Consider the following 57,671-nt stretch of genomic DNA (forward strand, 5'->3'; position numbering starts at 1 on the left):
TATTTCTCTACTTTTTCCTCCGGAAATATTAATTTCTAAAATTAAGAGGTCAAAAGTTTCTTGCTTTAAAAGCGTAATTGTTTCACAGAAACTTTCTGCATTTGAAATATTAACATCTTCGATCTGGTCTTTAAGAACCATACCAACCCCAATCCTTACAACCAGATGATCATCGACTATTAAAATTTTAAATGCCATTTGTTAAGCTTATTTAAATTACTTAGTATTGAAAAAATTCCTTACATACTTTTAAAAATCAAAAGAAAATCATGCTTTAAAATTCTTCTAATATTCTAACAAAAAACAAATTATTTTACTTGAGGATAAAACAAAAAACCAATATTAATATTTAACATATAATGCTAAAGTACAAATTAAATGTTAAGACATCTTACAAAATAAAAAAAAATTAACATTATATCGTTGATACACAGATATTAATAGCTAAAAATAAATAATATTTCTTACAATTATTGTAATTTTAATAAAATAAAAGTGGGTAATACAATATTGTCTTACTAAAATGGGATTGCTCTTCTGTAATAATAATGAGTTAATTTTTGTACCAAATTACATTTGTGCATTCATAGACAACGAAAAAGCCATAGTAAATTCTTTAAAAAAGATAATAAAATTATAATATAATCATATTTTAGACTTTATTTTAATTATTTTTCAAGAATTTGGAGAGGTGGGCCTTTCATCTCTGGATCTTTTGCTTTAGGATCAAATAAATGTAATACCGTTGGCGCAATTTGATTACTAAAAATCTGTTCACTAGAAATTACTTCTCCCTTTGGTTGAATACCGTTTCCAAAAATCACTAACCAAACCTGATCTGCACCGGCAATTTTTGAGCCATGGCTCTTCCACTCATCCAATGGATCTGTGCCACGGCCATGATCTGTCGATACAATAAAAATAGTGTTGTCTTTGTAAAAAGAATCTTTTTGGGTAAAATTCCATAATTCCTGAATCAGGCCATCGCTGGCATTCGCCGATTTTAGGTAGGCCTGATAATTGCCATCATGAGCAAAATCATCTGTTTCTCCCAAAGAAATATACACCAATTCGGGATGTTCTTTTTTCATGTATTCCAGCGCGTAATTTGAAGTAAAAGCATCAAATCGAACAGAGTCCCAAGGCGAAGGAACCTTAGTTTGCATTTCGTTTAAAAACATCTCTCGAGGAGAAAGTTCACCTTCCTTTGCGGCTTCAAAACCTGCATTTACAGGTATTCCCGAGCGTTCTTCGTTGATGATAAAAGGAAAAACATCCCAACTTCCAAAAGCAGCTACTTTGCCCTTATATTTAGGAAGCTTATTGATTTTTTCTAAAATCGTTGTATTTGGATTATTAATTTTATCATTACTATTAATTCGGATATCATCAGCAGAACCTGTTAAAATCTCGTTGTAACCCGGATATGAAAACCACATAGAATTGGTCAAATTTACATTACTTCCTTGGTTTCTATTGCCGTGTAATTCTCCCATTTTACTCACTTCATTCCAAAAAAAAGGCATTAGCGCTACTCTTCTTTCTTCAGCGGTTTTTCTCCAAAACTTTTCTTTTAGACCAATTGTATCCTCTACGTATTTTTTATTTGCAATAAGTTTGTTGTCTGCACCGGTAAATAATTCTTGCCAGCGAAAACCATCCAAAGTAATTACGATAACTTTTGGATTCTTTAACTCTTTTTTTTGCTGGGCGATTGCACCAAAAAAGCTCATAAAACATAACGCTATTAGTACACTTGATTTTTTCATTTTATTTACTTTTAATCTTTAAATAATTGTATTTCTTCTTTTCAAACAAAGCTTCTGTTTTATAATTTTATAAAAAAGTTTTATTAAATTATAAAACAGGACAATTCCTCGCTATCAGCGATTTTTCATCACGTAAATATGTAAAAATATTAAACGTGAATCACCTTATTGGTTTTAAGAAATCTTTACCAAGCCTTTATCCTATCTTCAATTTAATGTTACCTTAAAAAAACAGAATTTTAATTGTGATCAAAATATCAAAAAGCGTTAAAGTATTTGTAAAACAACAAAAAACCGACTGATAGATAAAGGTCGGTTTTATTTTTTTAAAAAGTAACACGGGTCGATAACCTCCTGGCACCTGCTGAATTGGGATGAATTTCATCTCTCCAAAATTCTGATGCATTCAAAAGTCCACGGTAATCAATGATTCGGCACTGAAAACGATATCCATTATTAATAAAACGATTTTTAATCTGACACAGAAGCGCATAAAATCGGTCTAATAATCGAATAATAATATAACATCTTAAGATTTCGTCAGCAATTCCAAGGCGATCAAAAACTGGTTTTATCCAAGGTCCCAAAGGCAGATCGACACCCACAATTGATGGTCGTACTCCCAGTTTGAATAAAGGATAATCGTATGTATGCATATAAAATATTGTATTTGCTGTAACATGCGCATTTACAATACTTCCAAAACCAAGGTAATTACGCAAAATAGTATTAAAAATGGCATTGAGATTGACCGTATTAAAAAGCGTAGCATCAAAAGCATTGGTGTTTAAATATCTTTTATAAAGAATACATTTTTGATACAGAACATCGCCAGAAGGCAAACTTTTAAGCTCATTTAATTTTGACTGATCTGTAAAGAAACCCGAATTAAAAGAGGTAACTCCGGGGTTTAAAATTCTTCCAAGTTGAGGAAAAACATCATTTCCGCCTCCGCTAAAATAAATTCGATCAATACGATAACCGCTAATATACTGTACAAAATGAGTTTTATCTGCATACATCTGCGACGTTGTTTCACCAAATTTTGCCAAGTGAAGGCAGTTGAGATTAAGCCTTTGATTTCGATCTGTAATCGTATCATATAAATCCAAAACCCTTGGTACGGGATAATCTAACCAAGAATCTCCCTCAAAAATCACATTTAGCGTATTTGTATTTGAGGCATTTCTTCTAAACAAAAATGAATTGGTCAAAAAAGGCTGATGGAGCGATTCATCCTCACTTTCTGCCAGCGAAACACCTGTCAAGTTTAATTGTTTTAATGCTTTATGCGTCGCATCATTTGGACGAATGAGACCGCTAATCACGATTTTATTATTAGCTTGAAAATTCAGAATAGAGATAATAGTAACGTCTGTTTTATCATTTACAATACTACCATTAGCCTGCACAGGATAACCAAGTGTTCTCAAATAAGTCTGAATTTGCACGACATCTGATGCATTATTTACAGCATTCAGTCCAACGCTATTCGTTAATTCTGTTACTAAGCTCGGGATTTGATTTATGACTGGGGGATTGGCAATTAAATTTTCCATGATCATCTTTATTTAGATTAATTTATTTGGATTAATGTAGCCATGACCGGCTCTAAAAATCTCAAAACTGTTGTCTTTAAAAGAAGCTGTATCGCAAGCACTAAAAAGTTTTTTTCGTATTGAAATAATATCCAGATCAGGCTCTTTTTCGAGTATTTTAACGACTAAAGAAGCAACATAAGGCGCCGCCATACTGCTTCCGCTTTTAGACGTTAGCTTGTTTGAAGCCCTATTTTCTCTATTAGAAGACGAGCAGGACGATTTTATCTTAAAACCAGGTGCCACAAGCTCTGGCTTCATACGCCCATCGGCCGTGGGACCGGAACTACTGAAAGACAATATAGATTTTGCCTCCTCATTTTGATTGTAAGCACCCACAACAATACTATATTTTGAATTACAGATCGAATTGGTGGTATGCGTTTTGTTCGCAATTGCAGGCAAAAAGATAGATTGGCCTCCGTCATCTCGTTCGATGTAACAATGGTAGCGGCCATTTTTGACCGTTCTCCCAACTAATTCGATCTCCCAAAATTTTGAATTTAATTTGCCATTAATCAAAATATTAATTTGATTTTTATTTGTATTTGGCTCATTGCTTCTGTGTAGACAAATGCCTACCTCAGCGCCATCTTTTAGAATCAATTCATCTTTAAAAGGCGTTGATGCAAGCAGTAGTTTTTTATTATCATCATAAATATTGATACTTAAAATATCATCTCCGTGATACCAAATTTCCATTTCATTGGGTGTACGATCATATTTCTTAAACATCCACGGAATTTTAATTTTCTGATTGACTTTTATATCGCCATAGGTATGCACATTTGATTGATGATAATTGCCGGTACTCTGCACTATTGCCGTACCTTTTCTCGTAGTAAGAATATGATCAATAGCTTGTTCTACGAGAGTTTGTCCCGTATGAGCATCGCCATGACCTCCTAAGCTCATATTGATCACAATGGGTCGCTGGCCTGCTTCGGTTAACAAAAAATCAATGCCTTCGATTAGTTTTACCGAATCGCCCAAAGACAAATTTGATCCGTTTACGAGATTGGTTCCCATATCGACCGCTATGATAGAAGCATTTGGCGCAAAGCTTTTTGGTGCTACTGCCCCATTTCCGCAGGCAATTCCGAGAACATGAGTTCCATGAGTTCCGTTTCCAAACAAATCTGATTTTCCCGGATGGTAGCCCAATTTTTTAAACGGTAAATCATCAAGTAAACTTTCATCAAGCTGAGTTTGATTAATGATCCTTCCATAACTATATTTGTTTCGATCGCAGCGATCAGATTGTACCCAAATTTTTTCGAAACGGGTTTTGCCATTATTGATAAAATCTGGATGCGTAAAATCGAAACCAAAATCAATAATTCCAAATACAACTTTCGAAACACTGTTGGTAAGAACCTCATTTTTTTGATCTAAAACATGAGTTTGAGGATCTACCTCAACACGATCATTAGCAGGAACCACACTTGGAGCTTTTAAACTTTTTAGTTTTTTGCTGTTATAGATAGCGCATAAAAAACGACGCTTTGTTCTGATACTTACAATTTTTCCGAACTCTGAAATAATTTTACAATGATCCGGATATTCATTCTCTTTTTCGAGACGCATTAACAGCGATAATTCTTCGTCAGGATTGCCGTATAATATAACTTTGAGTCTTGGATCCATGAGTTTTTGTTTTAGAGATTAATTCAGATTTAATAATTTTGTTTCAATATCATTTAATTCTTGATACAAAAGCATAAAGTATAAATTCTCATCAATCACATTAAGAAAGGCCTCTTCAAAATCTCCAGCATTAGACAGATAAGCTTTGATTTCTCGAACATACTGACTATTTATAAATCCTATTTTTTCTAATCCTAAAATAAAGTCCTGATCTTCTTCTTGAAGTTTAGAAAAATTAGTATTCGTAAAAATCTGGACAAATAATTCGTTGGTTTTTTCAATTAAAATGATTTTTTTTGAAACTAAATTTTTAAGTAAAAAAGCTTTTTCTTCTTGTGCCTTTTTGGAAAATTTAAAACTTTTTTTTAGAAGATTAGGTCGAATCTGATTTATCTTTTTTAGAATTTGCGTCACGTTTTTTTCAATTTTATTCAAACTGATGGTTTCTTGGTTAGTTATTTCAGCCTTCATTTTTGTTGGTTTTTATTGTTTTTTTTCTGAACTTTTTAATTAGTAATAATAGTGGATTCTCTTTATTTGTAACTGATGATTAAAATGTCTTAGCATCTTAATCATCTTCCTTTTAAGTCACTTTCTGAAGATTTTTTTATGCAGTTTGACCAGCCCCTTCTACACCCTCTATTGTTAGATTGTTTTTTTTATCATCATTTGTTTCTTTTAAGCCAGCGATTGGGTGAGTAATAATAGCTGTATCATGAGTTGCTTCAGTTACTTTTCTAGCAGCAGCGCTAAACTTCTCGCCTTCGCTTTTGGCTTTGTTATCAATGATTAAATAGCTCATCAAGGGATTTTCTGAAATCATACCCGCCAAAAGTGCCGTATTGGTTATTTCCTGATTTCCGGGAACATTATAAAAAGTGGCTCTGCTATTGGCTATAACGTAACTGATTAATAAATTAAATGGATTCATTGTTTCGTATTTTAAATTAATAGAAATAAAAGGGCAATTGGGTAACAACTGCCCTTTTTACATTTACTTATTCATCATCATCATCATGACAATTGGCAACATGTTGTTGGATTCTGTCGAGTTGTTTTTATTTTGCTCAGAAATTAATAAAACCATCGGCAACATCATATTCATATTGTCTGATTTACCTGAGCCCGAATCTCCCATAGTAGTCATCATTGGCAACAATAAAGACATTGTCTGATCTACATAAATAGCTTTTGCATCCTTTTTTTCAATGATGTGTGCAGGTATCTTTACGCCTTTTTCAGTACTAGCTTCAGGAACAAATTCCAAATTTTCAGGTTTTAGTTTTGGCTGATTCAACAAAGATCCCATCATACTCATCATTTGCATATTTTTCAAAACTTTAGTTTGGTTGTCGCCTTTTCGGGCGTCAATTTTTGCAAATTCGGTATGTTTTTGATCTAAAGCCACCAACGCTTTATTAGTAGCCAGCGAAGTCTTTTTAAGCTCATTCACTTGGTTAGAAATCGAATCTAACGATTTCTTCAGTTCACTTTTGGTCGCATAATCATTAGCTCTTCCGCTCAGGGTCTTTCCAAAATTAGATCTTTGTTTTACCGCCGAGCTCACATTAGGTCTGATTCCTTTTATGGATGGTCTTCTGCGTCTTGCAGCCTCATCAAAGCTTTCGTCGTAGCTTTCTAATAAATCTTCGCCTAAAAGATCCTCGTTGTAGTAATCTTCATTTAATAAATCTTCGTCTAAATAACTTTCGAAATAATTCATAATTTTAAATATTAATGGTTAATTTTTATTGAAATAATGTTTGTTATATTTCTGGATGGCCGGCTGAATATATTTATTAAAAAGAATAAAATCAGGAATGCCGTTGCCTGGTTTTCCGGTTCCGAAACATGCTGAGCACTCATTATCTTCGCCAAAACATTCCGTGCAGGCACCAATGGCTTTTGCCAAATCATCGTTCTGATTTAACTCAAATTCCAACTGCAACTTTAGATTTTCGATCATGGCAAAAAGTTTGTGATTGATTTTTTTGAGTTTTTTAATTCTTTCCTCAACTTCTAAATCAATTCTTGGAATTTCTTTTCCTTCTTCCACTTCATTTTTTCCCATCATGGGTTGCATAAGCTCAAAATATTTAGCCATTTCAGGATTATGTTCTTTCAAATATTCTAAATAAGCCTCCATTAGTATAACTTTTAGGTTTTATAAATTTGCAATAGAATTTTCAAGTCTATTGATTCGGTTAGGAGTGTTGGTACCCACAAATTGGCCATATTGGTCCACGTAATAATCTTCGGTCGGAATTAATCCTCCGTTGTAATATTCATACAAAATATTCTCGGTCAGGTAATTTACACTTTCGATTAATTCTGCAAAAGAATGGCTTTCTATTGGCGAATTTGGGCTTGCCGTTCCTAAACTTTGCTGTGCCTGACCCGCCTGAAATTGTGGATTATTTATCACACCACCCAGTTGGTTGTACAACCCTTGTACTCTGCCAATATCCTGCGCTGCCTGCGGACGAAGCACAACCGGATTATCCTGCACATACTGCTGAATAGCCGGAAGAGCCGCTCTGCCTGCATCGGCCAAATATCGGGTTGTATTGCTCCAGGCTTGCCCCACTGGCGAAGGCGCTTGTCTGCGTCTGTAATTGTTATTATTTGCCGGTCTGCGCTGTTGCTGTGGAGGTGCTGGTCTGCGTTGTTGTTGCTGACGATTATTGTCTAAAGCAGTACTTGCAGATCCCGCCAAATTACTTACCAAACCACCAACTGCTCCCCCAATTTGCGGGGCTCCAAAATAAGTACCCACCGCAGTGCCTACAATAGGAGCAACTGCAGAAACGCCACGTAACACTCCCGAACCAATATTGCTGGCCACATTACCTAAGCTTGACCAAAATCCTTCTGCTTCACTTTCAGACATTAGATCTACTCGTGACAGCAGGACATCTTCTAGTTCATTTTCACTTAAATTAGAATATTCCGGCCCCAATACATATCGTACAGCTTCAAAATAATTGTCTTCGCTGAATGATTCTCCCTGAAAAACTTCATGATATAAACTCATAATTCTTAGTATTATAATTAGCTCTTACTCTTTTATTAGGCTTTTCAGATTTCGCCTATTCATTTTGTGCACAAAAAGAACGATGTAAAATTGATTTATTATAATTTACTATAAAACAGTGTTTTACCCCAATTTTTTAAATAAATTTACCCTAAAAAAAAGGGTATTTTCACCCTTGTAAACTTGGGCCGTTTAAAATAAATTTGCTCATTACTATTGATGTAAACCACTATTTAACAATCAATAAAACCATTAACTATAAAAAACGATTATGAAAAACGAACCAGGAAGACCGGCACAATTAATTACAAAAAAATTTGCTAAAGAATTGCATTCTAATTTTATGAAGTACAGAGCCAGCATAATAGCGAAGTACATTAAAAAAGAAGATGCTAACGCCGTTTGGTTTTCTGTAGAAGAGCTAGAAAATTATATTCATTACATCAAGTCTAAAGGCGCAAAAAAGGGTTTTGCTGTAAACGGAATCCGCTTTTATTTTGGAGTATATCCAGATGAAAAAAAATATGCTGATAAAGCAGGCTTGATGACCCTTTTTCTAACAGCTACAGGAAAAAGAATTAGACCCGTTGCACTAAACAGTGTACAAACCTTTGCTTTGACTCGCGAAAATAATGATTCTGATGATCAAAATGATAACAATGAAGACATACAAAGCATCGAACCAATGAATTACGGAAGCATTGGCAGACCACCGAGCTTATTATACTAGAAAATTATGTTCGAATTTTTAAGATTTTATATTGTTTATTTAGTCGTACTCTCCGGGATTATTGGCTTACTTTCATGGCATAAACTTCCTTCCAGAAAAGCTAAATTCTTGGTGATTCTAATTTGGTTTTCTGCTGTAATAGAGAAAGTTGGCTATTATTTTACCGAGTGGACAGGCCTGTTAAACTATCCTGTATTCAATTTTTACATGCTCGTTAGTTTTTGTGCTTATATCATACTTTTAAGGAGTCTTTTATCAAAAATAAAATATCGCATGATAGCGCTGCTTAGTTTGATACTATTTTTACTTTCCTTTTTTATAAATATTGTATACGTCAAAGAGTACCTAAACCACTCCTATACTTACAGTTACGCAACTGGCGTATTGCTTATTATGATATTATCTTGCTTGTATTTGGTAGAAATCTTTAATTCGGAGAAAATATTAAATTTTAAAAAATCGGTCTTTTTTTGGTACATATTAGGCATATTAGTTTTTCATGTACCTTTTTTGCCTTTCATGCTTGCTTTAAACTGTTTTTTGATCAAACAAGACGAATCTGTTTTTAGTTTAGTCGTATTTATTTTAAATGTTTTGGCCCACAGCTGCTATATTACCGGATTCTTATGGAGCGAAAAGAAATACAATTATTAGTTATTTCGTTAGGTATTGTTTTTTTAACTTTACTCATAATTCTGCTTGTCATATTCTTTTATTTTTTGAAAAAGAAAAACAATTATTTGGTCGAAAAAATGGAATCAGAACTCTATTTTCAATCCGAATTAATTAAGACAAGAATAGAGATTAAAGACCAGACCCTGAGCGAAATCAGTAAGGAACTGCACGATAATATAGGCCAAATTGTTTCTGTGGGCATTATGCATCTCAACATGTATCTGGACAGCGGAAAACCTGTACAGGTGAATGAATTACATGATTTGAAAAAAATACTCGCCAAATCACTAGACGAAATTCGGATTTTGTCCCGAATCATCAACAAAGATAATTTACTGCAAAGCAATTTTATAGAAGCGATCAAGCAAGATTTAGAACGTATAAAAAAACTAAAAAACATTCAATACAATTATAATCTTACGGGAGAAATCCCTGAGATTAGCCAAGAACATGATTTGTTTATTTACCGAATTTTTCAGGAAGCACTGCACAACAGCCTCAAACATTCGCACAGTAATTTATTTGAAGTAAATATTCATACCACCGATACCGTTTTTCTTCTGGAAATAAAAGACTTCGGTATTGGTTATGACACAAGCCAGATCAACGCTGGATTGGGGTTGAGCAACATGAAATTAAGAGCCCGATTAATTGACGCTAACTTAATAATGCAGTCAGATTCGTCAGGAACAACCGTAACTTTAGAATACTTTTTAAGCAAAACCAATGAAACCTAGTACTAAAAACAAAATTATTATTGTAGATGATCATCAGTTATTTTCGCAATCTTTAGAACTGCTCATCAATAGTTTTAAAGATTTTGAAGTGATCAATCGTTTCGAAAACGGCAAAGTATTTCTTTCTTACCTGCAGGAGCAACCAGATGCAGAAGTAGACTTGATTTTATTAGATGTTAACATGCCCGTTTTAGACGGCGTAAGCACCATGAAATGGATAAAAGAAAACAGACCCGATCTTAAAGTGATTGCGCTCTCTGTAAATGATGATGAAGAAATTATTATCAAAATGATTACCAATGGCGCCAAAGGGTATTTACTAAAAGATACCTCGCCAGAAATCTTCAAAGAAGCGATCATTTCTGTCATCGAAAAAGGCTTTTATTTTACCGAGTTAGTCTCAGGCATGCTCGTTAAGAAAGCCAATGATGACTCGAAAAAAATCAATTTGAAAGAAAAAGAAATTGTTTTTATAAAACATGCCTGCACCGAAAAAACCTATAAAGAAATCGCCTCAGAAATGTGTTTAAGTCCGAAAACAATCGATGGATACCGGGAATGTTTGTTTGATAAACTCGAAATCAAAACCCGAATTGGGCTGGTCTTGTACGCCATCAAACACAAAATTGTCTTGGTATAAAGCTTTTATCTGATGCTTTTTTGCCCTTTACACCTCTTTCCTATGCTATTTTATAGCCTTTACTTTGCGGGTTTCTGCGCCCGTACGCTAATTCCTATCTTGTACTCCTCTATATCCGTGTATATCATAAGGTAACCCTAGAAGGTTTCAAAACTTTCTAGTTATGGCTTTTATTACAATTAATACCTACAAGGTCAAAAAAGACCTTGCAGGAATTCCAATTGCTTCTTAGAAACGTAAAACTTTACGTCCGTCATGCGAAATTTCACGTCAGTGATGTGAAACTTTACGTCTAACATTTGAAATTTAACGTCAGCGATGTGAAATTTTACGTCTGACATGTCAAATTTCACGTCAGCGATGTGAAACTTTACGTCTAACATTTGAAATTTCACGTCAGCGATGTAAAACTTTACGTCTAGCATGTGAAATTTCACGTCCATGATGTGAAATTTTACGTATGTAATGCTAAACACTGAGTATGACCTTATTTTGTTCTGAAATAAAACTCAAAATATGATGCAATACTGATACATTTTGTTTTGGATTACTAATCGCTATATCCCTTAGATTTTGACTACTGTAGTTATCATTTTATAAGGGCAATAAAAGCACTTTATAAAATGTATAAGATCTAGATTTTTATCAAAAACACATAATAATCTTACGTAAAGCACACTTTATTGAGATTTTATCACTAAATTGGTAGGTATGAAAACAAATTGTGATGTGCTGATTATTGGCGGCGGACTTGCCGGTTTAACCAGCGCCATAAATTTATCTAAAAAAGGCTTAGAGGTAATCCTGATAGAAAAATCAGCTTATCCGCGGCACAAGGTATGCGGTGAATATATTTCGAACGAAATTTTGCCGTACCTCAGCTGGCTTGGTGCAGATGTATCAGAATTACGTCCTACGACTATCACCAGATTTGAATTTACTTCCGGTAATGGAAAAACAGTAACCGCAAAACTTCCTTTAGGAGGATTTGGCATTAGCCGATATGCGCTTGATGATTTTTTATATCAAAAAGCATTGGCAAACAACTGTAACGTTATAAAAGATACTGTTACGGATATTTCTTTTGGCAATGACAGTTTTACGGTAAGCACTTCAGACCAAATTTTGACTGCCAAAATAGTCTTGGGCGCTTTTGGCAAACGATCTAATATTGATCAAGTTTTGGAACGGGATTTTATTAGTAAAAAATCGCCCTGGCTGGCTGTTAAGGCACATTATTCGGGTAAATTTGATCATGATCTCGTGGCTTTGCACAACTTCAAAGGCGGTTATTGCGGCGTTTCTAAGGTTGAAGATGATAGCATCAATATTTGTTATCTGGCCGATTATGCCACCTTTAAAAAATATAAAAATATCGAGGAGTATCAGCAAAATGTGCTGTACAAAAACAAAAACCTGAAAGCTATTTTTGAAAACAGTACCCTTCTTTTTGAAAAACCACTCACGATAAGCCAAATTTCTTTTGATAAAAAACAGCCTGTAGAAAATCACATTCTGATGATTGGCGATACTGCAGGCCTGATTCATCCGCTGTGTGGTAACGGAATGGCAATGGCGATACACGCTGCCAAAATAGCATCAGAACTGGTGCTGGAGTATTACAACGGTGAGATAACCTCTCGAGAATCATTAGAAAAAAAATATAAAAAGGAATGGAATACGCATTTTGGCAAAAGAGTACGCATGGGTAGAATTCTGGCTCAACTACTTAAAAATAAAATCATCACCAACCAATTGGTCGGACTATTGGCATCATTACCATCACTACTCCCTAAAATTATCAAACAAACGCACGGAAAACCAATAGCAATAAATTAAATGGATATAAGTACCCAATACAGAACTCAGGAAACTGAGATAATGGATGATTTTTTGCTTGAAGGCGAAGAATTACGTGCTGCACTAGACCAAATTGCCAACATTAATCAGTTGCTGGGTGGCAACCACATTACTTTGAATGGAGTAAAAAAATTATTAAAAAAAACAGATATTACCAAAACAATCGTGATTGCAGATATTGGCTGCGGCAACGGAGACATGCTGCGCATGCTCGCACAATACGGACTAAAGCATACTATAAACTTTAAACTGATCGGCATCGATGCAAATGAATATACGGTAAACTATGCCAAAACCCTCTCGGATGAATATTCAAACATAGAATATGCATGTGTTGATATTTTTAGTGAAGATTTTAAGGCCATACAATATGACATTGTTTTGTGTACACTTACCCTGCACCATTTTACCAATGAGCAGATATTAAATATAATCACTATCTTTAGTACTAATGCAACAACCGGAATCATAGTCAACGATTTGCATCGAAGCAAATTGGCTTACAGACTTTTTGAGATAGTTTGCACTATTTTTAACCTCAATAGGATGTCCCGAGAAGATGGACTGGTTTCTATTTTGAGAGGCTTTAAGAAAACCGAATTAGAGGAGTTTTCTAAAAAATTAAATCTAAAAAACTATACCATATACTGGAAATGGGCTTTTCGCTACCAATGGATAATTACAAAAAAATGAGTGTAAAAATAGTAACGGTTGCCAAGCAACTACCAAAATATTCGCGCACCACAAACGATATACTTCCGCTTTTGGATGGATGGCTTGATGGAAAAGAAGAACGCTTTATAAAAAAAGTAAAAAAGATTTTCGAGGGCGCAGCTGTAGACCAACGTTACTCGATAATGGATCCCGCAGAGGTTTTTACAGCGACTTCGTTTGAAGATAAAAATGATATTTACACCAGAGAAGTCATTATTCTGGGAGAACAAGTACTAGAGAAAGCACTTAAAAAAGCAGGTTGGGATCCTACAACACTGGATTATATTATCACGGTAAGCTGCACCGGCATCATGATCCCCTCATTAGATGCTTACCTTATCAATAAAATGAAACTGAAACAGGATATAGTGCGCCTCCCCGTAACAGAAATGGGTTGTGCCGCAGGAATATCGGGCATCTTGTATGCTAAAAACTTTTTGAAATCTAATCCGGATAAACGAGCAGCAGTCATTGCGGTGGAGTCTCCAACAGCAACATTTCAGCTTGATGATTTTTCGATGCCTAATATTGTCAGTGCGGCTATTTTTGGCGATGGAGCCGCCTGTTGTCTTTTGTCATCGTATGAAGAGGACAAGGGTCCAGAAATAATTGACGAACAAATGTATCATTTTTATGATGCCGAACACATGATGGGCTTTAAGCTAACTAACAGTGGTTTACAAATGGTTTTGGATATTGAAGTTCCGGACACTATCGCCTCTCATTTTGGAGCTATTATTCATCCTTTCTTGCAACAAAACAATCTTGAAATCGCAGACATAAACCATATGATATTTCATCCCGGCGGAAAAAAAATAATCACAACAGTAGAGTCGCTGTTCTCGGGATTAGGCAAAAATATTGATGATACCAAAGAAGTTCTTAAGCGATACGGAAACATGTCGAGTGCAACTGTTTTGTACGTTTTAGAGCGCATCATGGATCGCAATCCGAAATCTGGCGAGAGAGGATTAATGTTAAGCTTTGGTCCCGGATTTTCGGCACAACGGGTTTTATTACAATGGTAATTTTTCAGAAAAACAAATTATGGAATTGACCGATATTATAGCCAAATTGCCTTATAGCGAGCCCTTTTTATTTGTAGACGAAATAGTAGCTGCAGATGAAAACGGAATTACGGGCACTTATACCTTTAGAGAAGATTTATATTTTTATAAAGGACATTTTAAAGGGAATCCTGTCACTCCGGGTGTAATTCTCACCGAAACGATGGCTCAGATTGGCATGGTTTGCCTTGGTATTTATTTATTGAATGATGCTGCAAAAGAAGATACCGTGATAGCGTTTACATCGGCAGATATGCAGTTTTTAAAACGTGTATATCCTAATGAAAAAGTAACAGTAACTTCTCAAAAAACATTTTTCAGATTCGGCAAACTTAAATGCAATGTTGTGATGAAAAACGAGGCGGGACAAGAAGTTTGTAAAGGTATTGTTGCGGGTATGATTACTACAAAATTATGAAAAAGCGTGTCGTAATAACAGGTTTGGGAGTCGCTGCTCCTAACGGAGTGGGAATTCCTGCATTTACTGATGCCCTAAAAAACAGCGTATCAGGAATTCGTCATCATGCACAATTACAGGCGCTGCAGTTTTCTTGTCAGATAGCGGGTCAACCCCAAATATCAGACGAACTTAAAAATCAATATTTTACAGAACTTGAATTACGCGGTTTTAATAGCACGGGTATTTTGTACGGCGTAATAGCTGGAATAGAAGCTTGGACAAATGCAGGATTGACAATCGAAACTAATAACGAACCGGATTGGCATAGCGGTACCATCTTTGGATCTGGGACTTCGGGCATAGATAAATTTCGCGAAAGCATTTATAAAATAGATGATTTGCAAACCCGCAGGCTTGGTAGTACCGTTGTGGCTCAGACGATGAACAGCGGTATTAGTGCGTATCTTGGCGGTAAACTGGGGCTTGGCAATCAGGTAACAACAAATTCCTCGGCTTGTGCAACGGGTACCGAAGCTATCATGATGGCCTATGATCGTATACAATCCGGGCAAGCAAAACGCATCCTTGCGGGAAGCACCGGCGATAGCGGTCCGTATATTTGGGCAGGATTTGATGCGCTTCGCGTATGCAGTTCAAAATACAACGATACTCCTGAGCTAGGTTCTCGTCCTATGAGTGCGAGCTCGGCTGGGTTTGTACCCGGCAGTGGCGCGGGAGCATTGGTCGTAGAAGAACTGGAAACTGCCCTAAAACGAGGTGCTACGATTTATGCTGAAATATTGGGTGGTAATGTAAACTCTGGCGGGCAGCGAGGCACTGGCAGCATGACCGCACCAAACAGTGAGGCGGTACAACAATGCATCAAAAATGCGCTGCGCAATGCCGGCATTTCTGCGAATGATATTGATGCTATAAACGGTCATCTTACGGCAACCACAAAAGATAGTCTGGAGATTGAAAACTGGACCAAAGCATTGAACAGAAGCGGCAATGATTTTCCGTATATCAATTCCCTAAAAAGCATGACAGGTCATTGCCTTAGTGCTGCCGGCAGTATCGAAAGTGTAGCCAGCGTTTTGCAACTTCATGAAGGCTTTATATTTGCTAATACCAATTGTGATGACCTTCATCCCGAAATTGGTTCACAGATTGATCCGACAAAAGTAATTTTAAAAACGATTTATTCGCAACCCAATATAATTGCAAAAGCAAGTTTTGGTTTTGGCGATGTAAATGCGTGTATACTATTTAAAAAATTTGATAATTAATTTATATGAATAAAGAAGAACTTATTTCGAAACTAAAAGTAATCATAAAGCCTTATACAACAAACACCGAAGCTTATGACAATCTCACGGAAGACACTGATTTTATTAATGATCTAAACATTAATTCTGCCAATCTTGTTGATATTGTATTGGATATTGAAGAGGCTTTTGATGTGGTAATCGATAATACAGATATGGAGCGCATGCTTGATGTTAAAACCTCTGTAGAAATCATCGAAACCAAACTGGCTGCAAAATGATTGGCAATGATGTTATAGATCTTTTACAATCGCGCCAAGAAAGCAATTGGCAGCGTAAAGGTTTTATAAACAAAATTTTTACCGATGATGAACAAATAATCATATCAAATAGTTCTGATCCAGAAATTATGGTATGGGTGCTTTGGAGCATGAAAGAAGCGGCTTATAAAATTTACAACAGACAAACCAAAATCAGAGCCTATATTCCTAAAAAACTGATCTGTAGCATTAAGACTTATAAGAACAGTTCTGTAAAAGGTTTAGTGTTTTGTGATGAAAATATATATCACACAAAAACAATGCTTTCTAAGGACATTATTCATACTCTGGCAGCTGCTTCCTTAGAAGATTTAAATTGTATAATTGAAATTGAAAACAAAGATATTGTTAAAGATAAGTATGGAATTCCTTATCTGAATGCTTATCCTGAAAATACATCGCAGAATGTCTCTATTAGCCATCATGGCCGGTTTGAAAAAGTGGTAACTATTAGAAACTTTTGAACGTTTATACTACGAAGATATTTTAAAAAAATGCAATAAAAAAAGCAGGTCTGAAAACGCAGATGATCTTAGATCAGGCTATTGAGTTTGAACAGCTGACAATCTGTTGCTTGATTTTTTAAATTATAATACAACTCCATTGAAATTATAAAACATTCATTTGAATTTCTATAACACCATTGGCTCAAATTAATGATATTTTCGTAGAAAACTAAATCTACCACCGATGTACGATAACGTATTGCTTTTGAAAAACATTGTGGATCACACCCCTTTGCCCATTGCTGTTTACATAGGAGAAGAATTTAAAATAGAACTTATCAATCGTGCCATGATCGAAACCTGGGGAAAAGGAGATCAGGTGATCGGTAAAAAATACCTCGAAGTTCTTCCAGAGATTGAGAATCAGCATTTTTTTGAACAAGCGCTAGCTGTCTTTAAAACTGGAGTTCCTTTTCATGCCAAAGACAAAAAAGTCGATCTGGTAATGCACGGCACGCTAAAAACGCATTACTTTAACTACAGTTTTATACCTCTTTTTGATATTCAGGGAAATGTTTTTGGTGTAATGAATAGTGGCGTTGACGTAACAGATTTGCATGAGGCAAAACAGCAAATTGAAAGTGCTGAACAAAGGCTAAGAATGGCGATCGACTCATCAGGAATTGGCACCTATGAAATTGATCTTCAAACAAAAAAAATTGCGACTTTCGGAAATTTTAAAAACATCTTTAGTACTGAAGATGAAATTGCCAGTGAACAACTCCTCAAAAAATTGCATCCTGATGATCAGGCATTATATCAGAAAGCACAAAAAGAAATTGAAACTACTGGAAAAATGTCTTATGAGGTTCGAATTATCAATGATGATAAGACCTTTAAATGGATTAAAATTAGTGGTAAAATGATTAAGAACGAAAATGATACTCCCACCACTATCATCGGAATCATTCAGGATATACATGAGCAAAAGCAGTTTGAAGAAGAATTAAAAAAACAGGTAGAAGAGCGCACGCACGAACTACAAAGATCCAACGATGATCTTTTGCATTTTGCCAATGTAGTAAGTCATGACTTAAAAGAACCTGTTCGAAAAATAAAAACCTTCAATAGTCTTTTGCAAGCTGAAAAAGAAACTAATTTTAATGATAATTCAAAAAAATACCTTCAAAAAATCGACCAATCTGCCTTACGAATGCAGACCATTATTGAAGGAATCCTGGCCTACTCTACCTTAAATAAAAAAACACAACCCATCGAAAAGGTAAATCTCGATGATGTGATCGAAAACATAAAAACAGACCTGGAACTCATTATAAAAGAAAAAGGTGCGATACTGATTACCAGTGAGCTTCCAGAAATAGAAGGAGCCCCGATCTTAATTAATGAGCTATTTTACAACCTGATTCACAATGCTTTGAAATTTTCAAAAAGAGACCAGCCCCCAAGAGTTATTATATCTTCTGCCGAAATTGATCATAATGGTACTGAATGTATTCGGATCGTTATTGAGGACAATGGTATTGGATTAGAAGCCAATTATTTTGAACGGATATTTGATGCATTTGAAAGACTTCACTCTAAAGATCAGTATGAAGGGAACGGTCTTGGTTTGGCCTTATGCAAAAAAATTGCTTCCCGCCACAATGGTATCATATCTGCCGATGGAAAGAAAGACAATGGAGCCGTTTTTACCGTTATCTTACCATTAAAACAAAATGGGGAAAGTCTTTAGAAATTATTATTTTCTCCAGACTTTCCCTATTAGTTAGAAACAAAACCCAATAAATTATCTGTAAAAAAATTTATAGATGCAATCTATCGTAATTTTGTAGATTTATTTTGCGATTGTAAAAAGTATTATTCTGTAATTGTCCTTTTTGTTTCCAGTTAAAAAAAACTATTTTACGTAATTGGGTGAAACACAATTTTGCCAGTATTCTACAATATTTTTTATCATCTCTTTCATTTCATTAAAATCAGATGGTTTTACAAAAAAACCTTGAACAGATTTTGAATATGCATCGATAACATGCTGCTGCTCAGCAACAGTTGAGAAAAAGAGATAAGGAATTGATTTCATTCTCAAATCTTCATTTTCGTGCACTTTTGTTCGTAATTCTATTCCATTTAGCCTTGGCATATTGATATCAGAGAATATAATAAAAGGCTCAATGATTGTAGCCGTAAGATACTCAAGTGCCTGCTCTCCATCTCCAAAAAAAATGACTTCATTGGGATATTGCAGTCCTTTAAAAACCTCTGCCAAGAATTCCTGATCATCCAGATCATCTTCTATAATTATTATCGGCCCACCTTTATTCATTATTTTTATTTTATGGTATTTGGTAGCAAGGTAGCGAATAAAACATCACTTTTTGGTACTATAAACAATGTATTCATCATTTATTTCTGTAGTGGTGTTTCCTATTTTCTTTGTAAAAATTCTATAACAAATAATAAAATTCATTCTTTTAATCCTCTTTTTGATAAATTCCAGTCTTATAGTGTCAATTTTACACATAATTAATTGATTATCTATCTCCTTTATAAAATTATTATAATAGATTCAGAACAAAAATAAGAACGAAAAAACGCACATAAAAAAATTTAAAGAAAATGAATACATGTAGTTAAATAACAATTTTCTGGAATTATAAGTCAATTCATGAATAAACATGCAAAATGATTTTAAATATCCGAATCATTTTTATTCGAATGTTGAGAAAAAAAACTATTTTACAGCTATTGAAGATTTGGACACCAATTAAAAACTAAACCTCCTCACAAACAAACCAATGCTTGACAACTTACCTTTTTATTTAGGACTTTTAATGGTTATTTTACTTTTGATCATGCTGGCTAATAAAATTAAAGTCGCATATCCTGTACTTCTGGTATTAGCAGGACTTATGATCAGTTTTATTCCCGGAGTGCCTGTTATAAATATCGAACCGGAACTTATCTTTTTTATATTTTTGCCACCACTTTTATATGAAGCTGCATGGTCTGTTTCTTGGAAAGAAATGTGGCGTTGGCGCCGTATTATTACGAGTTTTGCCTTTATAGTTGTCTTTTTGTCGGCGCTTTCAGTAGCTTTAGTAGCCAATTATGTTTTCCCTGGTTTCTCTTTGGCATTAGGTTTTTTACTGGGGGGAATTGTATCTCCGCCAGATGCGGTAAGTGCTGGCGCTATTCTGAAATTTGTCAAAGTACCCAAAACGATTTCGTCTATTTTAGAGGGAGAAAGTTTATTGAATGATGCCTCTTCCCTAATTATTTTCAGATTTGCCATGATTGCCGTTGCCACTGAGCAATTTATTTTTTACAAAGCCGCTATGAGCTTTAGTTGGATGATATTTGGAGGTGTCGCAATTGGTTTATTAATAGGATGGCTTTTTATGAAAGCCCATAAATATTTGCCTACAGACGCTAATGTCGATATAGTGCTGTCATTACTTACGCCTTATATCATCTATCTTGCTGCAGAAAAAATGCATAGCTCAGGAGTTTTAGCTGTCGTAAGTGGTGGTTTATTGCTAGCCAACAACAGACACCGTTTTCTAACGAGTAAATCCCGCCTGCAGGGAATAAATGTGTGGGAAAGTTTTTGTTTTATATTGAATGGATTGGTTTTTATGCTTATCGGGCTAGATTTACCACAAATTACGCGAGGCCTTGAAGATGTAAGCATTGCGACAGCAATTGGTTACGGGATATTGATTACCCTTGTTTTAATGGTGAGTAGAATTTTATCTTCTTACGGCGCAGTAATTATCACGATAATTGCCCGAAATTTCATTACTGTGGCTGATAGTAAAAATCCTGACTTAAAAAGCCCTTTTATCCTCGGCTGGACCGGAATGAGAGGCGTTGTATCGTTGGCCGCAGCATTATCAATACCAGTTTATCTGAATAACGGAAACGGTTTCCCACAGCGTAACCTTATTCTGTTTATTACTTTTATCGTAATCCTATTAACATTAGTGATTCAGGGATTAACGCTGCCTTATTTTATTCGAAAAATTCAATTTAATACCGCTGATGATGCTTTAAGTCCTGATGAAGATTACAACCTTTTAAGACAAGAATTGGCAGAATATGCTTCTAATTATTTAAAAACCACTTATAACAATCAGGTAGAAGATAATATTTCGCTACAACGACTTATTGAAAAATGGGAGCAGCATAGTAAAAAAAATGATGATGAATCCATCGGAAGGGAACTTAAAGTGATTTATCTTGATTTATTAAATCAACAACGACAATGGCTTCTCAATAAAAACAAAGAAAATCAAAATTTAGACGAAGCAATTATTAAAAGACAATTGCATTATCTTGATGTTGAGGAAGAGAAATTACGATATCTTTAAAAGTATTTTTATTATTGAATTTTCTTCGGACTAAATTATTTTCATGAAAAATTTTTAGAATCTCTCGAAATCGAAGAAATATGAAGAGCGCGACATTGGCGTCATTTATATTGCCTTCAAACCATTTATTACAAAAAATTTACTGCTCTAAAAATCTCAAATTGAAAAAATAAGGCTGTCTAAATATTAATTTATTAGACAGCCTTATTTTTTTGTTTTTTTATAAATTAAACTCCAAAAAAATGGGATCATCTATTAAATGTCCTTTCTGGTAACGACGTATTTTCTTCTTTCTAGAAAAGCAGACTACTACTTTTTATCAGTTATCTATCTTCATCATATTAAACTTTGGTTCATTTGCTTTACAGCTCTGTAAAGTCATGATACACAAATGTACAGCGGGTGTGCACCCATTTTTCAAACCCCTTCTTTTGTGCAATCTTTGTCATCTCAAAGGGAAACAAGTGATTTAATAAGGATAAAAATGAGACCTAAAATCTTAAAAAATTACACTTATTGTTCCCTTCTAAAAATTTCGAAATATTATAAAAAAACATCCAATGGAACAATTTCTCTACCCCACTCTAACCGCTTTTTTTGCCGCTTTTATCACGTGGTTATTCTCTGTGAGGAGATCTTTAGCCCAAGATAGAGCCGCTGAACTTGACAATGCCGTAAATGCCGTAAAATATTACCGTGATCTGCTTGATGATATTACTGCCCGATTGACCGCGGCAACCGAAACCATCAAAAAAATGGAGATACAACATAGAGAACTAATGGTTGTCAACCAACAATTAGTTGATGAGTTACAAAAATTCAAACAATTAAACGGAAAACAACAATGACACTCGCCCAAAAAACATTAGAAATTGCAATTGCACAGATCGGCGTTGAAGAAATGCCAAAATACAGTAATTCAGGCCCTGAGGTTGAAATTTACCTAAAAAGCGTAGGACTAACAAGAGGATATTCCTGGTGTATGGCCTTTGTTTTTTGGTGCACCCAAAATGCAGCACTACAAACTAAATTTAAAAATCCTTTAAAGAAAACTGGCGGTGTATTAGATCAATACAATTCCAGACCTCTGCTAATACAAAAGGTTCCGCAAGTGGGTGACATTTTTATTCTGGACCTCGGAAAAGGATTGGGTCACACCGGAATAGTAGAAAAAGTAACCGGAAACATTATTCATACCATTGAAGGAAACACCAATGATACCGGCAGCCGTGAAGGATATAAAGTATGCAGAAGAAAGAGAGAAATCAAAACTATGAAAGGGTTTCTGAGACTTTAAAACTAGTTATTACATAAAACTCAACCTTAAACTATCAATAAAACAAAAAAATCAAAGCAAGAATAAAGCCCTCAAAGTTGTACAGTAAAAATTGAAGTGATAAAAAAATTAAGGTTAATTAAGCCGAACTAGGGCGTACATTAAAAAGCCTAAAAGGTCGGCTTATAACCATTAATACACTGATAATTTGGATGGAAAATAAAACTTTACAGGTTTGCAAGAATTCTTAAAAAAGGTGATTAATTGTGGCCACAATAAGGAGTGGAAAAATGATACATACAAACTTCATCCGCTGTCCCTATAACAACCATTCTCAGGGACTAAATATAAAATCTTTATATCCAGAAGCACATCATATTCCACTCCTGCAATCATCCATAAGATTTCAAAAAACAGCACTATTCAATTGTTCCTAATTCAAATCCTATTAATGAAGATTTCTGTCACTTTTGGTGTTAAAGCATCAATTGAGCTTTAAATAAAAAAGTATACTGGTTTATTTGTTCCTGAAGGTATTGCGACAAACAGTTGCCTCAGGAACAAAAGACCAACTTTTTTCTAAATCTACTCTTATAACATTATTTTCAGCAGATAAACAATTTCTTCTAATACTTCAAATTGTTCTAGAAAGATCTTTAAACCATAATTCCCAACAAAAAACACTGAATATTAATTTTAGTAAACAAGCCTATTTTACTTTATTGAATAGCTTGTAAAAACCTAAATCTACTACTATTATGCCTACAGCAACCAACAGAAGTCTGGGCATGCAAAGAAATAAACTATTACGCTACAAACTCATCAAGGAGCTTTATTATAAACACAAAACAGAAGACATTCCGACTACCGTAGTTTGGAGAAAATATATTTGTCCCGTCTATCCTATTTCGCGTACAACTTTATATGAAATTCTATGCACTTCTGTCACTGTTGAGCTGAGAGAAATAGAGGAAGCGATTAAGAATCAAGCGAAACTTTAATTCAAAATACAAATCATTTTCTGTAAAATAATTTTTTTGTGAATGACTTTGACCATGCTTTAAAGTTCTCTCACTTTACAACGTTGTTCGATCTTAGAACACAATAGTCCAACCACTTTGCATGTGTTTTTTAAACTGTGACTTTCGGCTAATCTTTGCTTTTGCATACCGAAATAACGGTTACAAAACGAACCCAATTTACACTATACAAATCACTTAAAATTAAATATAACCCATGAGCAAAAATCTAAACCGAATTGTTTTTATGTTTTTTTCTGTCTTAGTTCTGGTTTCCTGCCGAACCCCGAAACCAGTTCTAAGCGAAGAAAAAACCAAAACCATCACCATTAAAGAAATTTTACACGATACTATTTTTAAAATCGAAAAAGACAGCAGCACGTTTAGAGCTTTATTAGAATGTCAAAACGGAAAAGTTGTTTTCAAGAATGTTACTCAAGTCGAACCAGGGCGCACATTAAAAGGCCCAAAGGTTCGCCTTGATAACAACAAACTCATTGTAGACTGCGAATTGAAAAAACAGGAACTCTATGCCTTCTGGAAATCACAACAAGTAAAAGAGGTAGAAGTAAAAACAGTTAATACGACAAAATTTATCAATCAGTTAACCTTTTGGCAAAAAGTACAAATCTGGCTGGGACGAATTTTTCTCCTGATCCTGATTTATTATGTCGGCAGGTTCCTACTGAGATTCTACAGAATAATTTAAAGACCAGCAACACAACTTAAAAATAATTTCATACCCACATATATGTCTGCAACATGTCATTTTTTTACAGATTCTTGGGGCTTTACCCAAAGCCCTACGCAATCTTTTGGACCCGTAAATAATTCTGAATTTAATTTGACTTCCAAATTCAGTGTCACCACCACTCAAAAGGCCTATTCTATTTGTAAAGGAGTTGTTTTGGTACAACCTCAAGCAGGAAATACAGATAAAGTAAACGTTATTCTTCGTCCTTACAAACAACCTTTTCCGGGACTAAATATAAAATACTTTATCTATAGAGGTTTACAAAAAAGTGACTTCTTTACCTTAGATACTGATCCTTTTATCAATACAACTAATGATTCTGCCTCTGATTTTATCACTAAAATAAATGCTGATTTTAATGCTTTTCATTCAGGTCGAAAAGCAGAGGATGGCGTTACGGAACTACCTACACCACCATTCATCGCCAAATACATTGGTTATGATGAAAGCATCACAGATGTGACAATTCCGTTAGCTGATTTCTTTTTTAAAGAATCCGAATTTGTAGCCGCTGACAATACTTTTGACGAAAAAGATGATTTTGAGTTACCTATGATTGACATGGGTAAAACGTTAGGAAATTTTGCTCAAGGCGAATGCGGAATTGACGTTGTACTCAACTACGGTGACTACAAGCATAATTTTGATAATAGCGAGTTCGCTTTCAATTTAGAGTATGCCCGTAAAGCCGAAGCTAAAATTATCCTAAGCGGTACTGATGTAAATAAAAAATTATTACGTGAGCAAAGTACGCAGTTTATTGATATTGCAGCGTTCTACGGTTTATTTGTTCCTAGCGAAAGTGTAGGCATCACAACATCAGGAACGCAAACTGTAAAAAAAGGCTCTGAAATATACGATGCCATTATTAGCAAATTTGCTACAAAAAACAACTGTTACGTGTATATCCAGAGTGATTGTACGCGTAGTTATGACTTTTATGGCAATTACAAAATAAACGAAACTGGAGCTCATAATTTAAAAACCGGATTGCTTGAAGATGCAGTAACCAAAATTGTTCCGATGACCGAAACACAATACGGAACTTTTGACTGGCCCGTTTTAGTCAATACGCAACAACAGGCAACTTCTGTTACGACAAACAACCTGTATTTGCAATTATCAACCGATAACAACAACAATACTGCATTATATGGGCAAATTGGAAAAATAGCCAACGCACAGAAAGGTAATTTTATCAATGCAGATGGTTTAAGATTACCTCCTAACAAAGAAGGCAATTACCAAAAGCTAACGGCAACAATACAGCTTACAGCACCCGCAGCTGCTGGAAAAAACATTGCAACGCTGAGTATATTGCTTTATCAAGGAAAGGTAAATAATTACACAACAGGGACAACGCAAGATGAGAATGGAGATCTTGTTATTCTTTACGGACAAGCAAACTTTTTTGATGATGTTTTTAGTTTAATTGATGCACAACCTTTATTAAAACTAAGTGATGATAGCCGTTTTTCTAAAATGACCTCTGAAAAACTGAACCTTATCAATGCCTTTTACGACAAGAAACAACAAGGTATCTCAGTAGTACAAACTCTAACCGTAAACGATGTTATCGAAACCGGAATTGAAGCCACACCAACGGTTGCTCGTGTCACTTATCTTACTGAAGCTGTAGATGTCATGAACAACGCTGTCTCTGCAACCGGAAGTACCACACCCGATACCAAAACCAGTGCCTCTGCCAGTGGAGCAGTAACCAAAAGCAAAACCTACGAGTTACCCGAGCCCTATTATTATAATTTGAAACTGTTTACAGACAGTACACAAACCATAACAGGATTGGAACTGAAAACATTGGATGGCAGCACGCCAAACAAAATTATCCTCGGACTTACCAAAACTGAAAACGAAAGTATTCGAGCATTGATTTCTGACGAATTAAAAAATCCACGTCTTTTTTTGATTGATCTGTTTGAAGATGGTAGCGAATTATTATCACCCGAAAACATAAAATACCAGAAATACAAAGTAGCTATTGTGGCTGAGAATACAAGTGGAGAAAAACAACTCTTTAAACCTGAAACAGATGTTTTTGTGTATTCACTGGATAGAAAGTACCATTTTAGTAAGGGGTATAGTGAGTATATGCCAGAACAACAATTAGTGTCATTGACACTAGATTTTAACATAACAGTCTTGTAAAATTATGGGAGATATAGCAGCAATATTGATTGATAAATCAGTTGTAAAGATTAAAAATTTTGACAATCTAAGATATACTTTAGATGGTTTTTTATATGGTTTTACCGTAAATAATTTAAATTATGTGCATTGTATTGAAAGTGATGTCATTAAGGCGAATTCAGAAATGTTTCAACAATCAATACCGAAAGGTTATTATGATGAAAGTAAATTTTTAGAATACAGAAAGGATAAAAATAAGATAAAGGAATTTTTAGAAAGTAAATACGATGTAAATTTTGTAACAGCGATAATCGGTGATGTGGTACATGTCAAGAAGATTAAATTAACCCCTCCATATACAGACACAGATAACTCAGGTACAGATGATTTTGGTTTTTGGCTTTCTTATACTTTAGCATACAATGGAATTTCGTTATTGAATAATAATGGCAGTATTATTAATCCTTCAAGCACTATTCCTGAAGAGAATATGAATCTAGAGCAGATTTCTAAGGAATTTTATAACGCTAATATACACTATGCAACAAAAATTGGTTTATCCGACGCCGAGAAGTATGACAGGGCTCTAATTATTGCTAAAATAGCAATAAATATTAATAATATTACAAGAATAGTTTTCCCATTATTTACAGGAGAAACCTTATTCGAGCAAATAAAAACCAGCCAGAATGAACTTTGGAAGACAGATGTTTTTATAAATTCTTTACAAGAAGATTTACAAGAAGATTTACAAAAGTATTTAAATGGGACTTCTAATTTCTCTAGAGTAGGTCGTTTGAATAAATTAAAAATTGAACTTGCTAGTGGTACAGAAAAATTATATTGGTTAGTAATTGGGATGCCAATAAGTGCTCTTAGTATATTAACCGCATTATCAAAATTAAAATTGTTAGAGTTTATAATTAGAAATGTTACTATTCGAGAAACATATTTTTTCAATAATGACAATGAGGCTTTGGTTTTAAGAATAGTGAAATCAGTTACTGAATCTCAAGGGGATGAATTTTTAACAGGTTTAATAGATGAGACAAAATATAGTTCACTAAATAGTTGGTCCTTATTTAATAGATTACTAAATGATGTTGACGATTCTTTTATTGGAATTGGAGAAGATAACAGAAAGGATTTAGTGATGTCGCTCTATTTAATTTGGCAGGTTAGCAGTTATAATCCGTATCAAAATGGTACTTTTAGTCAAACGAATTTAAATAAATTTGTTTATAATGATCAATTAGGAACAAATCCTGACCCTTCTAAACCGATTTTTGAAAGTTTAATGGGGATTAATCCTCAAAGTTTAAAGTATAGCGCAGCACCAATTACTTTGAATTATGTATCAGAAACAGCCTATGGCTTTTATTTCGATAATTTTGATTTTTACAATACCGCCCCAGCAGTCGATGGAGATTCATTTAGCTATGATATGAGACATTTCTTAAATGGAAAAAATTATCCAAAAAATAAAATTATAGCGATTCAAGATAATTATAAAGCATCTGGAGATAAAGGCTTGTATGGGACTTATGATTATTATCAACCAGTATCATTAATTAATACAAATCAAAATGCGGCAATTAGCATTCCTGTAGTTAATGGCAATAACAACCCAATTGATAATAATATAAACAGTCTTATTCCTATCTTTGTTTTAAAATATATAGACGGAAAAAACAGAGAAAGCAATTTTAAAACTGGAGTCGGGTATTTTGTTGATGTAGCTTCTCTATTTCTTGGAGGTTATGGAGCTCTAACAAAGATTAAACATTTACGTGCACTTTCTGGTTTTACAGAGGCAATGATACTAGGTACAGAGACAGGTTCTGGAACAGGATTAGTTGTTAGTATGTATGTTGCTGCAGGAACTGAAGCAATTAGTTTTAGTGCAGCTACCATCAGTTTGTTTTTAAAAATAATTACCACACCTGGAAATACGAATAAGCCATGGCTAGTAGATCTTAAAAATAAAGTGATGTGGCTCGAAATACTTTCAGCAACAAGTAGTGCTCTTGCCGAAGGAATGATAAGAAAAACGTCTAAAAATTTAGTAAATGAATTTAATAACACCCCTAATGGATGGCCTGATGAGTTTATTTCAGATCCAAGAGGTATTGATGCACAATTAACACTTCAAAAAACTTCGGGATTAGCAGTTGATATTACTATTTATAGGAATAAAGCATTAGTAAAATTGGAAAAGAAATTTGTACTGGATACAAAATATTTTGATGGGGATAGATATACTTTATCAGAGAAACAAAATTTAATTGATATTGGATATCAAAAAGGATTGACATCTGACGAAGCATCAGGAATAATTCATCAAGCTAGTAGGAGACAGCATCCTCAAGTAGATGTAAATATTTTACATGATAGGATGGATAATCTTTTACTTGTAAAAAGACGTGGATATCCTTTCCCATTTACAAGTAAAGTTCAATTTCAAAATTATATTGATGCAAAAATAAAACCAACATTAGATAAGTTTGGATTACCAAAAAATAATGTTCACATTGGTGGTTCAGGAATTACCTCGCAAACAAGTATTAGTGGAGGAATCCAAGATACTGATTGGGTTGTCTATTTTGCTTCAAAAGAGGAAGAATCAGATTATGTTAATGAGCTGGTTAAGAAATTTGAGCAAATGACAAAAACAGATCCTAAAATTCTTAACAATAAAAAAGCAAGGAAATACATTGAAGGATTAAGAGAAAATTATTTAGACACCGGTACTATTCATAAACAGTATATAGTAGCAATAGAAAATGGAAAAAAAATTAATCTATTTAAGGATGAATCTAAAGTAGAAAATTATATTGTTGATTTTTTTGGAGACACTCCAACAGATATAACTCCAAAAGTATTTGGAATTAATAACAATATTCCACAAATTAAAATAAATTTAAAATAATATGGCAGTAGTAATATCATACGAAAATGAGTCAGAAAAATCAATAACTTCTACTCAAGTAAGTTTTCTAAAAAAACATATAAAAGTGTTTTCTGTAGATGGTTTAGTAAAGAAAAAGGAGGAATTTAAAAATGGTGTTATTGAAAATTTAATATACTATAAAGATTCAAATGAATCAATAACTACTATTCTTTCTGAAAATCAAACAATTTCTTCTATTGAAATAAGAGAAAGAAAATTTATAGGCGATTTCATACTAATAGATCATAGTGATTATTATAATGGAGTTTTAGAATTTAAGGATATCTCTGTAATTGATCATAATGGTAATGAAATATATTCAAGCCCAATAAATATAGTTTCAAATTTACATGACTATGAAGAAACTAATAAATACTTTTATGATGATACTGGTAAAAAGCTATATACGTTTTGGTATGGTACTAATGGACAGTTTGGTCATATGCAAAGTCATAATCCTTTACATAAAGATTACATAAATGAATTTAAACACAGCTTTTATTTAGATGAATTGGATACTTTAGAAGATTTTGATTGGGCAAATATGGCTTATTACCATAATGCCGAACCGATAATTCCAAATTAGAATAATTATGTTTTTATATGATAAAATAATTGTAGTTGATGTTGAGGCAACTTGTTGGGAAGAAAATCTAAAACCACAGGATATGTGCAATGATATTATTGAGATTGGAATTTGTAAGTATGTAGTTGCTACAGGTGAAATTGAAGATAAGAGAAGCTATTTTATAAAACCTCAGCGTTCAACTATTAGCTTATTTTGTTCAAATTTAACAGGGATAACTCAAGAGAAAATTGACAAAGAAAGTATGTCATTTGAAGAGGCTTGCAAAAAAATACGGAAAAGATATGGATCTAACATGCGTGCTTGGGCAGCCTATGGAGAATACGATAGAACAATAATACAAAATCATTGTAAAGATTTTAATGTGGATAATCCGTTTAGTGAAACGTATATTAACATTAAAACTATGTTTATTTTTAAAAATAAAATGCCCAATGCTTTGAGCTTATTAGAAGAATTAGAAATTATAGGTGAGAAATTCAAAGGAACAATCCATAATGGAGCAGACGATGCCTATAATACAGCTAAATTATTAAAAAATATTTTGAATTAAAGCCCCACCGCTAGCGCGAGCGTCCCGCTCGTGAACGCAAAGCATAAAAATACCAACTCAAAGGTGTTACTAATCTTCTAGACTGGAAATACAGTTCTGCCAAAAATTATGGCGCCAATGACCAAACTGTTTTAGAAATTGATATGAATTGATGTTGATTACGTTCACGAGCGGGACGCTTGCGCCAGCAAGGGGGGATGAGCAGAAATTATTGGAAGAGATGAGTTATGCATGGACAAATAAAATTATTCATATTCAATTACCTCCTCAATCAAGAACTATTTTAGGAAATAGTTACAATGTCACTACTACAAAATATCGTTTCATATTTTCAGATGGTACAAAAATTGAATTTATACAACGAAGCCACGAATTAGATCCAGTCACAGAAACATTACAAACAGATCATTTATCTTTGATGACAATTGTAAAGCAATATAACCCTTAAAGCAAACAGTATGAACAAACAAGATGAGTTAAACTTAAAATTTTATAAGAAAATGGGACCTTTTAATGAATTAGGATACATTTTAGACTCAAGTAATGCTATTGGTAATTATAAAAGATTAAACATTATTCAATTTTTACCTAAGATTGTAATTACTTATTTAATAGATACAATTAATTCAATACAAAATAACCAACCTTATGATCCTTCTTTTCTTAACAGTGCAGAAGAATTTTCAGTATTTGAAGTGAAATTTTCTAATCCTTATTTTTCAATTGATGGTCATGAAACAATTCATATGAATGATTTAAAACTGGTACTGCAAGAATGGTTATCATTTAGAAATTCGTAATAGTCATAACTTCTTGCCTATCCTTTCCGTCTGTCGTGAGTGTCTCAATATAAGTGTTCGAAAACTCAAATCCACCGCTAGCAAGATCGTCCCGGTCGTGAACGCAAAGTATAAAAATACCAACTCAAAGGTGTTACTAATCCCCCCGCTAGCGCGAGCGTCCCGCTCGTAAACACAAAGTATAAAAAATAAGAACTCAAAGGCATTACTAATCCTGTAGACTGGAAATATAGTTCTGCCAAAAATTATGGCGACAATGACCAAACTGTTTTAGAAATTGATATGAATTGATGTTGATTACGTTCACGAGCGGGACGCTCGCGCCAGCGGGGGGGCTTACGATATTGAACCTTTTTTAACATTTAAATTTTAAATTATATGGCTACTATGATTAAATATACAAATACTGATTTTGAAGAAATAACTCAACAGCAAGTTAGTAAATCAAAAGAATACCACAAGGAGACTTATGAAAATGGAGAATTGAAATTAATTCAAAAATATTGGATGAAAGGAAGAAATGTGGAAACATCATATAATGGTGGTGAATATTATTTATCTCTAGATGAAAATCTTGAAGATATAATTAATCAATACCTTCCAATAGGAATAAGCTGGTTCTTTTATTATAATAAAGTAACCAATGCAAATAATGATGAAAAATGGGAATATCAGTTTTTTCATAAAGGTATTTTAGATAGAAAAGGGGTTGAAGTGTATAATAAAAATGGAGAACTTTTAGCTTCTTGTATTAAAGATTTACTAACGAATGACATTAAGGAAAAAAGAAAATATTTCTATGGAGACTTAAATATTTTTAAAAGAATAGATTATAAATATCCGTATTACACTTTTAATTATGAAGATAATGGAATTGATACAATATTTGTTCATGATGAAGATTATAGGCTAAATGAATTTTTAGCAAGTAACGAGATGAGTATTTTTCCTTGGAATGATCATTCATATTATCATGATTTTGAACCACTACTACCAACAGGTTTAAATATTTAATTCCCCCCCGCTAGTGCGAGCGTCCCGCTCGTGAAAACAAAGTATAAAAAAATAAGAACTCAAAGGTGTTACTAATCCTGTAGACTGGAAATATAGTTCTGCCAAAAATTATGGCGACAATGACCAAACTGTTTTAGAAATTGATATGAATTGATGTTGATTACGTTCACGAGCGGGACGCTCGCGCCAGCAAGGGGGACGCTCGCGCTAGCGGGGGGGAGGCTTTTTCATTTTTTGAAGCATTTACTCGAAAACAGAAGGACAGATTTAAACGTGCAAATAAGTTGTTAGTTGAAATACAGCCATACAATGATAATACCCCTGTTGGATCAATTATACGAGAGAGATATTTATCAGGAGAAAAAGATAAAATAGAATCTGTTTTTGGAAACAGTTTACCTCAATATTTTAAAGAACCATCTAACTATGATAACTTTGAAATTTTTAAGAAAAAAGCAATTGATGTAAGTAAAAGAAATAGAGAGAATGATACTGAAGTAAAATTTATATTTAATTTTTTGGAAGAACATTGGAATTCAGGTAACCGTTTTGTTATAAATATGGAATCTACATTATATACTTGTACAAGCTGTCAAGGTTACTTTGTATATTTGAAAGAATTAGCTAAACAAGAAGGTAAAATTTTAGAAATTAAAATGATAGCAAACAAACGAGCTGAGGATACTGGAACATTGAAAAAATTGATCAAATAAATTAGAATTATGAAAATAGAATATTTAGCAAAATTGCAAGATAACCCTTATGAAAACCCTAGTGATTTAAAAAATAGTTTCATCATAGAAGGCATTACCTTAAATGAAATTCAAGATTTAGAGAAACTTTACAATAACGGAAATCCATTTCCAAAAGTTTTAAAAGAATTACTTTTTTTGGCTGGTAATTATTGTTATGTATGCGATTATGGAATAGATGAAACTCAGCAAGAACTACAGGAATGGGTTAGAGAAGATATGGCAGATAATGGAAGAACTATTTCACGTCCATTTTATGCTTTTGATGTATATGGAGGTGATCAGTTTTTATTTATTTATTTAGATGAAGGCGAAAATCCGACAGTTTACGAGGCTCATCCTTGGATTACGGGAAGTAATTGGATTAAGCATCTTGATAACTTGACAATAAAGAGTTTAGTTGATAGTGGCATTGAAAGAGTCAAAAGAGGAGAAAATCCTTTTTAAAATACCCCCTGCTGGCGCAAGCATCCCGCTCGTGAACGCAAAGCATAAAAAATAAGAACTCCAAGGTGTTACTAATCCTCCAGACTGGAAATACAGTTCTGCAAGAAATTTTATGGCAACAATGACCAAATTATTTTAGAAATTGATATGAATTGATGTTGAGTACGTTCACGAGTGTCACGCTTGCGCTAGCAGGGAAGCAGATATTTATAACTGTTTTTAGGAAAGCGTTGAGGTTTTGTGATGAAGTTATTGGGGGCTGTCACGAAGTTTTTAGGTAGCATCATGAAGTGTTTGGGTTGTTTACCTAAACTTTTAGGTTCAGTACCCAAAACTTTAGGTTGGGAAGGTAAAATTTTAGGTACCTTGACGTAAAATTTTAGGTTAGATACCGAAACGTTTAGGTCGAAAACCTAAAACTTTGGCCTCAGTACCTAAACACTTCATGATAGAACCTAAACGTTTGGGTCTGCAACCTAAACTTTGGGGTTGCGAACCCCTCGTTTGGGGTTCTGAGGTGCTCCGTTGGGGTTCGGAACCCCAAAGTTGCCCCTCAAGGACGTCAAATTTGACGTCGGAAACCCCAAACGAACTGTTTTGCGAACGTTTACTTTTGAAAAAAGTCTTTTGAGAGTCAAACAATAAGAGGTTTTTAAGTCGGATAATGGTCTTTATAGTTTTTTGATTTGTACTTTCAGGTTATTGGGGTATTAGAACTTATGATAAAATAACAACTGATGTAAATTGTTATCGTATTTATTTATAAGGCTTTAAAATTTATTTGCAAAGTCTCTTAAAAAAGTAAATCATAAAAAAATAGTGTCTCACTAACTTACTCAGTTGTTGAAACACTACCTTTTCTATTCCTTTGTATAGCTTCAGTCTATTTTTTTATAATTAATTTTTGAGAATCAAGAGCACCATTTTTAGCTGTTTTTACAATATAAATACCAGCTTTTAAATGATTTAAATCTAACTCAGCTCTTTCTGCTTTGATGAAGTTTTTTTGCCAAACAATAGTCCCTGACACATCAAATACTTTTACATTGGTATTGTCTGTGATATCTAGTGATACGTGTCCATAAGATGGATTCGGAAACAATTTTCCAAAACCACTTTCTGAGTTTTCAGTTTTTGCAACGCTTGTTCTAGCAGTACTGCTAATACTATCAAAAAACCATTTTTGATTATCACCTCCACCATAAGACCATTGTTGAATATTTGCCCCATCATTGGTACCAGCACCATCCATTGATTTACCGCTTCCTCTATTGATTAATTTATAAGAGCCATCTCCCGTAGCTTCAATTTTCCATTGTTGGTAAGCATGGTTTGCGTAATCCCATTGTTGTATATTACCGCCGTCTGCGTTAGAATAGGCACTTACTTCGAGACATTTTCCGCTGTTATTATTAGTTAGTTTCCAGTAACCATCTCCAACGCTTTCCGCTTTCCATTTTTGATTTTCAGTACCACCGTAAGTCCATTGTTGAACATTTGCTCCGTTGCTGGTTGAAACATCAGTTACATCAACACTTTTTCCGCTTTGTTTTCCTATAATTTTGTATACGGTGCCATTTATAATTCCATCACTTGGAGGATTCACAACTGTTGCGCCAGGCAAATAAAAGTTTCCACTTAAAAGAAACAGGTAAAGCGTTTTTAGCGTTTGATTGTAATACGAATTTGGCTCGTTGAGACTTACTAAGTCAGAATACGAATTGTTAAGGTGTGCTTGGTTATCACCTCCCATAGCTGCTGCTGCAAAGGCTCCGACAAAAGTTGCATTATGGTATTGGCTCGATTTAGATCCGTTCTGATTGTATCCATCTACAACATTTTGAGAACCACCTACGTTTATTCGAACAAAATCGGATGATTTTTTCGAGTAATTTTTTGCTTCGGCGTTGCCATGCCATACATAATCAACGGCTATTCTCCAGGGCGTACGCGCAGCATCATAAGAATATTTAGTACCTCCATTAGCATAACCACTTGCTTGGCTAGAGTAACTTCCTGAGCTGGTGCACCAGTCCGAAACTAATCCACCTGCCGCTCCATTTACAGAAAGATTATTATTGATTATTTCGTAACATTTACTGGCTACGCTATTCCAGAAAGGATCATTTGTAAAAGTGGCAAATTTTCTAAAATAAGCAGGAGCAAAATACGACGGGTTTGTAATAGAACTGCCTCCGAATTCTCCGGGTTTAAGCACAAAAGTACCTTGTTCAACTTCATGAATCTTAATTGCATTAATCAATATTTTGGCATCGCTATTGTAATTAATTGCACCCGAAGATCCCCATTGATAATCAGCAATTATAAGAGCCATGGCTGCATCAACTTCAGAATCTGTTGCACCACCGGTTCCAGCAGCGCCACCATTACAGCCGTTGATCTTCCAATTCATAAGTCCTGCTGCATCTCTATTGTCTTTATAGTAGTTCCAAAGTCCATCAAAAATAGTCCTCTCGCCTGTATAGGCTGTAAGGAGCATTCCGTAAGCGATTCCTTCCGAAACCGTTTTGCTCGGATCATCAAACTTTACGCGGTAGCGGCCATTCGCGCATTGTTCTAAAAAATTTGTTTTCCAGATAGCATAATTAGTAATAGCATCTTGCGTATTCCTATTGCTTGGCATAAGTCCTTGCGAATAGGTTTTGTTTGCAGGAAAAGGTTGTGTCTGCGCAATTGTGGTTGTACTCATTGCGATAAAACAAAGTAGGAAAGCAATTCTAATTAGTGTAGTTAATTTTTTCATGATTAATTTTTTTTTAATGAATAAATCTTTTTTAGAAATAGTAAATTGGGGCTGTTTATTTTTTGAGTTTACATTTATTTGGTCAACATTAAACTCATTTGGTCATTTGTAATTAAAAATGAAGCTGCAAAAACGGTAGAAAAATTAATTGCGCTTTTACGATCATTTTATTCAGATTCTTTTTCTTTCATAATTTTTTTTTTAAGATTAAAATCATACACTATAGACTAACATAGCGCTTGTAAGTATTTACAATATTAACAAGAAAAATGGATTAAAATAGAATTTAAGACTACGGTTTGAGTACGGTATTTAGAAAAAATAGGTTAAAAAGACATGTGTGTCTGTAAGATTTTTGAATAGTGATTTAATAATCGATAACTATTTTTAAATCGCGCTATAAGTTTGAGCAAAAATTAGTTGCTCTAATTCCTTTTTTTTTTGAGGGGCGAATAAGTTAGAAAAAAAACAGAGCTAGGGTACCGCTCATCAAACCAAAATATAAAAACACTAACACAAACGATCATAAAAAGACTGTCATTCTCAAGACAAATAAACCCTGATCTGACAAACCCAAAAAACTTTTTTTAATATAAGAAGAAGCTTCTTCCTACAAGTTCTCCAATCTTAATTATTGGCTAATTCCTAGAGAGCAACTCAATACCTCTTCCGCTTACTTTACAACCTTGTAAAGCAATAGAACATCTCTGTTAAACCACTAAGCAACGGTTTTTTAAACCTCTATTTTAGGCTCACCTTTACACTATCAAAAGGAAAAAACACTATAAAACACATCAAATTCAACAGTTTTTTGAATTGGTATGTAAGCTTAAATAAATTATCTAAAAGTGTACAAACGCAATAAATAGATTCGTCACTTGATTGCTCAGATTGATTGTTACAACTCGTATTAATCTTTTAAAATACAAACAAAATTAAAGTAAAAAAAAACTAGCACATGCCAACTAACCCAATTCCAGCAATTCCAATTCCAGCAGCTACGCCAAGATATTATCCTCGATTATCTGAGGTAATTACCGTAGATGAACTACCTGAGTTTTTGTCATTTGTTCAAAATGGTTTGAATGCCATTTTTGATAAAATACATTACAAAAATTTACAATATTCAAAAGGCTATCGTGGCGACTCGGCCTTTTATAGCCTTGATATTGTAACGAGCAAAAAACTGGCTCTTCCTTTACCGTTTGGTTTAGGTCTTGTACTAAATCCTGATTTGAAAGATAACGATTCGACTATCTCGTCATTTCCTATTACACTCGAATACCAGTGGGAAATACTTGCATTTATTAAAACGTTTAGCTCCAGCAGTTTTTCGTTTTCATTAGAAGATTTTTATGCTGTAGGATTACAAGTCTTCCGCATTAGCGAAGAACAAGTAATTGCCCACATGCTTAACATTTTTGTTGAAGCCGCTGACGGAATTACAAAATACGAACAGCTTTTAAAAGACATTAATGATTTACAAGCAATTACAAATGATCCATCGTATCAAGAATTAGAATTTCCAGTAGGTGTTGAGCAATCTATTACAAGTGTAATTTCACTTATCAATAATAATACTGCTATTACAAAATCAATTCCTTTGCTTTTGTTTGCAGTTTATATTTTAAAATCAGATGTAAGCGACACTAAAAGTAAACTTCAGGAATTCTATAATATCATCGCACCGGATGGTATTGAGGCGCACATAAAAAGAATTATTACGCCAAAGGCTAAAGCTACGCTGGAATTAAGCGCGGGTATAGAATTTCCTCAAACTATTTTAAGACCTGTTAATATAGACGGTTCTGCTTATCAAAATCCTGCTGCAAAATCAACATTTGTATTTGCCAAAGCACAATTGTATGCCGATACAGAAGCCGGAATTGGCTATCAATTAGAATTGGCTGGTACATTGACACCGCCTCATGCCATGATTGGCAATACTGGATTAATTCTTGAATTAGACACTTTAAAAGTCGATTTAAGCAAGAAAACCAATATTCCGGAAGCAGATGCAGATGGTAGGCCAAATGATTTCGTGGGGGTTTATGCACGTGCCATTTCGGTTACTTTACCTTCTAAATGGTTTCATAGCGAAGACGAAGCTGTAGGAGGTACTGCCGCTACCTTAAAAATTGGTGCTTCAGACTTGTTAGTAGGTTCTGGTGGTTTGTCTGGAAATATTTATCTGGAAACAGTCCCTCAAGTTACAGGCGGTGAATTTCATTATTTTGATGACAAATTCGATTTAATTTATCCAGTCACGATGTTCGAAAAAAACGAAGAAAGTGGTGAAGTAGAAGAAAAAGAAATTGCTGATTATGCTGATTTAACTACTTTTTTACAAGAGTTAAACGCCGCTAAATTACCGTATGCTTTTAAATATCCTTTATCGTTAAAAACATTACCTACAATTGTATCTCCAACTATAAACAAATCAACAACTTATACTTTTAATACGGCAAAAGACTACCAAAACTTTTTGTCACAACTTATTGAAAATACATTATGGAAAACCATTGGTTCAGAGAGCACTGGTTTTAAAGTAGGTTTTACTAAATTTGATATTTCTTTTAAACAAAATAAGGTTATTGGCTCTAATATAAAAGGCCAACTGATCATAGAGAAATTAAAAAAACCAGATAATACTCCTTTTAGTGCGCTTATTGAAGGACATTTATACGATGACGGAGACTTTAATCTTACTGCCTCATTTAATAAAAATAATCCTCCGAAAGCTAATTTATTTGGTCTTATAAATTTTGACTTCTTTAGTTTTGAACTTGGAAAAGAAGATAAAGACTATTATGTAGGAACCTCTTGCTTTATTACATTTCCGAATCCCGTCATGAATAATATCATGAAAGGCCAAGGAATCAATGTCGAAAAATTACGTATTTACAGTAACGGAAACATTGAGGTCGAGGGAGGTTCTATTCCAATTCCAATCAATTTTTCATTAGAACTTGGACCAGTTAAAATGTCTGTTTCGAATGTTAATTTTGGTTCTACCCAAATAAACGGACGTAAATATAACTTTTGGGGATTTGATGGCGCCATTAGCATCAATCCGTTAGGGTTAGATGCTCGTGGAGAGGGTGTTAAATATTACTATTCTACTGATGATGGTCCAAAAGATGACTTTTTAAGAATTCAAACCATCGAAGTCGATTTAATTATTCCGGGAACTGCTAGCGAGGCATCTGCAATGGCTATTATTCATGGTATGATTTCTCTTCCTGAGCCAGGAAAATCTCCTGAGTTTACGGGTGAAGTTTCTTTAAAATTACCAAAAGCCAAGATTTCAGGCGGTGTTGGCATGCGTTTTATGCCTAAATATCCGGCATTTTTAATTGATGCTCATATCGAATTGCCTACGCCTATTCCGTTAGGATTTATTTCGATCTCTGCCTTTAGAGGTTTATTGGGATTTAAATATGTAGCGACCAAACAATCTGTGGGCTTAACCACAGACAATTCGTGGTATGAATTTTATAAACATCCCAAGCCCGGAATTAATATTAGAAAATTCAGCGGACCACCAGATTCTTTACAATACAAATCACCATTCTCTATTGGTGCCGGAGCGACATTTGGTACCACAGCAGATGGCGGACATGTTTTATCGTTAAGAGCGATGTTGTTGTTGTCGTTGCCTACGCTATTTTACATCGAAGCAGGATTAAACGTGATTGCAGGCAGATTAGGCCTTATTGAAGATGATCCGAGTAATCCTCCTTTCTTTGCCATGGTTGCTTTTGGAGACGATTCGTTAGAATTGGCTGCCGGAGCCGATTTTAGTATTCCTAAAGATAGTGGACAAATCTTTCAGCTTCATGCTTTATTAGAGTCAGGTTTTTTCTTTAAAAATCAAAAGCCTTGGTATGTAAATCTGGGCTCTAAAAAAGATCCTATTACCGCCAGAATTTTAACTCTTTTTACAGCAAAAGCCTTTATTATGCTTTCTGCTCAGGGAATTGAAGCCGGTGCAAGATTAGATTTTAAACTGGAAAAAAGTTTTGGTCCTGCAAAAGTAAAATTATGGGCTTATCTTGAATTGGGCGGAAAAATTTCATTCAAACGTCCTCAAATGGGAGGTTATATAAGTGCCGGTGGAGGAATTCAAATTAAACTTTGGATAATAAACGTAGAAATAGTCCTTGATACAATATTCTCGGTTGAATCGTTTAAACCGTTTTTAATTTATGCAAAATTAGAGTTAAGTGTTCGTATAAAAATTGCTTTTGTCAGAGTTCGAAAAAATTTCGTTGTAGAACTACAATGGGATATTAACAGAGTTGTTGATCGTACACCTTACAGCCCACTACCCATGGGAACCGATGGAGACGGCCAGGATAACAGAACAACAGAATCTGTTAAGGGAGTTCACATGCTTACAAATCAAGCCTTCGCACTTGATTATTTTAAAACTGTTCCTAATGTTACAGCCATTACAAAAGTAATTCCTCTGGACACCTTTATCGATATTAAAATGGCTAAAGGATTATTGCCTAATGCTTCATTATCACAAAAAATTGGAGGTTATACTGGTGATGCCAAAAATTATACTGATATGATGCCACCTGTTAGTACACAAGCAGGTAGAAAACTACGTCAGGTAAAACATCAATATTCTATTCAATCAATTAATATAAAATCATGGAATAGCACAACAAGTGCCTGGGAAACTTACCATCCGTTTGAGGCTGTCGTAGCATCTGACTCGAGAGATATTGTTAAAAATTTACCATGGGCACAATGGCAAAAAGCAATTGATCAATATGATAGTATTCGTGTTTTAGCCACCAATCCATTTTCATTTTTAAGTGCAGGCGAGCCTGGATGGCACGTACCGGAACAATACGGAATTACGCCATCAAAATTATTCTGTGTGTCTGATGCAATTGAAAAAGAGCACACTGATTTTCTTAATAAAAAAATTGGGCAGCGCTACTATGTACCCACTCAATATGAAGCCGATAAAATAAATGGATTATTCTTTAAACTCATTGGGGATGCTCCTGAAATTATAGAAAAGAATACAACAGAGGGCGGCGATTTTATGAGTATTACAGGAGAAAGTAATCCGTTGGGATACAATCGATCTTTATCTTTTAAAAATTATAATGAATTAGAAATTATTTTTCCTGAAGCTGCTATTGAGCCTACTTTAAACCTCACAACCCAGGCAAAAGAAGTCACAATAAAAGCCTATACCGCTGTTATTAAAGAAGGAGCCAAATTAGTTTCTTATGATCCTATTAAAATAAAAAAAACAGCTAATTCGACACCTTCAGAAACAGTAACATACTCTAAGGCAGAACTGTTAGGTGCTATAACTTTATACGATTCGGAGAATGAAGCAATTTCAAAAACAAAAATTGATAAAATTGTTATAACACCTTTAGCCGCAAATGCCGAGCGTATTAAAGCAATCCGAAATGAAATCGCAACATTATTTAATGATACTTACACAGATGAAAGCGATGAAGTTTCTATTTCTTTTCCGAATGATTTATCAAAATACAATGCATTACTGGCAGAATTAGCCCTTTTGAAGGCCAATGCAGGAAACGAAAACAGCAATCCTACAGCAACACCTGATACGCTTACTTTTACTCACTATTATGGACCTACAGGAAGAAACTCTTATGTATTTAAAAAAGTAATTAAATACAACGACACTTACCTTATTTCCTTCCATCCACAAGCCAATACTACTGCTCTTGTACAGCTTGATGCCAATGGAGCTATTTTGAGAGAGCGTTTATTAAATGGCAAAGTTACTTCGATGCAAGTACTAAACAATGCCTTATTAGTTACTCAGGCTTTAGATGCTAAACAATGTAAAGGAATTGGCGAAGCTATCATTGATGATGATTTTATTGTAGGCTGCCCCGCTCCTGTTGGCAGTACCGCAATTATAGAACTCGATGATGAACTAAATTTAAAATCAGGTAAACACTATTTAAATACCTATTCAATTGGTTTTAATACTTTATTACCTCTGCCGGACAATGAGTTACTTTGGATCAACAACATGGCAAATGAGACTGAAATTAGTTGGATTACTGCAATCGATCGTACTCTTATTCGTCGTGTAAAAGTCAATGGAATAGCAATTAAAGTACTTCAGCACAGTGCCACATCGTTTAGTATAATTACAAAAGATAAAAAAATCATTCGCTTTAGTGTTACTACCACTACCAAAGCAATTGCTGTGAATGAGACACAAATCCTTTCTGATGAAGCTATTGCCGAAATTACAGATGCAATAATTGCAAACGGAAAAATCTTGCTTACTGTTGCATTATCAAACGGAAAATTTGGTTTAGCTCAAATTAATGGTACGAATACTGAAATAGTACAACATGATACCATCTTTGATTCGGCGCTTTATTTATCAAATAATCCTTTAAATGATAATTCTGTTGTTGCTTATAATGCAAAGTATCTCTTTGTTTTTAACACAGCATTAGCTCTTACAAAATTAATTGAGAGAGGGAGTACGGTCGATAATGCATCGATCATCGCTATTCAAAATGAGCCATCTGCGAATGAAATTTTAATGCTTTCTTCTAAACAAAGTGAGAAAGGAGTTTACTTTTCTTTATTTAATGATCAATTTGATAATTGCTCTCTGCATCCAGCGGAAACTGTATCGGTAACAACTTCTACATCGACACTAACAACTGAAAATACTGTTCTAACTGAACTTGCAGTAATTACAACTGCTGATTACGCGAGAAATACTAAAAATTCAAAACTAATAATCGTCAATAATGTTATTTGTTCGGATGGAGGAAATTCTAACAACGATGAAGAATTAAATTATACTACTTATCTTCAAAGAGTCGAGTGGCTGAGTAAAGAGAGTTACTTTCACAATACAACCATACCAGGTTCAGAAGCTGTTGTAGCAGACAATAAGGCTATGGAGGCCGCCATTCAAAACACGGTTCAACCAATTTGGAGAGCTAATACAACGTATTGTTTAGATTTTGTTTTGACTGATACCGTAGATGACAAAAAAACAACAGAATTTAAATACTATTACGGATTTAAAACATTAGGACCAGTCGGGCACTACCCTGTTGCAGATCCGGTTACTACTGCCGGTCAGAAATCTGCACCAAGCAATGAACTGACTGATTTATCAAAATCGCCATTGACATCCTTAAGGCAATATCTAGATTATAACCGCTCTTATCCTAACGCAGATGGAAGTTTATTACAATCTAAACCCTCTTTTTACGGAAATGAGCAATGCAAAGTAGAATTGTTTTTTACAAGCCCTTATGTTTATCACATGTTTAAGGACTGGAGTAGTTATGGCAACGCCAGACCAGAAATAAAAGGTGCCATGAATCTCATCATTAATGATCCTTTAAATGATACTTTGATTCCTTACCCGCTTCCCGTTAAAAAAACCACCTACCCTAAAGCGGAACAAGGAAATGCGAAATGGGAAGATGATAATGATCCGAGAGTTCCAATAGGCATTCAATTATTGAGAAACCTGATTACTGGAAATCCTGCAATGAAATGCCAAATTGAAATTGGAGGAGCTTTACAGCCAAAATCATATAGTTTTAAAGTAACGCTTACCGATTTAAAACCTTCGAAATTATATACCGTTTTAGTAAATAATTATTTTGATGACAATCAAAATTTACTTGAAGAAAAAAGCAAAAATACATTAGTACATCAATTTGGTTTCCAAACGTCACGCTACAAAAATTTCGAAGAGCAAATAAACAGTTATTTTATTACAGAGAAAGATGAATCCGGAACCATAATAAATTCGCGCAAAGCATTATTTGAAATCAAATTGAATTTAGCCCAAGACCAGATTAGAGCTTTGCATGATATCATTGCCGGAAATTCTAATGTATCAAATGATGCACTCGCATTAAAATACCAACATTCATTTGATCGTGCAATAGAAGGGATTTTAAAATTATCTCCACTTGATCCTGCGCGCACCACCGAAGTCAATCGTATTATCGATACTGCTACAGGTGACATTATAGCGCTTTTAATTCGTAATCCGGAACCGTTTAATATTCCTAAAATTCCATTACAAGAAATCAAGGATTCTATTATGGTATTGGATAGTGCTGGTGACAAAAAAGCAGATTATCAAGTATTGCATTCCAAAGATTATTCTCAGGCATTAATAATGAATAATGATAAAAAAATTATAGAGACCGATTTTGACATTCAGTTTGACTATAGAATGTGGAATAATAACGCTAGTACTCCGTTGACCGTTTCGGTTGATAAACAAATATTAACCAAAGTATTAGAAAATATAAATCTTTAAAAACAAGAAAAAAATGAGTTCTATAAATTCACAAGAAAGTCAACTCTCTGGTTGCGAAACGTATATAGCAATAGTTGTTGATGAATCGGGTTCTATTAATGCAACCGAAGCACAGCAAATAAGAAGCGGGCTTACTTCATTTATCAATTCACAAGCTCAGAGTAACATAACGCTTTCATTGATCGGAATGTCTGATAATGATAGTACTTTGCGAACTGACAATATTATTCAAAAAAGAATCTCAAGTAATACTTCTGAATTTTTAACCTGGGCCAATTCATTTGGTTCAGGAAGGGTCAATAAGCAATCTGATTATTGGGCATCCGGCCTGAAAGCAGCCAGCGAATTATCTGTCACTCCAGATATTATTGTAGTTGTTACAGATGGTATGCAGGTCAATAATTCTGATGTACTAAAAAGTTTGTATCGTGATCTAAATCTAAGATCACAGATTTTTGTGTATGGTGTGACAAGCAATGCAAATAATATTAGCGAATTGGTAACTCCGCTTACTACTTTTTTAGAAAAACCGCCAATCTTAAAAAACAGCGGTATTTCTATTCTAAATTCAGATTACATAAGAGTTGCTGACTTTAGTACTTTAGGTAACGAACTAAACCAACTTAATACAGATTTATCTCGCACTCAGGTAGGTTGCGTTGCTAATGTTAGCATTATTCAGAACAAATTAGTATATCCTGTTTTAAGGAAAGGTCTGCCTGTGCACAAAGAAGCCGGAACTTTGGTTCTTAAAAACAAAAGTCGTGTTGCGCTCACGTTGCCTGCAGGAACAAGAATTCATAATGCCAGCAGTTTAGACGGATTAGTTTTTAAAATAGAAAGCACCATTACCATTCCTGGATCATCTACTCAGGAAGTTGCAATCAGAATAGATGGTACACCCCTACTTACCGGAAATTTTTCGGCCCCCGTTGTTCTAAACAAGGTTGGTAATCCACTCGGAATAAGCATTAATTTTAATGTAACAAAAGAGTTATACATTGTTGGCACTTCTTCTGGCACAACGGCATTGCAATCTACCCATTTACAAATTGCAGCTGTTGGTTCAAAAGGAGTTGATAGCACAAAAGGTATTCACCTTCGTTGGATGCTGGCAGGACAATTAGGAGAAAAACACCTTCCGAAAGGCGATTTATTTACTGGTCCAAGGTTTAATTTTAATAAAACTGATGACTTTGTAAAAATATACAGAGCTCCCTATACTAAGGTTACTTATAGTTTAAATTTTAAACAGACCCCCAACTTAGTAGATAATAGTAATGCGTTATGGATTTATAAAACAACAAATCCTGAAAGATCTGTTTATGTTTATTTTAAAAACAAAGCAAAGTATTTGTCTGTAAAAGCAACTATTAATCCAAGAGCAAATCCATCTTCTTTTATTGAGGCTTACGGAAATAATCTTATCGAAATTGAGAATAAAAATGAATTGTTTTTTGCAGCAGAATTAAATTTTAATTCAGTAAATAATTCCAGCGCTCTTCGATTAGAAACTTTGTCTGTAGCCGAAAATACGATTTTGGCATCCAAAAGGGTAACCAATCGTAAAACTTATTCTTCATCTGAGGTAAATTTAGTTCGCGTAGTGGCTGAAAACGGAAGAAGCATTCGATTTAAAGCAAATAATTGTCTTTTAAATACAATTCATTTTGAATTTTATTCCGATTTTATTCAGCACGCAAATACTAATGGAAATTGGGACTTAAAAGGAAAATATGCTTTGAGCGATAAAGATTCAAAAGTATTTGAACAATTAGAGCCCAAACTAAATTCCGTTAACGGAAAATGGCTAAAATACAATGATGGTGAATACGTAAATATTACCAATTACAAAAACAGATGGAACAAAACGACCACTGGTGACAGCCGAAATATCAAACAAGTAGTTGCAAGATATCTGGAGTTAAGTAATGTGCCCAATAATCCTACTGGGGTAGAAACCATCACTTTTGGAGAAGATATTCCGGTAAACGAACCTTTGGAAGGAGAAACGCAGCAATACGCTAAAAATCTAACCGAAATATCTAATCTGGACATGCTAAACATTGCTGCAAATGACTATCATATTGCACGTATGTTGGGCTTGGGATGCATTGATATCGATGATGCCGTTTATTCAGGAGAATTTATTTACCTTACAGAATACACCACATTTGGCAACTTAGAAGGTGGAACATCAGAGAAAGAAGTTTTACATCTTTCTATGAGTATTCCAACTTCTGTAAACACAGAGCGATTGCCTCTTCCTGTACAATTGAGCAAGATTGTTCCAGGTTTAAATATTGGTTCAGACGAAAGCCAGCCTGCAAAAATTACAGATCCAGACGGATACAGTTTTGATGGAAAAAAAAGATACGTAAGCTTATTTATGGATGATGTCATGGATTATGATATCAATACTGAATTTTTTAAATCTTCGTTAGAGTTTGATGGCAGCTCTTTTACATTTCCTATTTATTTGGGTGTTGATTACAAAATTAAAGATGTCCATTCAACTTGGGTTAAACCAGAACTGGCGTTTGATTCAGAATATAAAAACATCAATAAAAACCTCATTGAATCTTATTATGAGCCTGCTCCCATTATTATTCCGGAGTCGGGAAAATCTATTTTAAATGTTCGTCAGGAAGAAGTAGGCCAAAAAACATATATCTATCAAGGGTATGGTATTAATATTTTTTCGAGAGCATCAGCTGGTCGATCGATAAACATTAATTCTAACATACAGCCGGCAAATAATTTAATGCCTCCAACCGGCATTAATACACTTTTGATCACTGAGGAAACCCCTCTAATGTTTACATCGCAATCTGAGCAATTACGTTATAATGCAATTCCTGCAGCAACAGATAAAACACTGATTAGAATTTTATTCGAATATTATACTATTCAAGAATTATTGAGCTACAGTATTCCTGATGGAATGACAAATGAAGATGCTGTAAAACCGAACACTATTTATCCCGACAATGAAGAAATATTTGCTGATAATTTTAAACTGTATTACAAAGATGGCCTTCCTCAAATAGAATATGCCTCGATTTATAGTATCGAAAATAGCACAACGGATCATCTTACCTCGATTATAAAAATTACAGAATATAAAGTACTGAGTACGGGAGAAGAAATCAAAGTAACGCTGAATGATGCCAATAAAGGGAAATTTATAGGAGGTATTTTAACCATCGGAGATCAAAATTATGTTATAAAAGAGATCGATGTAATTCTTAAAGCAAAGCAAAATACGGGAGATCCGGATGTATTTGACTATGCTTTGGTTGAAGTGCTTAAAAAAGAAGTTAGTGAAAGTATTCTTTCAGATGGCGATGCTACATTGGATTCTGAACAAATAAAAGCCATCAAAAAGTCTGAAAACGGTCTGTGCACTTTGGTAGAAAACATGTTAACTCCTTCTAATTGGCATCAGCCCGGACCACTTAATTTTAGAGTGCAATATCCCCCAGCTTTAAAAGCGGTTCATAGAGAAATTATTCAGCCTGACGCCGAAGATCCTACCAATTTACAAGTAGAAAAATCAAGAGGAATCTGGAATGATGCGGTAATTGAAAGAGTTCTGGAAGAAAGCTATAAAATGGATGCAAAAGGAAACTTCGAATTGGATGCAGACAAAAATCCAATTCTATTGCCAACCAAAAAACATCTCGGATTGTACAGAATAATTTTCTCTAATTATAATTTACCTCAGCATCCGCAATTTAAAGCATCTGGCGAAAACTCGGTAGAATGGTTTAATGGTACAATTAGGTTGTTTACAAAAAGTGCTGTAAAAGACGGAAATACAATTCCTGTAAAATCCCGAAAAGAGTTTAAAGTTGTTCGAACAGAAAACATCGGACAGACGGGAGATTTGGTTGTGTATATCAACGATACCAATTTCAAATTAGGCGATTTTATCAATCAAACTATGCATCCGGATCATGACGAAATTATTGGCGCAAAAGATGAGGGAAGTTTTACGGCGGGTTATGTATCGCAAAAAGTAAATTATTATCCAAGTTATAAAGTGTACCTCTATGCCGATGCCGGAAGCGGAATTACAGCTTCGAATATTCAACCGAGAGAGGGAGAAAGTACACATTACTCCATTTTTGGAATTAGTACGCATTCTGATGCACTTAATTACGATTCGAAAATTAGTGTCCCAAGTCCTATGTATGCCGTAAAAATTGTAGAGCCACAAAGACCTGAGGAAGTAGAAGGAAGTTTATATGCAACCCGACCTGATTTTTATAATCGTTCGACTTACACATTTACAACCAGATACAATCACAAACCTTATGGAGCATTGCATTACAGGGCCAATGATGAAGACTTATTAAGTGTTTTGTACAAAAGAGATACCATCAATGTAATTCGGGAAGAACTGAAAAAACTTGGCGGGAATGATGAAGCATACTTTAGTAATAGATGGAAAAACTTTTTAGATTTTGATTTACTGGAAACAAAAGTCAACTACGAAACATATCCTCCTGAAAATGAATCTGAATTAGGATATCACTTTCCTGTGCCAGACAATTTGGAATTAATAGCCGCGATAAATGATTTTATTAAATGGCACAATGAATCACAAGGCAAAAATGTTGTAGAAATTACTTCATTAACCGCACTTAATCAAGTTATAATTACCAGATCTCAAGGAGTTCAGCAAGATTTGCTGGCCGTTCACTTTATTGAGCAAGCTATTCACGCAGCTTTTGTACCTCTTACAGAAGTACCTGTTATTTACGAATATATTAAGGGTAATGATTACATCCCAAGCAATAAAAAGCAAACTATTAAAGATAAAAGCGGTCATATTCTAAAGTCAACTGATGCTGATTTTGATATTGCACCTATGATGAAAATCACTAATGATAGTGAAAACCGAACTCAGTTTACCGATTTTAATTTGGATGGAAACTCACAAAACATCTATTTCTATGGTGTTTGTGAAATGGATATTAAAATGAATTTTAGTGAGTTTAGCAAGTTGTTGGGACCCGTAAAATTGGTAGCTTCAACTCCGCCTCAGACACCAGAAATCAAGCGAATTATGCCAATTCTGGAAAATAAAGTTTTAGGAATCAAGCCTGCCATTCAGATTGAGTTAAATACATACCAGCCAGAATACAAGATTAAAAAAATCAATATTTATCGTGCTACTTCTATGCTGGATGCGCAATCGATAAGAACGATGACTCCCGTGAAAGAAATTGTAATTAACGAAGATACTTTATCAACTGATTTTAATGATGTATGGACTGTTTATGATGAATTTGATGATCTAGAATTTGTTCCTTTTGGAGATGGTCTTTTTTATAGAATTACCGTATCTAAAGAAATTGAATACGCTGATCCCGGTTCAACTGAAATTAATCCGATCATCACTATTGATTACGCACCATCACAACCATCAAAAATTACTGCTACAGTGATTGTTGATAATGTTTCGCCTGTATCTCCAATAGTAGAAGCTACAGGAACTGTAACCGGAATAAATGAATCTTTATTGAAACCAGTAGTTTTTAGATGGCAAAAGACCGTACATAATGGTAAATACCATTTGTATAAGATGAAAAACCAAGGAAACTGGGAAAAAATTCATAAAATGTTTTCAAATGAAAATAACGTAATACTTCCTTTAGAAAATATTGCATCCTACACGGATGAGCTGGTAATCAAGACTAACGATGAGCAAAGAATTTACCATCATTTTAAAGTTCTCTCCGAAAACTCTTCGGGAATGTTCAGCAGTGAAGAAAAAATCTTAACCCTTTAAACCTTATTGAATCCCAGTAAATAATTTTATTGGGATTCAAAAAATGGCGATCAAACAAATATTTACAGCAAGAAAATAAAATTAAAACAACATGGCAACAAGTAGAATTAACATTGGTAGTAAATTCCAAAACGGAGACATTCCATCACAAAGTGACTTTGTAGAAATTTTTGATAGTTTTGTTCATAAGGACGAGGACAAAGCTGATTTTGAAATGGTTGAAACAGGTACCGATGATCAACATTATGTCACTCCAGCGCTTTTACGTACAGGTTTGCAAAATATTGGTATCATTACAGGCAATTGTTATATGCCTTTTAAGGAACCTTTTGATAATTTTAGTGGTACTACCTTATCATTAGAAAAATTACCTATCCAGCATAGCATTAAAGTATATAAAAACGGTCAGCTCTTAAAAGAAGGAGAAGATTATACCGTAGACTACAATACAGCAGTAATCACTTTTTCAGGAACTGTGGGTGATCGCAACATCGAAGTAGATTATTGGTTTAAAAATTTAGGACCAATTCCGGGCGGCGATACCTCAGAACCAATTGATTTTACTAGTTTTTTACATACGGCGGGAAATGAAACTAAAAATGGACTTTTGACTTTTAACAACACCACACCTACCTCAACAAGTGGTCTTGTTTTAACAAATAGTGGTGCTGGCGTTGATGCAACTGCTCTTGATATTACTGTTACCGGAACAGGAAGCGGAATTTTACTGCAAAATTCATCCACAGGAACTGGTGTCAAAGTATTAAATACCGGAGCAGGAAGCGGAGTTTATTTAAATTCGGCTGCCACAGCAACAGGAGATATTTTACAAGTAGCAAAAGACAATGTTGTCAAAGTTAAAATTGAAGATGATGGTGTTATAACAGCACCTAAATATGTAACTTCAGGAGCAACAGCTACACAATTTGTTAAGGGAGATGGTTCGCTTGACGGAAATACTTACTCCTTAGATACCGATGTCATTCACACCACAGGAAACGAATCAAAAGACGGAGCTTTAAGTTTAACTCATGATGCCTCTGCACAAGATGTTTTAACGATTACTAAAAACAATAGTGCCAATTGTTTGAAGCTTGTACAAAACTCCAGCTCTAACGCCACAACTTCTACTTTTGACACTACTACTGCTAATAATAACAGAAAAGCAATCAGTATTCGAAAATTAGAACAAGAAAATGCATTTATTACCCATGAAGGAAATGTAACTGCCACCTCTTTTACAACATTTACAGCAAAAGCCGATATTACTGATGGATTATTAACTTTAGCTGGTTCTGATTCTCCAGCGGCAACTGCAGGACACGCAAAATTATACGCCAAAACAAACGGTACAACTGACATGTATGTAATGGGTAGTGATGGTGTTGAGAAGAAGATTGGGGTATCATTTAGTTCATCAGTAGAACCTTCACAAATTACTATTACTACAGCTGTAAGTATTACAACTGATACGCTTGATGCAAATAGTAAAAAACAAATTAGCAAAAACGTAATCATTAATAATGGAGTAAGTGCAATAAACATAACAGTAAATGGTGGAACTGATTTTTGTGCTTCTTATTTAAAACATGGTTCGGGTGCAATAACTTTTGTACAAGCATCCGGTAGAACTTTAATACAAGTGAATGCAACCGCTATATTAAACGGAGCAGTTGGAAGCACAGCAACAATTTCGAGTATTGGTACTACAGATTATTTAAGAATTTCAAACATATAATTATGAATACATTATTATTTTATGAATATGGACTAAGCAACGCTACTACTTCTCTACCATTTATTTCTACGTGGAAGACCGATAATATATCAACTGGATCTAGCACTGCTTCACAAATAAAACTGCCTTTACATTCCAACGGCACATATGCTTTTAACATAGATTGGGGAGATGGTTCATCAAATTATATAACATCATACAATCAAGTTGAAACTACGCATACATATACTTCCCCAGGCACTTACACTATTAAGATTATAGGAGTTTGTAATGGATGGTCATTCTATAATTCATATGACAAACAAAAAATTATAAACATTACTCAATGGGGCGGTGTAAAGGTTATCGGATTTGGCTTTTTCTATGGTTGTAGTAATCTTGATCTATCAAACGTAACAGACTTACTTGATTTAACAGCAACTACAGATTTAACATATGCATTTGCAGGGTGTTCAAAACTGACTGCAATTAACAATATTTCTTTTTGGGATACTTCCTCAGTAACTAATATGTTTGGATTATTTAATATGTGTCCATTATTCAATCAAGATATTTCCTGGAATACTATTAATGTCACTAACATGGAAAACATGTTTTATAATTGCTTTAAGTTTAATGGTTTATTAACTTTTAACACCAGTAATGTGCTATCGATGAAATATATGTTTTTTCAATGTTCATCTTTTAACAAACCAATGAATTTTGATACTGGAAATGTTACAAATATGAATAGTATGATGGCTGTTTGTTCGTCTTATAATCAAACAATTAATTTTGATACCAAGAATGTAACTGATATGGGGGGGATGTTTTATTTTAACAGCTTCTCTAATTACAGTCCAATACTTAATTTTACTGACACTAGTAAGGTTACTACCATGAATAATATGTTTGCTAATCATACAAAATTTAATTCTGATATTAGTCAATGGGATACTAGTTCAGTTACGAATTTCTCAAATATGTTTAATAATGCAAGGGAATTTAATCAAAACATTGGTGGTTGGAATACGTCTAGTGCTACTAATATGAGTGGCATGTTTCGGTATGTCTATAAATTCAATCAAGATCTTAGCGGATGGAATACTAGTTCAGTTACTTCTATGTCTAGTATGTTTTTTAGTGCGTCTGTGTTTAATACCTCATTAAATAATTGGAACACAAGTAATGTTACAGATATGTCTGACATGTTTTGTGGGGCAGTTACATTTAATCAACCCCTTAGTAACTGGAATACTAGTAAAGTAACTTTAATGGGCAACATGTTTAATTCTGCTTATGCGTTCAATCAAGATATTTCAACATTTGACACATCAAATGTTACAACAATGAATTCAATGTTCCAATCTGCTACCGCTTTTAATCAAAATATTGGCAACTGGAATGTTAGTAAAGTAACAAATTTTAATAGTTTTATGAATAGTAAAACCCCTGTAAATTATTCAGCATCTAATTTAGATGCCATTTATAATGGCTGGAGTTCAAGACCGGTGAAAACGCCAATTAATATATCATTTAATACAGTAAAGTACACTTCAAACAGTGCTGAAGGTAGGGCAATATTAACTAATACACCGAACAATTGGCTGATTAGTGATGGAGGCAAGTAATTCCTAATAACAAATTTACATCAGTTATTTCGATTAATTCATTTACCATGTATTGACTTAATATGCCCTAAAAACATATAAAAGTATTGGGTTTAGTGCTTATATAAAAATATGTTAAAAAGACCTAAATAGCAATCGAAAAACAAAAATAAATTCAAAAATACATAAAAACAATAAAAAATGCAAAATACAACAATCAATAAAGAAGCATCGAAAAAAATCAGTTTAGAACAATTAAAAAACTTACAAGATTTTAATGCTTTTATGGATAAAGCCAGAGTATCATTAGGAGAATTATCAATTCAATATGAATTTCAGAAAGCTGATATTTTAAGCCAGATTGCAGTTCAGCAACAAAACTTCAATGAACTGGAAAAAGTAATCAAAGAAGAGCACGGTAATATTCGTGTCAACATTGAAACAGGCGAAATTGTAAAACAAGAAAAGCAATAAACTGAAAAAATAAAATAGTTGTCAAGTAACACAGATATCAGCTTATTTAATTGAAAAAATCAGAATGTCAGTTAAGGCAAATCACAATCAATTACAAACAAAGTATGGAATATTACAATATAGCCAAGTCATTGACTGCGGCAAAAAATGATTGCGCTGCCGGAGTCATTGGAACTTCCGTCACACTTACTGCCAATGCAAATCAATTTGTATCGACCATAAGTGTCGAAGACGCAAATGCAAAAGCAGATGCATGGTTAGCAGCAAATGTTCAGGCATACGCAAATAACTCTGGTTCCTGTAGAGTTACTGCCTGGAGAGGAGTTAATCCTTCTTGCGTGGTTGAACCAACAGTAACATTATCACCTTTTAACTATATGGTTATTAGGTATAAATGGGCATTAGGAGCCGGACAAGATTTTGACACTTACACCGGAATCGTAAATTCGGGAACATCTCTGGACAATAAATGGATGGGTTGGGGCCACGGATTTAATAATGAGATACCAGTAAATGCTCTTGCAGCCGATTCTTACATCATGTGGGGAGGCGATAATACACAGGCAAATGGTGTAGAAAGCTGTCTGGTAAATTTTAGTAAAATAACAACAGACTACCCTACTCTTAATACCATACAGGTAAGAATGGCCGGATCTTGGTATAGAACTTTAGGAACCGGAAATATAGATGTCGAGATAGTAACGTACCTAGGTGGTACAATGGTTAAATCAGGATATGATATGATAAACGTTGGTGGAACTCAAGTAGATTTAAAGAATTTTTCTAAAAAAGTATCCATTCAAGGTACAAATTTGGCTAAAAACATTGAGTCTGTTACTAATCTTGGCTACATCACCTACATCAAAGATTCTGCTACAGGTCAAGTAGTAATTAAATATTAAAAAAATAAACATGGGAAATACAGGATATAAATCATTCGCTAATCTGGAGTTATACTATGTCGATGACGGTAGTTCTGCCGGACAACCAACAAAACCTAATGTAGTTACAGATCCTGATTATATTGCACCAGTTTTAGATACTGTTACTTGTGCTCCAAGTACAAGATACTACAGCGTAGAAAAAAAATTAAGTGCAAAAAAAAATAACTGCGAAAGCGGATATAGCGGAAGTACCGTTATACTTACCTCCTATCCAAATCAGTTTTTTTCTACTACCAGTTTAGCAGATGCAAATGCACAAGCTGATGCCTGGCTGGCTGCAAATGTGCAAACTTACGCAAATAATGCAGGAACATGCGAACTTACTTACACACCTCCTTCTGGTGGAGGCGGTGGTGGTGGTTGCTTTGTTGAAGGTACCTTAATCACGTTGCCGGATGGCTCCACAAAAGCAATCGAAGAATTACAGCTAGATCAACTCTTGCTTTCTGCAGAAATTGAAACATTGATTGATACCAATAATGCCAGCGAATTATATAAATGGTCTTCTAAACATTTATCAGAAAGCAGAATTACATCACCAATCACTAAATTGACACAGAAAGTTGCAGATAAAACAATGGTAATTAATGATGGTTTATTCGAAGCTACGCCAACTCACCTGCAATTAATTCAGCGTGATGGTCTTTGGAGATTTATTGCTCTGGGAGATATTCTGGTAGGAGATAATTTATACACTATTGAAAGTGAAATTATACCCGTTACATCTGTTACAATTAATTTAGAAAAAAGAAAAATTTATCCTTTGACATTAAATCCGTTTCACACCTATTTTGCAAATGGAATTTTAACTCATAATTATAAAGAAGCGTATTAAAACTCTGATTTTACTAAAGTAAAATAATTTATCCGCTTAAAATCTTCAAGATTAAACCCAAACTCTGCATTAGAAATTTTTAAAACAGAAACTAAAAATAATTACGCTATTATAATTGAATCTCTTTTTCTCAATAGTTTTAATGTAATGCAGAATTTGGGTTTTTAAGATTAGTTTTTAAACTAAAAAAATAATTATTTAATTAAAAAAATATAAAATGAGCATCAATCACAATAGAATAAAAGTGTCTGATTTAGAAAAAAATCAGCCGAACAAAATCCTAACCACTAACAATGATGGAGAGTTAGAATTTAGCAACATCAGCGACATTCAGGTCGATAGTTACAATGCATTAGATTACACTCAAGAAGGTAAAGCATTGGATGCCAGACAAGGCAAAATTTTGAAAGATTTAATTAATAATATCAATGCCTTACTTGCTTCTGATAATGTCAATTTAAATACCGTTCAAAAACTAGTTGATGCAATTGAAACGGTACAGACCTCACTTACTACTATGTTGGTAAATGATCTCACAACCGGAGGAACTACAAAGGCATTAACAGCCGAAATGGGGAAAACATTGCAAACTAATAAAGTAGATAAAGTTGCAGGCGAGCGATTAATAAATGCTACCGAAATTGCCAAACTTTCAGGATCAATAAATGTAACTACAACCACAAAAACAATACTCTCAACAGCTTTGACTACTCAAAACGTAGCGGGATTTGTAACCTATATCAATACATTAAATCCTGTTTTGATTGTTGGGTCAAATGAAATCGTAAAATATACTACTTCAGATACTGGAAGAGTTTTTCAACTCAATTTAAGAGGTCGAAGCTTTGGTGTGGGTCAATCGGCAATTACAGCGACAGACGTTAACGAAATTACAGATTTCCTCAATAAGGATATTAGGCTTTCAAACTATCCATCAACACGTAATGACGGACCATCAACTACCAACAAGGTACTTGCTCCTGACCTAAATGGTAATTTGAAGCTTTATACTATCGCTACCTTTCCAGCGCCTTTTTTAAGTGAATCAACACCTGATACTATACTCCCATCAACTACAACTAATTTCACTCTTAAAGGTGCCTTTTTTACGCCAACAATGACTGTCTCAATTGCTGGCCAAACAGTAAACTATATAACTTTCGTTAGTGATAATTTGATCAAAGTAAATATAACAACTAGTGCTACTGAGGGTAGTTATACAATGACCTTAAATAATGGTTCATCGGCTACCTATCCAAATGCATTGTTGATTGTTTTAGGAAGAGTCTATCAGCCAACAGAAAGTGAATGGACTGGATTAGTCGCTAGTCCAAATGTATCCGAAATAGGTAGCATGAAATCAACTGCTGTTAGTGTTTTACAAAGTGGTATATGGAAAACTATACCACCCAATATAGATTTTCGTATTCAACTTTCAGGGGAAGATAGTCCCTTATTTAATTCAAATCATGATAGTCAAGATTTTGGAGGTAATTTAAGGTTATTAAAAGCATCTGACAATAGTTATCTATGGATCATTGCAATAAGAAAAGCAGCAGGGACAGGAAATCAGATAAGAGTTAAGAATTATCTAGGTGGTGAT

44 protein-coding genes (2 of these 44 running past the window's edge) are annotated in these 57,671 nt (G+C 34.2%); 33 read left to right on the forward strand and 11 right to left on the reverse strand.

What is annotated here, in order from left to right:
• From J3495_RS02355 to J3495_RS02395, 9 genes are all read right to left on the reverse strand, one after another.
• Positions 1 to 198 carry the beginning of a LuxR C-terminal-related transcriptional regulator gene (locus J3495_RS02355; protein ID WP_210664955.1) on the reverse strand. Its footprint begins 429 nt before the window's first position, so only the first 198 of its 627 coding nucleotides appear in the window; its start codon is at positions 196 to 198; its stop codon lies off the left edge, out of view.
• Positions 199 to 668: 470 nt separating this feature from the next.
• On the reverse strand, positions 669 to 1,769 hold the full coding sequence (locus J3495_RS02360; protein WP_210664956.1) for a sulfatase-like hydrolase/transferase: 1,101 nt from the start codon (positions 1,767 to 1,769) through the stop codon (positions 669 to 671).
• Positions 1,770 to 2,095: 326 nt separating this feature from the next.
• Positions 2,096 to 3,328 carry a hypothetical protein gene (locus tag J3495_RS02365; RefSeq protein WP_210664957.1) on the reverse strand — a complete coding sequence of 411 codons (1,233 nt, stop codon included), beginning with the start codon at positions 3,326 to 3,328 and terminating at the stop codon, positions 2,096 to 2,098.
• 12 nt (positions 3,329 to 3,340) lie between these two features.
• Positions 3,341 to 5,014, reverse strand: coding sequence for a S8 family serine peptidase (locus J3495_RS02370; protein WP_210664958.1), 1,674 nt, complete (start codon positions 5,012 to 5,014; stop codon positions 3,341 to 3,343).
• An 18-nt stretch (positions 5,015 to 5,032) separates the two neighbouring features.
• A complete protein-coding gene (locus tag J3495_RS02375) occupies positions 5,033 to 5,485 on the reverse strand; it encodes a hypothetical protein (RefSeq protein ID WP_210664959.1) in 453 nt (150 codons plus the stop codon).
• Positions 5,486 to 5,621: 136 nt separating this feature from the next.
• Positions 5,622 to 5,945 carry a hypothetical protein gene (locus J3495_RS02380; protein ID WP_210664960.1) on the reverse strand — a complete coding sequence of 108 codons (324 nt, stop codon included), beginning with the start codon at positions 5,943 to 5,945 and terminating at the stop codon, positions 5,622 to 5,624.
• Positions 5,946 to 6,008: 63 nt separating this feature from the next.
• Complete coding sequence (locus tag J3495_RS02385; protein WP_210664961.1) at positions 6,009 to 6,737, reverse strand: hypothetical protein; 729 nt, start codon at positions 6,735 to 6,737, stop codon at positions 6,009 to 6,011.
• 18 nt (positions 6,738 to 6,755) lie between these two features.
• Positions 6,756 to 7,160 carry a hypothetical protein gene (locus J3495_RS02390; RefSeq protein ID WP_210664962.1) on the reverse strand — a complete coding sequence of 135 codons (405 nt, stop codon included), beginning with the start codon at positions 7,158 to 7,160 and terminating at the stop codon, positions 6,756 to 6,758.
• 18 nt (positions 7,161 to 7,178) lie between these two features.
• On the reverse strand, positions 7,179 to 8,048 hold the full coding sequence (locus J3495_RS02395; protein ID WP_210664963.1) for a hypothetical protein: 870 nt from the start codon (positions 8,046 to 8,048) through the stop codon (positions 7,179 to 7,181).
• A 271-nt stretch (positions 8,049 to 8,319) separates the two neighbouring features.
• Between J3495_RS02395 and J3495_RS02400 the strand changes: the two genes are divergently transcribed.
• From J3495_RS02400 to J3495_RS02450, 11 genes are all read left to right on the forward strand, one after another.
• Positions 8,320 to 8,778: a hypothetical protein gene (locus J3495_RS02400; RefSeq protein WP_210664964.1), complete on the forward strand. Its 459-nt coding sequence runs from the start codon at positions 8,320 to 8,322 to the stop codon at positions 8,776 to 8,778.
• A gap of 752 nt (positions 8,779 to 9,530) precedes the next feature.
• Positions 9,531 to 10,190 (forward strand): sensor histidine kinase, encoded by a 660-nt coding sequence (locus tag J3495_RS02405; protein ID WP_236025379.1) that lies wholly within the window; start codon positions 9,531 to 9,533, stop codon positions 10,188 to 10,190.
• Complete coding sequence (locus J3495_RS02410) at positions 10,180 to 10,830, forward strand: response regulator transcription factor (protein ID WP_210664966.1); 651 nt, start codon at positions 10,180 to 10,182, stop codon at positions 10,828 to 10,830. Before J3495_RS02405 ends, J3495_RS02410 begins: the two co-directional genes overlap by 11 nt.
• 711 nt (positions 10,831 to 11,541) lie before the next feature.
• A complete protein-coding gene (locus J3495_RS02415) occupies positions 11,542 to 12,669 on the forward strand; it encodes an NAD(P)/FAD-dependent oxidoreductase (RefSeq protein WP_210664967.1) in 1,128 nt (375 codons plus the stop codon).
• Positions 12,670 to 13,383, forward strand: a complete 714-nt coding sequence (locus J3495_RS02420) for a methyltransferase domain-containing protein (protein WP_210664968.1) — start codon at positions 12,670 to 12,672, stop codon at positions 13,381 to 13,383. It abuts the gene before it with no gap.
• Positions 13,380 to 14,432: a type III polyketide synthase gene (locus tag J3495_RS02425; protein ID WP_210664969.1), complete on the forward strand. Its 1,053-nt coding sequence runs from the start codon at positions 13,380 to 13,382 to the stop codon at positions 14,430 to 14,432. Before J3495_RS02420 ends, J3495_RS02425 begins: the two co-directional genes overlap by 4 nt.
• Before the next feature lie 19 nt (positions 14,433 to 14,451).
• Positions 14,452 to 14,889 carry a 3-hydroxyacyl-ACP dehydratase FabZ family protein gene (locus tag J3495_RS02430; protein ID WP_210664970.1) on the forward strand — a complete coding sequence of 146 codons (438 nt, stop codon included), beginning with the start codon at positions 14,452 to 14,454 and terminating at the stop codon, positions 14,887 to 14,889.
• Positions 14,886 to 16,160 carry a beta-ketoacyl-[acyl-carrier-protein] synthase family protein gene (locus J3495_RS02435; protein ID WP_210664971.1) on the forward strand — a complete coding sequence of 425 codons (1,275 nt, stop codon included), beginning with the start codon at positions 14,886 to 14,888 and terminating at the stop codon, positions 16,158 to 16,160. The genes J3495_RS02430 and J3495_RS02435 overlap by 4 nt, the downstream gene beginning before the upstream one ends.
• Positions 16,161 to 16,165: 5 nt before the next feature.
• On the forward strand, positions 16,166 to 16,420 hold the full coding sequence (locus tag J3495_RS02440) for an acyl carrier protein (RefSeq protein WP_210664972.1): 255 nt from the start codon (positions 16,166 to 16,168) through the stop codon (positions 16,418 to 16,420).
• The gene (locus J3495_RS02445; RefSeq protein WP_210664973.1) at positions 16,417 to 16,923 is read left to right on the forward strand and encodes a 4'-phosphopantetheinyl transferase family protein; all 507 of its coding nucleotides are present in this window, start codon (positions 16,417 to 16,419) and stop codon (positions 16,921 to 16,923) included. The genes J3495_RS02440 and J3495_RS02445 overlap by 4 nt, the downstream gene beginning before the upstream one ends.
• A gap of 226 nt (positions 16,924 to 17,149) precedes the next feature.
• Positions 17,150 to 18,658 (forward strand): PAS domain-containing sensor histidine kinase, encoded by a 1,509-nt coding sequence (locus J3495_RS02450; protein WP_210664974.1) that lies wholly within the window; start codon positions 17,150 to 17,152, stop codon positions 18,656 to 18,658.
• A 165-nt stretch (positions 18,659 to 18,823) separates the two neighbouring features.
• Here J3495_RS02450 and J3495_RS02455 read toward each other — a convergent pair whose 3' ends face one another.
• The gene (locus J3495_RS02455) at positions 18,824 to 19,249 is read right to left on the reverse strand and encodes a response regulator (RefSeq protein ID WP_210664975.1); all 426 of its coding nucleotides are present in this window, start codon (positions 19,247 to 19,249) and stop codon (positions 18,824 to 18,826) included.
• A 472-nt stretch (positions 19,250 to 19,721) separates the two neighbouring features.
• Here J3495_RS02455 and J3495_RS02460 point away from each other — a divergent pair, with 472 nt between their 5' ends.
• The 14 genes from J3495_RS02460 (at position 19,722) to J3495_RS02525 (ending at position 33,595) form a co-directional block, all read left to right on the forward strand.
• Positions 19,722 to 21,296: a Na+/H+ antiporter gene (locus tag J3495_RS02460; RefSeq protein WP_210664976.1), complete on the forward strand. Its 1,575-nt coding sequence runs from the start codon at positions 19,722 to 19,724 to the stop codon at positions 21,294 to 21,296.
• Positions 21,297 to 21,856: 560 nt separating this feature from the next.
• On the forward strand, positions 21,857 to 22,144 hold the full coding sequence (locus J3495_RS02465) for a methyl-accepting chemotaxis protein (protein ID WP_210664977.1): 288 nt from the start codon (positions 21,857 to 21,859) through the stop codon (positions 22,142 to 22,144).
• Positions 22,141 to 22,593 carry a CHAP domain-containing protein gene (locus J3495_RS02470; protein WP_210664978.1) on the forward strand — a complete coding sequence of 151 codons (453 nt, stop codon included), beginning with the start codon at positions 22,141 to 22,143 and terminating at the stop codon, positions 22,591 to 22,593. Before J3495_RS02465 ends, J3495_RS02470 begins: the two co-directional genes overlap by 4 nt.
• A 737-nt stretch (positions 22,594 to 23,330) precedes the next feature.
• On the forward strand, positions 23,331 to 23,573 hold the full coding sequence (locus tag J3495_RS02475) for a hypothetical protein (protein WP_210664979.1): 243 nt from the start codon (positions 23,331 to 23,333) through the stop codon (positions 23,571 to 23,573).
• 235 nt (positions 23,574 to 23,808) lie between these two features.
• Positions 23,809 to 24,300 carry a hypothetical protein gene (locus tag J3495_RS02480; protein WP_210664980.1) on the forward strand — a complete coding sequence of 164 codons (492 nt, stop codon included), beginning with the start codon at positions 23,809 to 23,811 and terminating at the stop codon, positions 24,298 to 24,300.
• Positions 24,301 to 24,342: 42 nt separating this feature from the next.
• Positions 24,343 to 26,511 carry a hypothetical protein gene (locus J3495_RS02485; protein WP_210664981.1) on the forward strand — a complete coding sequence of 723 codons (2,169 nt, stop codon included), beginning with the start codon at positions 24,343 to 24,345 and terminating at the stop codon, positions 26,509 to 26,511.
• A 4-nt stretch (positions 26,512 to 26,515) separates the two neighbouring features.
• Positions 26,516 to 29,422: a hypothetical protein gene (locus J3495_RS02490; RefSeq protein ID WP_210664982.1), complete on the forward strand. Its 2,907-nt coding sequence runs from the start codon at positions 26,516 to 26,518 to the stop codon at positions 29,420 to 29,422.
• 1 nt (position 29,423) lies between these two features.
• The gene (locus J3495_RS02495) at positions 29,424 to 30,029 is read left to right on the forward strand and encodes a hypothetical protein (RefSeq protein WP_210664983.1); all 606 of its coding nucleotides are present in this window, start codon (positions 29,424 to 29,426) and stop codon (positions 30,027 to 30,029) included.
• Positions 30,030 to 30,036: 7 nt separating this feature from the next.
• On the forward strand, positions 30,037 to 30,582 hold the full coding sequence (locus J3495_RS02500; protein WP_210664984.1) for a 3'-5' exonuclease: 546 nt from the start codon (positions 30,037 to 30,039) through the stop codon (positions 30,580 to 30,582).
• A gap of 151 nt (positions 30,583 to 30,733) precedes the next feature.
• Positions 30,734 to 31,030, forward strand: a complete 297-nt coding sequence (locus tag J3495_RS02505) for a hypothetical protein (protein ID WP_210664985.1) — start codon at positions 30,734 to 30,736, stop codon at positions 31,028 to 31,030.
• Positions 31,031 to 31,040: 10 nt separating this feature from the next.
• On the forward strand, positions 31,041 to 31,382 hold the full coding sequence (locus tag J3495_RS02510; protein ID WP_210664986.1) for a hypothetical protein: 342 nt from the start codon (positions 31,041 to 31,043) through the stop codon (positions 31,380 to 31,382).
• Between the two features lie 378 nt (positions 31,383 to 31,760).
• A complete protein-coding gene (locus J3495_RS02515) occupies positions 31,761 to 32,396 on the forward strand; it encodes a hypothetical protein (RefSeq protein ID WP_210664987.1) in 636 nt (211 codons plus the stop codon).
• A gap of 284 nt (positions 32,397 to 32,680) precedes the next feature.
• Positions 32,681 to 33,109, forward strand: a complete 429-nt coding sequence (locus J3495_RS02520; RefSeq protein WP_210664988.1) for a hypothetical protein — start codon at positions 32,681 to 32,683, stop codon at positions 33,107 to 33,109.
• 9 nt (positions 33,110 to 33,118) lie between these two features.
• Positions 33,119 to 33,595, forward strand: coding sequence for an SMI1/KNR4 family protein (locus J3495_RS02525; RefSeq protein ID WP_210664989.1), 477 nt, complete (start codon positions 33,119 to 33,121; stop codon positions 33,593 to 33,595).
• Between the two features lie 883 nt (positions 33,596 to 34,478).
• Here the strand turns inward: J3495_RS02525 and J3495_RS02530 are convergent.
• The gene (locus J3495_RS02530) at positions 34,479 to 36,359 is read right to left on the reverse strand and encodes a glycosyl hydrolase family 8 (RefSeq protein ID WP_210664990.1); all 1,881 of its coding nucleotides are present in this window, start codon (positions 36,357 to 36,359) and stop codon (positions 34,479 to 34,481) included.
• Between the two features lie 958 nt (positions 36,360 to 37,317).
• Here J3495_RS02530 and J3495_RS02535 point away from each other — a divergent pair.
• The 8 genes from J3495_RS02535 to J3495_RS02570 form a co-directional block, all read left to right on the forward strand.
• Complete coding sequence (locus J3495_RS02535) at positions 37,318 to 44,688, forward strand: hypothetical protein (RefSeq protein ID WP_210664991.1); 7,371 nt, start codon at positions 37,318 to 37,320, stop codon at positions 44,686 to 44,688.
• Between the two features lie 13 nt (positions 44,689 to 44,701).
• Positions 44,702 to 50,488 (forward strand): VWA domain-containing protein, encoded by a 5,787-nt coding sequence (locus tag J3495_RS02540; protein WP_210664992.1) that lies wholly within the window; start codon positions 44,702 to 44,704, stop codon positions 50,486 to 50,488.
• A 91-nt stretch (positions 50,489 to 50,579) separates the two neighbouring features.
• Positions 50,580 to 52,226: a hypothetical protein gene (locus J3495_RS02545; protein ID WP_210664993.1), complete on the forward strand. Its 1,647-nt coding sequence runs from the start codon at positions 50,580 to 50,582 to the stop codon at positions 52,224 to 52,226.
• Between the two features lie 2 nt (positions 52,227 to 52,228).
• Complete coding sequence (locus J3495_RS02550) at positions 52,229 to 53,836, forward strand: BspA family leucine-rich repeat surface protein (protein ID WP_210664994.1); 1,608 nt, start codon at positions 52,229 to 52,231, stop codon at positions 53,834 to 53,836.
• 180 nt (positions 53,837 to 54,016) lie between these two features.
• Positions 54,017 to 54,289: a hypothetical protein gene (locus J3495_RS02555; RefSeq protein ID WP_210664995.1), complete on the forward strand. Its 273-nt coding sequence runs from the start codon at positions 54,017 to 54,019 to the stop codon at positions 54,287 to 54,289.
• A gap of 104 nt (positions 54,290 to 54,393) precedes the next feature.
• Entirely contained in the window at positions 54,394 to 55,191 is a 798-nt protein-coding gene (locus tag J3495_RS02560; protein WP_210664996.1) for a DUF5977 domain-containing protein, read from the forward strand.
• 10 nt (positions 55,192 to 55,201) lie between these two features.
• A complete protein-coding gene (locus J3495_RS02565; RefSeq protein WP_210664997.1) occupies positions 55,202 to 56,068 on the forward strand; it encodes a DUF5977 domain-containing protein in 867 nt (288 codons plus the stop codon).
• 217 nt (positions 56,069 to 56,285) lie between these two features.
• Positions 56,286 to 57,671, forward strand: the 5' portion of a protein-coding gene (locus J3495_RS02570) for an IPT/TIG domain-containing protein (RefSeq protein ID WP_210664998.1). It continues 204 nt past the right edge of the window; 1,386 of the gene's 1,590 nt are visible here — the first part of the coding sequence; its start codon is at positions 56,286 to 56,288; its stop codon lies off the right edge, out of view.

Source organism: Flavobacterium geliluteum, from assembly GCF_017948595.1.
GTDB classification, from domain to species: domain Bacteria; phylum Bacteroidota; class Bacteroidia; order Flavobacteriales; family Flavobacteriaceae; genus Flavobacterium; species Flavobacterium flavipigmentatum.

Bases quoted from the DNA above. Each gene is read 5' to 3' on its own strand.
- J3495_RS02360 (WP_210664956.1), bottom strand. From the start codon at position 1,769: ATGAAAAAATCAAGTGTACTAATAGCGTTATGTTTTATGAGCTTTTTT.
- J3495_RS02365 (WP_210664957.1), bottom strand. From the start codon at position 3,328: ATGGAAAATTTAATTGCCAATCCCCCAGTCATAAATCAAATCCCGAGC.
- J3495_RS02370 (WP_210664958.1), bottom strand. From the start codon at position 5,014: ATGGATCCAAGACTCAAAGTTATATTATACGGCAATCCTGACGAAGAA.
- J3495_RS02375 (WP_210664959.1), bottom strand. From the start codon at position 5,485: ATGAAGGCTGAAATAACTAACCAAGAAACCATCAGTTTGAATAAAATT.
- J3495_RS02380 (WP_210664960.1), bottom strand. From the start codon at position 5,945: ATGAATCCATTTAATTTATTAATCAGTTACGTTATAGCCAATAGCAGA.
- J3495_RS02385 (WP_210664961.1), bottom strand. From the start codon at position 6,737: ATGAATTATTTCGAAAGTTATTTAGACGAAGATTTATTAAATGAAGAT.
- J3495_RS02390 (WP_210664962.1), bottom strand. From the start codon at position 7,160: ATGGAGGCTTATTTAGAATATTTGAAAGAACATAATCCTGAAATGGCT.
- J3495_RS02395 (WP_210664963.1), bottom strand. From the start codon at position 8,048: ATGAGTTTATATCATGAAGTTTTTCAGGGAGAATCATTCAGCGAAGAC.
- J3495_RS02400 (WP_210664964.1), top strand. From the start codon at position 8,320: ATGAAAAACGAACCAGGAAGACCGGCACAATTAATTACAAAAAAATTT.
- J3495_RS02405 (WP_236025379.1), top strand. From the start codon at position 9,531: ATGGAATCAGAACTCTATTTTCAATCCGAATTAATTAAGACAAGAATA.
- J3495_RS02410 (WP_210664966.1), top strand. From the start codon at position 10,180: ATGAAACCTAGTACTAAAAACAAAATTATTATTGTAGATGATCATCAG.
- J3495_RS02415 (WP_210664967.1), top strand. From the start codon at position 11,542: ATGAAAACAAATTGTGATGTGCTGATTATTGGCGGCGGACTTGCCGGT.
- J3495_RS02420 (WP_210664968.1), top strand. From the start codon at position 12,670: ATGGATATAAGTACCCAATACAGAACTCAGGAAACTGAGATAATGGAT.
- J3495_RS02425 (WP_210664969.1), top strand. From the start codon at position 13,380: ATGAGTGTAAAAATAGTAACGGTTGCCAAGCAACTACCAAAATATTCG.
- J3495_RS02430 (WP_210664970.1), top strand. From the start codon at position 14,452: ATGGAATTGACCGATATTATAGCCAAATTGCCTTATAGCGAGCCCTTT.
- J3495_RS02435 (WP_210664971.1), top strand. From the start codon at position 14,886: ATGAAAAAGCGTGTCGTAATAACAGGTTTGGGAGTCGCTGCTCCTAAC.
- J3495_RS02440 (WP_210664972.1), top strand. From the start codon at position 16,166: ATGAATAAAGAAGAACTTATTTCGAAACTAAAAGTAATCATAAAGCCT.
- J3495_RS02445 (WP_210664973.1), top strand. From the start codon at position 16,417: ATGATTGGCAATGATGTTATAGATCTTTTACAATCGCGCCAAGAAAGC.
- J3495_RS02450 (WP_210664974.1), top strand. From the start codon at position 17,150: ATGTACGATAACGTATTGCTTTTGAAAAACATTGTGGATCACACCCCT.
- J3495_RS02455 (WP_210664975.1), bottom strand. From the start codon at position 19,249: ATGAATAAAGGTGGGCCGATAATAATTATAGAAGATGATCTGGATGAT.
- J3495_RS02460 (WP_210664976.1), top strand. From the start codon at position 19,722: ATGCTTGACAACTTACCTTTTTATTTAGGACTTTTAATGGTTATTTTA.
- J3495_RS02465 (WP_210664977.1), top strand. From the start codon at position 21,857: ATGGAACAATTTCTCTACCCCACTCTAACCGCTTTTTTTGCCGCTTTT.
- J3495_RS02470 (WP_210664978.1), top strand. From the start codon at position 22,141: ATGACACTCGCCCAAAAAACATTAGAAATTGCAATTGCACAGATCGGC.
- J3495_RS02475 (WP_210664979.1), top strand. From the start codon at position 23,331: ATGCCTACAGCAACCAACAGAAGTCTGGGCATGCAAAGAAATAAACTA.
- J3495_RS02480 (WP_210664980.1), top strand. From the start codon at position 23,809: ATGAGCAAAAATCTAAACCGAATTGTTTTTATGTTTTTTTCTGTCTTA.
- J3495_RS02485 (WP_210664981.1), top strand. From the start codon at position 24,343: ATGTCTGCAACATGTCATTTTTTTACAGATTCTTGGGGCTTTACCCAA.
- J3495_RS02490 (WP_210664982.1), top strand. From the start codon at position 26,516: ATGGGAGATATAGCAGCAATATTGATTGATAAATCAGTTGTAAAGATT.
- J3495_RS02495 (WP_210664983.1), top strand. From the start codon at position 29,424: ATGGCAGTAGTAATATCATACGAAAATGAGTCAGAAAAATCAATAACT.
- J3495_RS02500 (WP_210664984.1), top strand. From the start codon at position 30,037: ATGTTTTTATATGATAAAATAATTGTAGTTGATGTTGAGGCAACTTGT.
- J3495_RS02505 (WP_210664985.1), top strand. From the start codon at position 30,734: ATGTTGATTACGTTCACGAGCGGGACGCTTGCGCCAGCAAGGGGGGAT.
- J3495_RS02510 (WP_210664986.1), top strand. From the start codon at position 31,041: ATGAACAAACAAGATGAGTTAAACTTAAAATTTTATAAGAAAATGGGA.
- J3495_RS02515 (WP_210664987.1), top strand. From the start codon at position 31,761: ATGGCTACTATGATTAAATATACAAATACTGATTTTGAAGAAATAACT.
- J3495_RS02525 (WP_210664989.1), top strand. From the start codon at position 33,119: ATGAAAATAGAATATTTAGCAAAATTGCAAGATAACCCTTATGAAAAC.
- J3495_RS02530 (WP_210664990.1), bottom strand. From the start codon at position 36,359: ATGAAAAAATTAACTACACTAATTAGAATTGCTTTCCTACTTTGTTTT.
- J3495_RS02535 (WP_210664991.1), top strand. From the start codon at position 37,318: ATGCCAACTAACCCAATTCCAGCAATTCCAATTCCAGCAGCTACGCCA.
- J3495_RS02540 (WP_210664992.1), top strand. From the start codon at position 44,702: ATGAGTTCTATAAATTCACAAGAAAGTCAACTCTCTGGTTGCGAAACG.
- J3495_RS02545 (WP_210664993.1), top strand. From the start codon at position 50,580: ATGGCAACAAGTAGAATTAACATTGGTAGTAAATTCCAAAACGGAGAC.
- J3495_RS02550 (WP_210664994.1), top strand. From the start codon at position 52,229: ATGAATACATTATTATTTTATGAATATGGACTAAGCAACGCTACTACT.
- J3495_RS02555 (WP_210664995.1), top strand. From the start codon at position 54,017: ATGCAAAATACAACAATCAATAAAGAAGCATCGAAAAAAATCAGTTTA.
- J3495_RS02560 (WP_210664996.1), top strand. From the start codon at position 54,394: ATGGAATATTACAATATAGCCAAGTCATTGACTGCGGCAAAAAATGAT.
- J3495_RS02565 (WP_210664997.1), top strand. From the start codon at position 55,202: ATGGGAAATACAGGATATAAATCATTCGCTAATCTGGAGTTATACTAT.